The organism is Methanospirillum stamsii (assembly GCF_003173335.1).
In the GTDB taxonomy this organism is placed as follows: domain Archaea; phylum Halobacteriota; class Methanomicrobia; order Methanomicrobiales; family Methanospirillaceae; genus Methanospirillum; species Methanospirillum stamsii.
Genome location: NZ_QGMZ01000018.1, coordinates 115344 through 173014 on the forward strand (window position 1 = coordinate 115344; position 57671 = coordinate 173014).

The following is a 57671-nucleotide window of genomic DNA, read 5'->3' on the forward strand; positions in this document are numbered from 1 at the left end:
AAAATCGGGATTGTTTACGATGATAGCAGCCTCAGCCTGGTCAATGAGAGGACCGAAGAGAGACATTCTTCCCCTGACCCCTGAAGGAACTTCAACGGCTGCCCATTTCAGACCCTTTTTCGCATCATCAGGAGTCATCTGAAGGGGTGGAGAGTCAAGACCTGCAGTCTGAATCCGCTCCCGTATTGAAAGAGCGGTCCCGAGTGGTTTATGACCGAACCTTGCGACAAGGTCTGAAAGGATGAGACTTGTTGCAGGATAAATAAAGACTTTTGCCATTTATGCCTCCTGTTCAATCAATTCCATCAGACGTTTCACCGGCAGTCCCTCCGGTACTTTCTTTCTCTCATCTCCTGCCACTGGTACAGATTCCTCAAGTCGTTCAAGTCCGACTGCAATTCTCCGGATAAAACCCATCTCATACTCATGTCCAAAATATCCCGGTCGTGCTCCACCAAGATTTGCCCTGCATCGGCGGGGATCACCCGGAGGAAAACCCCTATCTTTTACGTATATATGGGCAGGATCAAACTCCCTGATATGGGCAATCACCCGCTCTACCTCTTCTTCCTTCCCGGTTATCTGAAGGCCAAAACAGGTCTCCTTTATCATGACTTCTCCTGACACCTCATATGCCCGGGCAGCAATATCGTCAGGGGTGGCCTTGTAGGATTCAACAAAGACATACTTTGTAATGGTCCCGGCATAGAGTGGAGGTATGACCCAGTTCATTGCCGGACCTCTCTGAAAAATGCCGTTTCTCCTTCTTCAAGCCCTGCAATCTTTTCCATATCAATTACGGTCCCTATCATATTTGTTCCTGAAAATGGTTCTGATGTAGGTCCGAACTCAGACGAATCAACTGACCTTACGCCGACAATGCCAACTCCCTTACAGGAATCATTCGTCATTGCAAGCACTCCGGCATCAACTTTTGATTCGGGTGTGTTTTCAGGGATAACATTCGTGGTTTTGGGGATTTTTGATTTGAATAGTGTCACTTCATCAAAAGAGAAGAGCATGGGAAGTCTTCCGATAACATGATATTTAAGGCCAGTAACTTCCCTGAATATTTTACAGGTGAGTGGAGCTCTCTTATCATCCAGGGTAATGGAAATTACCTGCTTATCAGGGATGGTAATGACTGAAACAGTTCGGTGTGAAAGTACCTCAAGAGTAGTAACCGGATTTTGACAGATAACTATCCGATCATCTCCTTCAGTATCTGCGATAAGGGCAATATGCTGCTCTTCTGCTACTTTCCTCGCCTGGGCCAGGGACATTCCGACCAGGTCAAACATCCCCGGTTCAATTTTTATTTGAAGCCTGTCTCCCTGTTTTGCAATCTTACAGAGTTCTATCCCATGGACCACATTACCAACAACGGTATGTGCAAGACTTCTTGGAAGATCCTGGGTAAAAATATAAATTGAACCCCGCTTTTTTCCTGATGTCCGCATGAGGACTGTTCCTTCCCGTCTACCCGAACATTTTTCACAGGGAACATCGGTCCCGGCAAGGAGGTCACATCTGATATGGTTGCTAAGTTTCCCGTCAACGGTAAAGACTGAGTCCCGCAGTGCAAGAAGCATCCGGTCAACACTCACCGCAGCTCCCGGGTCATACCCAACAGGATTTACCCCTTCAGCCCGGACACTGATATGAGTTATTAACTCCATTCCCTCTTCAACCACAATTGAACCATCGGTTATGGTCCGGGCATCTGATGACTCTGCAAAGGAAATAACCGGCTCGACTGATATGATGGTGTCAGACGGAGAAAGACGGTCCATCACTCCCATGCCGGAAATGACTTTTGCAATGACTCCTTTCTCTGTCGGCCCTCCATGGTCGGCAGCATGGGTCTTTTTACAAAACACCAGAAATGACCGTGCCGGATCATATCCACCACACCCAAGTGCAAGGTCTCCGCGGTCATACCGTGAAGGCTTTCGGGATGGCGTAAAAGAAGATGAAAACGGGCCAAAACTTGCAACCTGGAGGTCCAGCCATCCGGATTTTATCCCGGAAAGATTAGATAATATCTCCCCGGCTCCTGTTTCAGGCATCGTTTCAACCACCATCTCACCTGCGGTTGTTTTTATCAGGAATTCTTTGGTTTCTGACCTGCTGACGGTTATCGGACGGATGATTCCGATGCAAAGGTCCGGGTCGCGACCAGGCAGAACATCATCAACAGTAACACCTTGCTGAACTTCTATTAAATTTCCATCAATATGGATTGTGGGCATTTACACCCCTTATTACTCATTTGCCATTCGTTCCCGTTCCTGCTCGGTAATCTCATCGAGCACCTCGGCAGTGGGGCCGATTTTTACAATCTTTCCAAACCGCATCAGGGCACAACGGTCACAGATGTCCCTGACAAAGTCCATATCATGTGAAACCACGATAAATGTCTCTTCCATCTCCTCACGTGCGTGCATGATGGAATGTTTGACATCAACCTTGGTTATGGGATCCATTGTCCCGGTGGGTTCATCTAACACAACAATATGCGGTTCACGGATAAGAACCTGGGCTAACGCTACCCGGTGACGTTCTCCCTCACTTAAGGTGGATGGCAGCCTTTCAAGAATTTCACGTGCTTTTTCCTCGGTAAATCCGGCCATTCGCAGGGTGATAATGGCCTTTCGCATCGCAAGTTCTTTTGGAAAGTCAAGACCGATTGCATCTGTCAGATTATCAAGGATGGTCCGGTGAGGGAAGAGATCATATTCCTGGTGTAAGAGGCCGATGTATTGTTTGGCCCGGCCCCGAAGGTCAAATCCGGGCTTGGTCATATCAACCCAGTCATCACCGACAAGAACTGCCAGATCGCCGCTGGTGGGTTCAATAATTCCGGCAATCATCTTTGACAGGGTGGTTTTTCCTGCACCGGAAGTGCCGACGATACCAAATATCTCTTTATGGAATACATCAAAAGTGACCAGATCCACCGCCTTGATAAGGCCCCTGTCCACTGATATGTACCGTTTGGCCAGTTCTCGTGCTTTGAGGATATCCTTTCCAAGTTCAATTTCACAGAATTTTTCAAGGTCTGAAAACCCTTCCATGAATACCTGAACAACCTCTTCGGGAGTCCCCATCTTCTTAATCTCACCGTTTTCAAGAAGAATTGCCCTCGTCACCACATCTTCAAGGATCTGGGTAAAGTGAGATGTGACAACCATGGACATCTCTGAATTCTTTGCTGCTTCTTCAAGCATCTTGTGAACCAGATTTGCGGTTTTTGGGTCAAGAGTTCCGGTGGGTTCGTCGGCAAACAGGCAGAAGGGTTCCTTGGCAAGTTGTCGGGCCAGCACAACCCGCTGTTTTTCTCCCCCGGAGAGGTCACGTGCAATATGCATCATTCGGTGTGAAAGATGGACCTGATCAATAAGATCAGCGGCACGCCCGATTGCCTTCTGGGTTGGATAGTTGATGTCGTCAAGTGCGCGGATAACATTATCAATGACCCGGTCATTTCCATACAAGGCAAATGTCCGTTGGAACATGATAGCGTTCCGTTTCATGATCCGTCGTTTCAACTGTTCATTAGCCGGATTCCAGAAGTCAATATCCTGGGAAGTCAGTTTTGACCCGCATATCGGGCATGCTTCCCCTGCATGGCTTTGTACAGTCACGTATTCACAATTATCGCACATTGCCATGTGGTAGATGATTTTTCCGGAGGTAGGAGGTTCATCCACTCCTCGAAGAAGATGCATAAAAACAGTCTTCCCGGCACCGCTCCTGCCGATGATTCCAAGTATTTCTCCTTCCTCGAGAGAAAAGGATATATTCTTTAGGACCTCCTTTCCGTCGAAGGCCATGGTAAGGTTATCAACCGTGATCAGGGGTCTCATCTTGCAAACACCTTTCGTAAGGTATTGTTAGCACTGATGCCTTTTACATCTTTATTTCTTAAAGCGATTTTTCACGATCGGCAATCCATATGCATTTCCTTTTTCCCTGAAGTTACACGAACAATGTCAAGGACTTCCCTGAGGTCCCGTATCCGGTACCTGGCGGTGGTAATGAGTTCTGCGGGTTTATCTGAAGACTGCTGATTGGTCAGGATTGCAATGTCCGCGGCACGCATTGCACGAAGGTCATTTATGGAATCCCCGACCATGAGAACAAGGTCATACTGCTCTTTTAAATCACGAACGATCTGTTCCTTAATGGTAGGGGTAGCAACTCCAAATACCCGGTCCCGTGGGATTCCCAGGTAATCTGCCATCCTTTCAAGCTTTGCCTCCCGGTCTCCGGATGCAATATATGCAAAAACTCCCATCTGGTGCAGGCTGCTAATGGTTTCTTTTGCGCCGGGGAACGGAGTCCCTCCGGCAGTCACGGTATACTCTATCGTCCCAAGGCCGGTATGGACAATAATACCATTATTTAAAGCCACTATCTCCTCAGTTTTAATCTTTGACCAGATGACCCGCATGCATTCCTGAACATCCCCGATTTTCGCGTTCTGATCTTCTGTGAGGATCTTCTGGATGGTTTCCTTTTCAACTACTTTCCGGGTGCATGAGATTCCAAAATCTATCTGCGATGTTTGCAGATATTCGGATAACAGTCTTTCAGGGTCAGCCCTGATAAAGTCCCAGGAGTGGCCATGCAGGACACAAAGAACACGTTCCGGGTCGCCAAATGTCAGCATGGTGGTCTCAACATTTTCGATTAATTCTCCATTCAGAACATTTTTTGCTATCCGGAAGGTGTGAAGCAATGTTCCGGCACTATCAAAAACCACCGCCACAGACATGAAAACTCTACCTGATATTACCTGATAAACCAGATAATACCAATCGAAAGGGATCTTCAGATATAACGATCCAAGAATTATTCCGGGTGGAAAAAAAGAAAATGTGATATGACTGTTGAGGAGACTGCAGAGAAAATCCGGACGATGGAGATACGGGGAGCGGGAAGAATTGCCCGCTATGCTGCGAAGGCATTACTTGACCATTCGCAGACCCTCAGTGGTCGTGATATGGCTTCATACCGAAAAGAGATGCAACAAGCGGCAGACCTTCTTGTCTCAACAAGGCCGACTGCAGTCTCCCTCCCGAATGCGGTAAACCTTGTAATGAAATCCCTCATGGGAGTTTCAGATATCAAAACCGCAAAAACAAATCTTGAGGAACGGGCAGCAGCATTCGTCCGACGATCAGAAGAAGCCGTATCAAAGATAGGAAAAATAGGGGCCAGAAATATCCGGGATGGTGACGTTGTCCTTACCCATTGTAACTCTGAAGCTGCTCTTGCCTGTATATTGGAGGCCCACCAGCAGGGTATGGATATTGAAGTGTATGCTACGGAAGTAAGGCCCCGGAACCAGGGACATATCACCGCTAGAACTCTATCCGATGCCGGAATAAAAACGAATTTTATTGTAGATTCAGCAGCCCGGTTTTTTATGAAAGAGGTAGATCTCTGTATTACCGGCGCTGATGCGATTACCGTGAACGGTTCTGTTATTAATAAGATCGGGACGTCACAGATTGCACTGGCAGCCCATGAGGCACGGGTAAGTTTTCTTGTGGCTGCAGAGACATACAAATTTGCTCCCTGCACAATCGTTGGAGAGAGGATCCTCATTGAAGAGCGGTCACCTGATGAAATCCTGTCTCCTGAAATGAGGAAAGAACTCAGAAATGTAACGGTCAGAAACCCGACATTTGATATAACTCCGGCAGATTATGTAGATCTTATCATCACCGAAGCAGGGGTATTTCCACCGGAAATGGCATATACTGTCATTAGAGAACAACTGCACTGGGATAGTTCTGATTTAAGTTCTGATTACCCGTATTGTGAAGAGGAATAAGAGGAATAACATGACCGAAATTACAGCCACATATTATTTCAGACCAAAAGAAGGGGTTAGCCCGGATTGGGCAGCCAGAGCAATTGCAGAAGAACAAACCACAGGAACCTGGACAGATATTGCTACCAGGCAGGAATATGTTCATTATCTTGACGGAATAATCGGGGATATCAAACCCTCGGGAGCCGGGTATACCTGTACCATCGGATACCCGTCTGATATTTTTGAACCGGGAAATATTCCTCAGTACCTCTCTGTTTTTGCCGGAAATCTCTTCGGCCTTTCGAAGATAGCAGCAGTCAGGCTCCTTGATGTTGAGTTTTCCCGTGAACTTATCCCATTTAATGGACCAAAATTCGGTATCGAAGGAGTCAGAAAACTCGTGGGATCGGAGGGTCGTCCCCATGTCGGGACCATTATCAAACCAAAAGTAGGATTAAACCCGAAAGATACTGCTGAAGTCGCCTATGAAGCAGCAATTGGGGGAGTAGACCTGATAAAAGATGATGAAACACTCACCGACCAGAAATTTTGTCCGCTCAAGGAGCGCCTTCCCTTGGTCATGGAAAAGATGGACCAGGTTAAAAGTGAAACCGGCAGGAACGTCTTATATGCAGTAAACATCTCAACCGCTGGCGATAAGATTGTGGAGCGGGCACGTGAAGCGGTCCGGTCAGGGGCAAATATGCTGATGATTGATGTACTGGTCTGCGGGTTTGATGCGGTTCGGGCGGTTGCAGAACAGCCGGGAATTAACCTTCCGATTCATGTCCACCGGGCGATGCATGCAGCCATGACCAGAAACCCGGAGCATGGTATTGCAATGAGGCCTTTTTGTCGTCTTGTCCGGATGCTTGGGGGGGACCAGCTTCACACCGGAACCGTTTCAGGAAAAATGGAGCACGATGCTTCAGAACTTAAAGGAGATAACCTTACCCTGACCGGGGATTTCTTTGGCCTGAAGACAACCTTCCCGGTCGCAAGCGGAGGACTGCATCCGGGAGGAGTGGATAAAGAGGTCCGGATGCTCGGAAGGGATATTATTCTGCAGGCAGGGGGCGGTATCCATGGTCATCCTGATGGAACCCGGGCAGGGGCTGCGGCTATGCGGCAGGCCGTGGATGCAGCACTTGCAGGTATTGCTCCGGCACAATATGCAAAGGATCACCCGGAGTTAAAGCGGGCACTGGATAAATGGGGAATTGCAAACTGATATACATGGAATTACCATTCGCAAAACTCCACGGAAACGGGAATGATTTTATCCTTATCGATGAGTATTCCGGGGAAAAAATACCAGACGAGATGAAAGCATCATTTGCGGCACTGTATTGTGACCGGAAGTTTGGCATAGGCGCTGACGGAGTTCTTTTTCTCCAAAAAGCTGACGGGGGGATCCTGATGCGTCTTTTCCAGCCGGACGAGAGTGAAGCCGAGATGTGCGGTAACGGAATTCGCTGTCTTGCAAAATATGCCTTTGATGCAGGATATGTAAAAAGCCCCTGTTCTATTGAAACCCTTGCAGGTCCGGTCAGGGTATCAATGGAATATGATGAAGATGGTGATTTTATGGCCGACGTTGAGATGACAGAGCCAATTTTTGATTCACCCGGGATACCTGCAAAAGGATCCGGCGACTTTCATGAAATTATCAATGGCTATGAGGTTTATGCCGCAAATACCGGAGTTCCCCATGCTGTTGTCTTTGTAAAAGATCTGGAAATGGTGGATGTCTTAAAAATGGCCCCGCCAATTCGTTTCAGCCAGCTTTTTCCCTCTGGTGCGAATGTAAATTTTGTACAGGTAAGCAGCAATAGCGCACTAAAAATCAGAACATTTGAACGGGGAGTTGAGAGTGAAACACTCTCCTGTGGTACCGGAGCTACGGCATCTGCGGCAATTGCTCACCGGCTCAAAAAGACCGGGGAAGTCGTGGAAGTCGAGACTCTGGGTGGCCCCCTGACCATTACATTAAAAGATGGAACTTTCATGAAAGGGCCTGCAGAAACGGTCTTTACCGGTATCCTGAAGTTGGATAATTAATTTCTCTCTTTTTCTTCATTCGCCACATTTTTTTTGGTATATATACTGGCGATCTTTCCCGCTGATACTATCAGGAGCAAAAATCCGGCCATGGTGCCAGCCATCAGGATGATCATGACAAGCGGGGAAGTCCCGAATGAATGATCTCCTCCCCTGATGAGAAGCATTACCCCTTCAGGAATTGCCAGAGCAAAACTGCTGTGAATGGTTGCAGGATCATAACGAACCGTTTTACTAATCAGTCCGGCTAGGTGAAGTCCGGTTCCCAGAATCATTCCACCTGTCAGTAAAAGGGCGGAAATGATACTTATCTCATCAAATATTGTCCCTTCTGAAAAAACAAGTTCCCATGAGAGATATGCTGCAAGATGCGTTAAAAACAGCAAAAGAAAAAATTCAGCCGGAAGAAAGAGTGATGATGCACTCGGCCAGAGAGAAACCCAGAATGATTCTGTCGCAATAAGAGCGAAAATACAGGACATAAGAAACCGCCTGCGGTCTCCACGCATAGAGTAAATGCCAGTGATAAACAGCAGGGTGAGGAAAAATACGATGACCATTCGTGATGAAAACCCGGAAGGCAGCACGGGAACAATTATGGCCATGGGCACAAGGGCAAGTAGTAATATTGGAAGGTCATCCCGGATACTTTTTGAACCTGAAGGTATTGCGCTATCCCGAGGATGGATGTTCCGGATGAAATCCATAGATTATTATCTCTTTCCCTTGTGATGAATCACATCGGTTGTTCATGAATATCTTTAATGCATTTTGCGGGTAATCCTGATACACCGGAATATAGATTTTTATGGCCGATAATGTCAGTGACAAGGAAGCAGAGCGCTTGAAAAAGGAGGGGAACCAGTTTTCGGCGAATCAGAAGTTCGAGGATGCAATCCGTTGTTATGAAAAGGCATCTTCATTAAACCCGGTTGATGAAGATATATATTTCCAAAAGGGCCTTGCTTTCATGAACCTCATCAGGTACCAGGAAGCAGTCGAGGCTTTTGAGGAAGCTCTCCGATTAAACGATAAAGATGCCAGGTACTGGCTGTACATGGGCATCAACTACTTTTTCATGGGACGATACAGTAAAGCAATACCCTGCTTTAACATGGTACTCGAGATTGAACCCGGAAATCTGCATGCGTTAAGCAATAAAGGTTCGGCACTTGCTGAAATTAACCGGCATGAAGAATCAATTCATTGTTTTGACCGTATGCTGGAACTTGTGCCCGGAGATGTCAATGCCCTGTTTAACAAGGGTATCAGCCTGCAGAAATTGAAAGATTACAAGTCCGCAGTCGGGTGTTTTAAAGAGATCCTGAAACAGGATTCACAGGATTCAGATGCCTGGTTTGAACTGGGCAACTGTCTGGCCAGGACTGATAACTGTAAAGAAGCGATAAAATGTTACGACCGGGTTATCAGGATTGAACCAAACCATGCAGAAGTATATGATGCAAAGATCGAATGCCTGCGAAGTCTTGGATTCAATGATGAAGCAGAGGAACTGATTGCCAAACGTGAGATGGATGAATGGTGATCACCATCTCCGATCATCTGTAAATCTAAATCTTTATTTCTCCCGCTATCCTATGCCATAGGTTGGATGACTTGTACAATAATCGTAGGTGGTAACTTTGGTGATGAAGGGAAGGGAAAGATTGTTTCCCATGTTGCTCACCAGGACTGCCCCACAATAATAACCCGGGGGGGTGTAGGACCGAATGCCGGTCATACCGTTATGGTCGGTGAGAAAAAGTTCGGCGTTAGGATGTGCCCTTCCGGATTTGTGTATCCTGATGCAAGGCTTATGATTGGGACCGGTGTCCTTGTAGACCCCCGTGTTTTAAAGCAGGAGATTGATGTTCTCGGGGTAAAGGGGAGAATATTTTTAGATAACCGGTGTGCAATCATCGAAGAGTCACACATCCAGGAGGACAAAACAAACACGCACCTTTCCAAGAAGGTAGGTTCAACCGGAACCGGTTGTGGTCCGGCAAACCGGGACCGTGCTATGCGGGTTGCAAAGCTTGCGCGTGACATTCCTGAACTGAATGAATATCTGGTCGATGTACCACGAGAAGTAAACACTGCTCTTGATAAGGGAGAGAATGTTGTTATTGAAGGAACCCAGGGATTTGGGATTTCACTCTATTTTGGTTCGTATCCTTATGTAACCAGCAAGGACACCTGTGCTGCACAGATGGCTGCTGATAACGGAGTCGGGCCGACACGGGTTGATGACGTTATTGTGGTTTTTAAGGCGTTCCCCACAAGGGTGGGTGAAGGTCCGTTCTCAACCGAGATGACCAGTAAGCTGGCACATGAAATCGGGATACAGGAGTTTGGGACCGTTACCGGACGTGAGCGACGTATAGGTAACTGGGATAGCGAAATGGCACGATATGCTGCGATGGTAAACGGTTGTACCCAGGCGGCGATTACCGGAATTGACCATGTGGATCCCACCTGTTTTGGTGCGACTGAATTCTCCCAGCTTTCAAAAACCGCAAAGGATTTCCTCAAACAGGCCGAAGAAGATATCGGGGCACCGATAACACTCATCTCTACCGGGCCCGAACTCTCTCAGATCATTGATATACGGGCTGAATACGAATGAAAAGAGAATTAAATGATATCCTCTGTTGTCCGGTCTGCAAAGGGGATCTGGAACTCGTGGTAACCGAAGAAAATGATGTGGAAATCCTGACCGGAGCCTTAATCTGCCATGCCTGCTCTGTCACCTACCCGATAGATGAAGGCATTCCAAACCTTCTTCCCCAGAATACAACATCCTGATGATACTCCAGATTCCTGTTCTTTTTTTATCTCTTATAGTTGACAGGGTAACTGGTGATCCAAAAACATCTCTGCATCCGGTAGCGCTCATTGGGAGGTGGATCGGTTGGTGGGGGCGGCCCTCACGGTATCCGGTCAGAATCCAGCGGGTCATCGGGATAGTCGGGTGGTTTTTAACTGTAATCCTGTTTTGTGCTCCTTTTTTTGTAATTCAGGTTTATGCTCCCTGGTACCTGTATCTGCTTATTGCTCCGTTTATGCTGAAGATCTGTTTTGCCATTCGGGCATTGGAGGAACATGCACAGGCTGTATCTGATGCTGTCTCCTCTGATGAGCGTGCCAGAAAGGCTTCAATGCTGGTGTCCCGGGATACTACTATCCTTGATGATGAGCATCTTCTCTCCGCAGCTTATGAATCAGTTGCAGAAAACCTCAATGACAGTATCATCGCCCCGTTATTCTGGTTCATATTACTAGGTCTTCCTGGTGCTGCTTTATACCGGGCGGTCAATACCATGGATGCCATGCTGGGATACCGGGATGAACGGAGATATCTTGGATGGTGGGCTGCACGAATGGATGATCTTTTTTCTTTCATTCCGGCCAGAATTTGCGGACTGGTGCTCCTGGTTGTCTATGCATGGAAAAGAAGACTCAAACCTGCTGTCAGAGTATTGAAACATGACCGGAAGAAACGTCCCGGTTTTAATGGGGGGATCCCGATGTCACTCATCGCTGGTGGAGAAGGAATTCAGTTTGAAAAACCCGGCGTATATCTGATAGGAAAGAAGGAAAAGACGTTTCTTGAAGCAGGGCCTTCAATAATCCGGACCGTTCGGGAAACAACCCTTCTTTTTTGTTTTTTTGCTGCTGTCACGCTATTATTATGGGGCGGTGTATCCAATATATACGGAACATGATACTTGAAGACCTCCGGTTCGGCACCGAACTAATTAAACGGGGATTTGCTTCCATGCAGAAGGGAGGCGTAATAATGGACGTTGTTTCAGCCGAACAGGCCGGTATTGCAGAAGACGCAGGAGCTGTTGCAGTTATGGCACTTGAACGTGTTCCTGCTGATATCAGGGCTGCGGGTGGTGTTGCCCGGATGGCCGACCCGAAAAAGATAACTGAGATAATAGATACCGTCTCTATTCCGGTCATGGGAAAGGCACGGATTGGTCATTTTGTTGAGGCACAGGTGCTTGAAGCACTTGGCGTTGATATGATTGACGAGTCAGAAGTGCTGACTCCTGCAGATGAAGAATACCATATCGATAAGACGAAGTTTACCGTCCCCTTTGTCTGTGGTGCAAGAAACCTTGGGGAAGCCCTGCGCAGGATAAATGAGGGAGCTGCCATGATCCGGACGAAGGGAGAGGCCGGTACCGGAAATGTTGTTGAAGCAGTTCGGCACAATCGCACCATCCTGTCAGAGATAAGAAGACTCAAAGGGATGGAGGAGATTGAACTTGTCAAGAGGGCACGTGAACTTGAGGCTCCTGCTGAACTTGTCATTGAGACGGCTAAACGACAGCGGATTCCGGTGGTGAACTTTTCTGCCGGAGGTATTGCAACTCCTGCAGATGCAGCACTGATGATGCAGCTTGGCAGTGACGGAGTCTTTGTCGGTTCCGGTATCTTCAAGTCACAGCAGCCTGAGCTTATGGCAAAGGCAATTGTTGAAGCAGTAAATCACTGGAACGAACCAGCCGTGATTGCGGAGGTTTCAAAGGGTCTCGGAGATGCAATGAGAGGCCTTGATGTTCATGCTCTTCCGCCCGATCAGGTGCTTCAAAACCGTGGCTGGTAATACTGCGATTGGTGTTCTGGCACTCCAGGGCAATGTATCTGAACACATCGGAGCCTTTGAGTCTGCAATTAAAGGTCTGGATCTGGACATTCCGGTAATTCCTATCCGGAAAGCGGATGAGATTCCTTCTCTTTTGGCCCTTGCGATACCTGGTGGTGAATCAACCACCATTATGCGACTTATTGACAAGAACCGGATGCGGGATGTTATCAGGGAATTTCAGGGAGGAATTTTTGCAACCTGTGCCGGGATGGTATGTGCAGCCAGGAACCTCATAGATGAGACACGCTTTTCCCCCCTTGACCTGCTTGACATTACTGTCAGCAGGAACGCATTTGGAAGACAGCGGGAATCTTTTGAAGCAGATCTCAAGATAACCGGGTTTGAGAAACCCTTTCATGCGGTTTTTATCAGGGCCCCAGTTATTACCAGCGCCGGATCTGATGTAACCGTCCTGGCTGAGATACCTCAGGGGATCGTCGCAGCCAGGCAGCAAAAAAAATTAATTTTATCCTTTCACCCGGAGATCAGTCATGACCTCCGGATGCATGAGTACTTCCTGAAAAAAGTGCTCTCTCTTTCCTGATTATTTTGCTTTTCCCTGGTTTTTCACCGCTTCCATGGCGGCTTTTACCTTCTCCTCGTCACCAAGATAATAGTGCTTTATAGGTTTGAGGTTTGCATCAAGTTCGTACACCAGGGGGATTCCGGTTGGAATGTTCAGATCAGGGATATCTGCATCAGAGATCTGGTCAAGATGTTTGACTAAGGCCCGCAGGCTGTTTCCGTGAGCGGTGATGAGAACCTGTTTTCCTGATCTAACTGCCGGAGCAATCTCATCATTCCAGTAGGGGATAAATCGTGCAACGGTGTCTTTCAGGCACTCGGTCATAGGAAGGTCGCTTCTCTGAATCTCCTGGTACCGGCGGTGAAAGGCCGGATTGTCCTGGTCATCCGGGTTGTAGGCAGGTGGCGGGATATCATAACTTCTTCTCCAGATGTGTACCTGCTCCTCTCCGTACTTCTCCACCGTCTCGGTCTTATTAAGGCCAGTAAGAGCACCGTAATGTCGTTCATTAAGCCGCCAGGTCCTGATAACCGGCATCCACATAAGGTCCATCTCTTCCTGAATAAGCCAGAGTGTCCTGATAGCCCGTTTCAGAACTGATGTATATGCCATATCAAAATCAAGACCCTGCTCCCTGAGTGCTTTTCCGGCAGATCGTGCCTCTTCAATGCCCTGGGGAGAGAGATCAACATCACGCCAGCCGGTAAACCGGTTTTCCCGGTTCCAGAGGCTTTCTCCATGACGAATCAGAACCAGCGTATACATGAATAATCACCTGAATGTTGGTACTACAACCGGTTAAAACTCTGTTAAATATTTCATGTCATCTTATTCCCAGGCATGATGATGATGATCCTCCCCGCGTAACCGCTCACGTTGGGTATGGAGCATGTGAGAAATTTTGTGTAGCATGCTCATGAAACAAGTGTTGCAACCGGTTGCAACTGTTTAAAACAATCGGTTATGGGAAATTAGTTATCATTTTATTATTTTTTTGAAAGTCCCCGTCTCATTAATAAACCAGATGCAACCACCGGAAAGTTTCTTGTTTATTCAGGGGAGAAGATTTGAGATTTCTTCACTGAATTAATGAGAAAATTCACTTGAATGGAGTTTCAGACTATTTTCCAGCGGTTTTATCTATATCGCTTATACACTGTTTCAGACAACACTTGTATGTCACAAAGAGACCTGCCTTAAACATCCGGGTAACCGGAAACCCAAGGCAGGATCTCTGTAGGTGAGTAGCGTTCAACATGTCCTCCTACAAATGTTGCATCCATCTCATCTTGTAAAAGAAACATCCCCGGTCAGGAGGGGTGTTTCATGTCCTCCGGATTCTCCTCTCCTGACCAGAACCTAACTTCATCCGGCCGATGATATGGCCGGTTTCCTCCTACTAACAACAAGAACAGTATTTATGGAGATAGATATGCTTCTACAAAGCAAGTTTGACACAACATATAATGAAAGACAGATCTGCCTGATGAATTACCTGAAAAATACTGTAAAACCTGGTGCAAATTTTTTCAAGTCTAAGTATATCGCCAAGGATACCGGCCTCTCTTCAAAAGAAGTTGGTACGAATATGGCATTACTTGCTGAAATGTGTCATGAGTTTAAAATTGAACGGTACAGTTACTCCAATAGTACCACCTGGCTGATAACGGCATCCCAGATATAAATCTATTTTTCCTCCTTCCTTTATTATATAGGTATGGACTTACTCCTCCTCTTACTTTCTTCCGATCTATTCCGGGTCTATTTCCGGAAATAAGTCCCGATTATCCGTTTTTTAAAGAGTCATATCCTCTGATGTTGTAAATAAGTCAAAATGGGCTCTGATTAATTTTATCTCTATTAAAACCGATGCTGTAGATTGACGGTAATGGTCTATTCTCGATAGGTACATGTTCAATGTGGGCGGGGTTGAGATCCTCCCTCTCCGTGCTTCTGTGGATGCATTTTTTAAAGAGATTTTACTGGATATTTCTTTAAGAACTAGATATCCAGGAGTTATCTGGGTATATGCAGACTCCTGTGTGCATTGATTTCAAAAATTTATTCAATCCATGTGAGGGAGTTATTTATCGGGGATTAGGAAAGGGATAATCGGCATTTGAAAAGTTAAATCATATATATCTACTGAGAAAATTGGGATATCCATACCGCTCGGGTTCTCACAATCCCCTCAATACTGGATGTATCTGATAATCATCCTGTCAAATAGGCATTCAGCACAGCTGCCGGAGGATACTGAGAAAAGGCCTGTCGAAGACAGGAAGTGGTCAATGTAAGAAACTGGCCGATTCCTTCTGTATTGATCTTCCCATCCATTGTAAGAATAATATCTATGTGTAATAATTCTAACCGCCTGCCATACGGGAGTTCTACGTAAAAGGGGTGGCCGTATTCATCCCACTGGAAGTTATAAAACGATTTATTCTGAGCCAGAGTTCCCATTTCATCAATAGATTGACAGGAATCAAGTGCAGTGATGAGTTCATCGATTTTTTCAGCACTATCCCCATAGAGTGTGAGATACGCCCTAATAAAATCAGAAAATCGATCTTCCAACAGGGAAGGGTTCACAAACCAGCAGAAATACTGTTCCTGATGATCCTCGGTAAAGAGTTCGAGTGGGTATAGAAAAGAGATCGCGGATTTGATCTGCGATAATTCAACATCCTTATTGTCTTTTTTGACAAAGAGTGAAACTGTAAGGCCGGTTGCAAGATACTGTCCCATATTTTTAAATATTGAATGCACGTTTTATTATTTCAATGGGTCAGAAATATACAACGGTTTATTTTTTGTAAATCCAATATGGTACTATGTATACGCTGGATATGGTCCGGTCACGGCGCAATGAAATTCTCAATATTGCAGATAAATACCGGGTGAGTGACATCCGGATTTTTGGTTCAGTTGCACGTGGGTGTCAGGATGAGGCCTCTGATATTGATCTCCTTGTTCATCCAGGGCCAGGATTCTCTCTATTTCTCCATTCTGATCTCATGCATGAGCTTCAGGATCTTCTTGGTGTCCAGGTTCATGTTGTGAGTGATCGAGGACTCAGGCCTCGGGTATTTGATCAGGTGATGCGTGAGGCAGTTCCTTTATGAGGGATGATCTTACTCGGATCGCTGATATTTTAGAGGCTATTCATCATATTGAAAGATATCAACCTGCTGATTTTGATGAGTTTCTTGAGAATGAACTGATTCAGGTATGTTCTTCACTATATTCAAGAGATTGGAGAGGCATCAGCAGGTATCTCATCGGAATTTCGGAAGCAAAACCGTTCGATTCCCTGGAGGCAGATAGTGGATATGCGAAATCTGCTTGTTCATCAGTACTTTGGTGTTGATTTGAATGAGGTATGGAATGCTGTGATATCTGATATTCCCTTCCTTAAGAAAGAGATTGAAGTTATACTGAGTGATAAACAATAATCCTAAATCACAATCCAATTTGATTCTTTTTTATGTTAGCCTGCTCTATGAGTGGTATTCGAATCCATTCACATGGTCGTGCTAACTCCTCCTCTTGGATCTTCAGGGACAAAATATGAGATCCAGCAGTCCTGAATAATGGAAAACTGATCGTGCTTATTGAACAGGACATTGATACACCAATAGTAAAGGTTAAGGGTGCACTTGAGAACGGGGAGTTCGAAAGGAGTTAGAACAGGTATCCCTTCCACTCATGAAGAGCAGGCCCACCACAACTGAACTGTTCAAAAAGATGATTGAACCTGAAAAACAATTACCTGATGAAAGACACTGAAACAAGGTTCGCGAATTTACCCTGTTATTATCAAACTAAATTGTCGATAAAGAAATACTGAATGAACTTTTAGAGGAGTTACGAATGTTGAAAGTGATTAAGGACGCTGAGGACAGAGGGAGAATAGAAGGAAGAGGAGATAATTATAACATCTGAAGACAAACCCGCAATTCAAAAAGCACATCATTCTCAACAGGTTATGAGTCTTGATGAAGAAAACCGGCGACTCTATGAAGCTAGAGAGATGTTTCTTCATGATCAGGTACAAGAATGTATGAAGCGAAAGAGGAGGGACTGCAAGAAGGGATGAAGAAGGGAATGGAGAAAGCAAAAGAAACCGTTGCAAAAAACCTCCTTTCCAAAGGTATGAATGATGAGTTTGTAATAGAAACAACCGGTCTTGATCAAACAATCATCGATAAACTCAAAAAATCACTTCCCCTTCCCTCACAATAATCCCTTAATTTACTCTCTTACTATCCCTGACCCCGGATCCCCAATATAAATCTCGTTTATTTTCCGGATTTAAGGCTAATTCTCCCGTTTTCCAATCCAACACTCAAACCCGGTTATAATTTCCTCAAATTGCCCCTGGTTTCCCCATCCGGATGATGAAACCGACACTCTGGATTGACGGTACCGGACCTGGTATCCGGGGGTATATATACTATGGGTGAGGAGGAGATCCTCCCTCTCCGGGCTTCTGTGAGAGTGGCCGGAAAACGGAATATAATGGCGATTTTTGGCTTTTAATGGCAAATTCTCTTTTTGAATGAAGATTCCGGAATTCCGGCCGTTTTTTTCCGGTATGTCCTGGGTTATAAAAAAGAATGTATTTGCAGTATTTTGTTTTGTTTCCAGTGCTTCATCGGTTTTTACTCTGGTCCCGGTCCGAAAATCCGGGTATGTTGCCGGGTTTCGGGATTGGTATCCCAGAGTTTCAATTCCGGGTGGGTTCATCGAATGATATGTATATTAAGTGCCCGGTAGATAACTCCTCCAGTATTAATGTCTGGCAGGGTTAGTGATGACGCTCTCTCCGAGGTTATCGGGTTTATCTTAATTATCGCGATATTAGTCGTCATTGCATCGTTATATGTTACATATGTTGTTCCGGCACAGGGGAGGGAAGCGGAAATTGAGCATATGACCTACATCAAGGACAAATTTGTAGATTTCAAGATCGCTTTGGATTCCTTATGGATTAACCAGGAAACAAATGTAAGTGTAAGCCAGAATATTGAGATGGGAACGTTGGGCCAGAAAACACAGGGGCAATTTGTCTTTTTACCATTGGCTAATCCAGTTGGTTCAGCTGGTCAAATGAAGATTGATAATTCAGATGATACAGGTACTATAAATATTACAATCAATGGTCTTTTCAAGGAAATTTCTGAAGATGATCGTGAGGCAATGGATTTATATGGATCCTCACAAATTATCGTAAACCCGGATATCTACCGTCAAATTCAGTATTATCAGGCATTGTATCCTGCTCATACAAAAAATATGATATTAATACCAATTTCTGATGAAACAGATCCAACAGCTCCAGATTACATCCCAAGTGATCCTAATGATTTTACTGACATAGTAGAGCTTGAGTTTCCCTTGGTAGATATTTATCCGAATACATCAGATACCATTAGGAACTGGACCGCATCATTTGAATTAGTGCGAGTACCTTCTTTTTATATCCCAAATAGTGGCAATAATGCCACATTTTTTGAAACAGATAAATGGGCTGGTTATATGGAGGCTGATTACCGGTATGATCTTATGATGAATCTGGAAAAAAGGAATATGTCTACAGGATCAAATTTCCCAGTTTTTCAAAGTTTTACTGTTGGGTCATATTCCATTAAACCCAGTTCTGATGTTTGGATAAATCTGCAGGATCCAGCATATGGGCTTGATGCATCCGGGCCATTGGAAGTAAAAGATGATGATGGAAATGTTTACGTTGGAACATTGAATAACACCCAGAATTTTGATGTTAACATGAGTTCCGCCATTAATTTTGATATCTCTTCATTTAATGAGGCCATAAAGTCAACGTATGATCTTTCTACCCACTCAACTCTTAATCAACCAATGGGAAATTTCTCTTATACAGGCAGGAATTACTATTGGGTCAACCAGGAATACACCTATCAGATGGGAGGTGTTTTCCTCTCACAACAGGATACCGGAGGTAGTGTTGCCAAGGTTCTTCCATTGCTCACATTAGGGACAGAAAATGGCAATCCACTCGTAAAAATAACACGTTTGTTAATCAAAGGAGTAAATGGAAATGTGGCCGGAACGACGCCGGTTCAGGTAGTATCCCAAGTGACTGGTATCAGAAAAAATATTATTCAAAATGACAATTATCTCGCTCCATCACCCAATAATGCCCGTAAGGTGTCGATCACCATTAACTATCCGAAAGATAACCCTGAACAGGTTCAAATGTGGGCAAATGTTTTCAATTCAACGGTTTATGCTGCAAATATGACTTCTGGTTTTAATCCTGCATGGAGAACCATTATAACTCCAACATCAAGAGAAACCGGAATAATTGTTGAAACTCCAGGAACAGATGTCTCTCTTGAATACACTGAAGTAGATGTGGAAATTCTCCTTCAGCCAGTCGGATGGCAGGGATCATGATGTAATATGAAAGAAGAAGGTATTTCTGAAATAGTCGGTGCGTTACTCCTTGTGGTTGTTCTAGGATTATTAGCAGCGATAATTCTCTCAATTCTTGTTTCACAATACCCAGGTGATGTCCTGCCTGACCCCCGTATTGAAATATACAATGATACGTATTCGTATACCGAGGGGATCAATACAATTCATATCAGTTCTCTCGGAGGTGATCCTCTCCCAACAGGAGAATATACAATTAAGGTTCATCGAAAAGACGGAACATATGTTGCAATTCCATCAGGAGAAATTAATATTTCAACCGGTTTTGAAAAAGATATTTCAACCGGGAATGTCCTCTGGTTTTATGATAAGGATCCTGGTAATTTTATCACTACCGTTGATGTGATCTATCAGGATCCTGGGTCTGATTCAGAAACACTGATGTATAGAAAGAATCTTTCTGAATATGCATCAAGACCTGGTCCCGGTCCTGATCCTAGTACTCCATGTACCTCTGTTTCCATCTCCGGCACTATCACAGAGAGTGGAACAGGGAATCCTGCACCTGGTATTGTAGTATATGCTTATTATGAAGGTTCTTTAAAAGAAACAAAAATAAGTGACAGTTATGGAACTTACTCTTTTACCTTTCCAGAACCTGGAAATTTTGACCAATATGAGATTCGTTGCCCAGATACTGGCACATGGATCACAACTGATCCGGTAAGTAAAATTTTTAATGTAATAATAGATTCTTCAACTTGTGATTCTAGGAATAACGATTTTGAAGGAACCTTCACTGGCACTCCGGGGCTTACTGTTACCTCTCCAAATGGCGGTGAAAGATTTGCTGTAGGATCCATACAGACCATATCATGGACTGTAGAACACGCATCTCCTGATCATTTCACAGTAGAGTATTCAATTGACAACGGGAATAATTGGGATAGTATCAGTTCTTCAGTATCAGGAATATTAAGGATCTTTGAATGGACTGTTCCAAACACCCCGACTGATCAAGCTCTGGTTCGTGTTACTGCCAAGGATAGTTCAGGAAACACCTTAGCTGATGATACCAGTGATAGTGTTTTTACAATATTTAATCCGGATTGTTACAGAATATCAGGCCAGGTACTCAATCAGGCAACAGGTAACCCGGTTGGTGGAATTCGGGTGAATGCATACTACCAAGGTGAACACGTAACTATTATTGGCTATGCTGATACCACTGGTGATGGGCGTTACACCATTCTTCTCCCTTCAACAGGAAATATCGAACAGTATGATATTCATTGCCCTGATACCGGAACATGGCAGACAACAAACCCGGCCAGTAAATGGCATTATGGGATAGTAATTGATCCTTCATCCTCCACTCATTGTCATCCTGATGAGGTTGATTTCCAGGGAATGGATATTCTCCTACCAACTTTGAGTGTAATCTCTCCGAATGGAGGAGAAGACTGGGTCGTTGAAACTGAACATCAGATCACCTGGAGTGCAGAGAATGTAGATACTGCATCATACAGGATTGAATACTCAATTGATAGTGGAGTGAACTGGATTCTCATAGATGATGCTGTATCAGGATCTTCTGTGAGCTATTCCTGGACTATTCCGGAAACACCGAGTGAATTAGCACTTATCAGGGTTATTGCTAAAGATAGTTCCGGAACAACGATCATTGAGGACGATAGTGATAATGTGTTTACTATCTCGGCTCCATGCACAAAAACGATAACCGCAACTGCTGGAGATCATGGTTCGATCTCCCCTGAAGGATCGGTAGAAGTTTCCTGTGGTTCTGATCAATCGTTCACCATTACTGCTGATCCCTGCTACAGGATTGAATCAGTAACAATTGAAGGGGTTCCCATTTCAGGACCATTCGATAGTCCTTATCCGTACACTTTTCCATCTGTCCAGTCAGTTCACACGATTCATGCAACTTTCACGCCCATCACGTATACCATTACTGCAACCGCTGGAGATCATGGTTCCATCTCACCGGCTGGATCTATTCCCACCAACTGTGGCACTTCACCATCTTTTACCATAACTCCAAACACCGGGTATAGTATATCAGATGTCATTGTGAAAGGCATTTCGGTGGGTGCAGTATCAGAATATACATTCCCCCCCGTATATGAAGATCAGACAATCCATGCAACATTCAAAGAAGACTGCCCCCAACCAATTGCTTCATTTATTGCAAGTGCGAGTGAACGGAGACGAACTGTTTCATTTACTGATACATCCACAGGTAGTGTCACAAACTGGCTCTGGGACTTTGGTGATGGTTCAACATCTCCTGAGCAAAATCCTGTCTATACTTATGGTAGTTCAGGGACATACCTTGTCACTCTTACCGTTTCAGGCCCATGCGGGTCAGATTCATACTCTCAACGGATCAAGACCGGGTGCTGGTATATATCAGGTATAGTTACCCTGACTTCTGGACCATTATCACCCCAAGATCTAACCATAGTTGCAATTGGTGATAAGGGAAGTCATTATACCATCACACCATTTTCAGATGGAACCTATCTTATTGATATCACTGCTCAGAGAAGTGAAAAATTCACCGTATCTGTATTAAATTGTCCCGGTGCCGGGTGTTTAGAATATTCAATATCTCCAGTAAGTTATTCAGATGTTCAAATAACACCAGGTCTGGGAAAATGTTCATCATCCAACAATAATTTCGATCTTACGTATAATTGTCCTCCGATGGCTGCTTCATTTACTGCCCTACCTTCGAATGGGAATGCTCCATTAACCGTCTGGTTTACCGATACTTCTACAGGGTATTATGAATTGATCGAGTGGGTTTTTGGTGACGGTACTACTGGGGAAGGATCTCCAATTACACATGATTATGAAATCCCTGGAACATATTCCGCAACAATGACAGTTTCTGGTGATTGTGGGAGTGATACTGCATCAGAGTCGATTCAGGTAAACCGGGGCCCCGGTTTTACTGTATACGGGTGGCTTCGGTTTACACAGCCTCCCACCCCTTCGGCACCTGACGAACGATGGGCGACTCTGGTTGTGGATGGAAATAGTGATAATTCAAGGCGATACCATCTACTACATAGCCAGCAAAACACACAGTTTGAAATGTTTTTCAAGACTGTTAACGAGGCAAATGGGTGGCAACATGCCCCTGAATCTTTCGGTCCGGTTCAAGGAGTATCATACCTCCTGGTGGCTGCATATGATCAGACAGATGGAATTGGACGCTTGTATGTAAACGGGGTTGAAGCAGCATCTCGTACTTATGATACAAGTGGCATTGCTCCGTCTCCCAATTTATACCAGGTTGGAGGTCCGAGTGGAATTTATTATAGTGGTACTGCCAATCAAAGACGTCTCCGGGGTGATGTTGGAGGGGTAAATACTATTGAAAATGTTCTCCTCGGCCCGGAAATTCAAACCATGTATGAGGATGGCCCTCCTTGGTAAATCAACAGGGTATTCTTGGTCATGAAATGCTAGGTGAAGCCATAAAATCAGTAGGTAAAAATAATGACAATACATCAAAGCCTGAAGCTAAGGGCCAGTATAAAGAAAGAATCTGCAGTATCTGAAGTCATTGGCGTAATAATCCTTCTTTCTTTAGTAGTTATCGGGCTGGGTATTGTCAGTTCAGTTCTGCTATTCGATGGAACCCCGGGAAAAATTCCAAGAGTTGAGGTTCAGGCATGGAAATCCTCAACCACGCTATTTATTGTCCACCAGGGAGGTGATATCCTCTCTTCTGATACCATCGAGTTCCATGTAAACGGAAATGATGAACCTGCAGAGGTGAAGGATGAGGCAGACCTAGAATGGACAGGTTCATGGAAACTGGGAGAAGTCCTGCATATTGAAGTGACAGATCCCCAGTATGTACAAATCATCTACGTGAAAGGAAGAGGAGAAACATTGCTCAAGAATATCTCTGAAATTTATTGATTTTTTAAAAGGGGTGGTAAAAATGCGCTTATTGAAAATAAAAATTGTGAAACATAATAAAATCATAAATCCTTCGAGAGAATGCGTGAAAGAACCGGGCATTTCAGAAGTAATTGCAGCGATATTACTTATCGGAGTTGTTGTTGGTGCAATGGCAATTGTAGGGGTGATTGTTACACAGAATATTAATCCGACAAAAATTCCGGTAATGGACTTTGAAGCATGCATTAAAGATAATACCACCTTGTATCTCTATCACTTGGGAGGGGATCCATTAAAACCAGGAGAAGAAGGTGCAAATTTTTATGTAAACCTCCTTGATGAAAATAATAATAAAATCAAGTCAATAAATCTGATGCCATGGATCAAGGATTCCTGGTCATCTGGTAATGTTTTACCGATTAATACCGAACTTCATCCAATTAATGATCCGGTTACCAAAAAAGTTCAAATTGTAACTTTTGATGGAACTGGAGAAAACCTCATTGAATGGGCTGAAATTGATAGTTGTTATGGATTAGGAGGTTTCGGCCCAGGTTGTTTAGGGCGGGTCTTTGCTGAATTTGATGCAGATCGCAAAACAGGCCCAAAACCTCTGCCGGTAACATTTACAGATAAATCCTCATATGATGATCCCCACTATCCAATAACATTTCGAGAATGGAATTTTGGTGATGGGACACCTATTTCGAATGAGGTGAATCCATCTCATCCGTTCACAAATGATGGAACATACCTTGTTCGGTTGCGAGTATATAATGAATGTGGAAGTGATGAAGTTGCTCACCCAATAACGGTTGGAGAAGGACTTTGTCCTCCGGTTACTGCTGATTTTGATACAGATCCGGATCCTCCCGTTATTACTGGTCCTGAAGTTTCAGGTCTTGATGTCACATTTACTGATAAATCTGAACCATCTGGGAATATTACCCGCTGGGAATGGGATTTTGGTGATGGAAAAACCTATATCGGACAAAACCCTCCAACTCATCATTATTCAATGGGAATATATTGGGCCAGTTTGACTGTATATAATGGTTGTGGTGAATGGGACACAGATCAGGTTCAGGTATCTGTTACCAGTGAGAGTGATTGTTATGTCACCCCATCATTTTCCGCCGATCCACAATCCGGTTCATCGCCACTGACGGTCACTTTTGAGGATCACTCTTTCACAAGCAGGGGATGGATTGATCGGTGGGACTGGGATTTTGGAAACGGAAACACACATTCTGGTAAGAACCCACCAGATCAGATATATGAATACGAGGGACCGGGTGATAAAACATTCACTGTTACCCTGACAGTTCATAACACCTGTGGTGCAGAAGGAACTACCTCTCAGACAATAACAGTCCACCCCCCCTGTGAACCAGCCTATGCAGACTTTTCCTGGGATATCCCGCTGGATACAGAACCATATATTGTTCAGTTCCATTCGCCGGAACAGAATTGTGGAAGTCTGGATTGTGAATTTGATATTGTAGACTGGGAATGGGACTTTGAAGATGGATTAGGTAATACCTCCGGGGATCGTCAACCCCCTCATACCTTCCCAATCGGGTATGATCCTACAGGCAAGTATGTCACGTTAACCGTCTGGAATAATGATCCCTGTCACAGTAGTGGCTCAATCAGGAAGCAATTGGACTTTGACTGCCCGGTTCTCGAACCTAATTTCACCGCTGAGCCAAATAGCGGACCTCCCGGACTTGAGGTTAACTTTACCGATTACTCCAAAGAACAGGAAGATATCAAAAAATGGCGATGGATTTTCGGAGATACTACCCAACCATACGAGAGCTCTGATCCATCTGATCATACTCCTCCCCCTCATACATACTCAGATACGGTTCCCAGAATTTATACCGTCGTGCTACAACTTCAGAATAGTTGTGGACAAACATTTTCGACTTCAAGGGAAATTTCAGTAACAGGAGAGGCCTCAATATCAGGTCATCTCTGGGATGATCGGAATGATAACGGTAGTGAAGATCCAGGGGAGCTACCATTAGTTGGTTGGACTGTAAATCTTGAAAAGAGACAAGGTAGTAACTGGATATTTCAGGAATCAACTATGACCGATTCATCAGGAAATTACCAGTTTAATCCAGATGTTGCAACAGCAGTTTTTCGAGTAAAAATAGATTATCCATCCGGAGAGCTCTGGAAGACAACATACTCATATCGGTCAGATAGGGATAGAATAAGTGGTTTGCTTTCAATCGGTGCCGATAGAACGTTAACAGGGGTAGACTTTGGAAATGTTATGTGGAAAACATCCTCAATCTGGGTTCCGGCATATTTCAAGTATAATGGCCCTCCTTCATCATGGCAAACATTTTATTATCCGTCAAGTTGGCCATTTGATTATACCACTTCATATGACTCAAATGTAAAGAAACTCTATAAGCGTTCTGGAAGTAATCCTCAACCCTTCACCTCTCCGATTTCCTATAGTGCCTGGGGGAATTCAAGTTTTGTTCTTATTCCTGGTTTCTACAATTTATACTATAAAACGAGTACACAACCCAATACTGGTAGGTATTGGTTGGAGTGGTGGGATTACCGTGGATCACGATCATATGGGTTCAATTATCTAGTTCCAGACAACACCATAATGAATGATTGGACTAATTTAAATTTATACTATCCAACAGATCCATCAAAATTTTTTGAAGTTTTTCTCCCGAGAGAAAACGAAATAATTCCCCTTTCAACGAATTCATACATTGAGGTTCATTACGTAGGCCCATATGAAAAACAAACAAGTGGCAATACAAATTGTAAATTATATCTTCCAGATGGTACGATAATTGGTTTGCCATATGACAGTACTTTAGGATATAACAAAGGTTATTGGGATAATACGAATTGGGAAGGAGAAACAATAACACTTGAAGTAAGGGATTTACTTACATCAAACCCTCCAGCTACAGAATATGCATACAGGAATGTAACAATTGATTGGGAACCACTTACTGTTACAATCGATCCACCAACATCCGAAGCAACTGCTCCCCAGATACAGGGAATCACCACCGTAACCGGAACCGTATCAGGAAAATGGCGTGACAACAACAATGTTTTCCTCATTGTGAATAATAATGAAACCATTCCCATGAACTTTATCTCGGAAACAACCACAACATCTACATTCAGTGCTTCATTCGACGCTGAACCATATGCTGGTTTGACGATTCCATTGATAATCAGGGCGTTTCCTGTAGCCGGTCACGGAGACATGGTTGAGTCAGCAGAATATCTTGCAGATGTCCTTTCTAAACTCCCCCTCGTGGCAGATTTTACTGCTGATCCCTGGACAGGGCCTGTCCCAATCTGGGTTGCGTTTACAGATACTTCAGAAGGAGGAGCTAACTGGTGGCAATGGGATTTCGATGACGGAAACACTTCTTCAGTGCAAAATCCAATAACACATTATTCAGTCCCTGAAAATTATTCAGTCACGCTTGAGGTAAGAAACATTACGGGAGCATCAGACACAATTTCTAAGTGGGTGAACCTTACCGGTTTGTGGCATAAGGTTGAAGTTAACTCAAACCGGTTCAGTTATCTTAAATCAGGTGGGGAAGTTCGTTGGATAGCTACTGTGGATAATTCTCTGATAACGGTGAACAATTCAGTTTATTCAATCATGGCAGATGATACTGTTCGTTTGGTCTTAAATTCAAATCTTCCGAATACTCAGGATAATAGAATTGAACTCGGTGGTGGGATTACTACCTGCAATCTTTCGAATGTATCTCTATCCATCAATGGAATACTGGTGGATAGTGGATCCTGTAAGGATGTTTTCATGCCTGATTATCAAAATTTCCATTCAAACCTTCAATTGGTTGCTGAAAGGAATTCAACGAAATACGCCATGATAAAATGGGATAACGATGAATGGAGGACAATCAGTAAGACAAGAGATCTTAATGTATTAGATCTTATGCCCGACTGGGATAAAACCATGACCCTATATCTTAGTGACGGTTTTACTACTTTTGATGGTTGGGCCTCTGATTATACACCCAAATAATTTTTTGGAGATTTTTGTGCCAAATTCAGTAAAAATGAAAGATGATAAACCAGAAAAATCAAAAATTTTCAATGTTGCTGAACGAACACTTAAAAGAAAATAACTGTATAATTCTGCTTCAATCATTTTTCATCCCCCTTTGTAATAACTAAATAGTCATAGAGAAATCGATATTGATATCCAGATAATCAAATGGTTAATCCCTTGAAAAAGGAAGCTGCTCGAAAGTGGATAAGACAATAAAACTCTCTTCACTCGAAAACATATTTAATATTCTTAAGGATAGGTACCTGGAGTGTATTCAATGAATCCGGATACCTTACTTGAGGAATTTCAAAAAGATCTGGGTTCCACTCCTGAAAAAACGATACAATCCTGAAAAAATCATCTTTTTTGGTTCACAGGCAAAAAAACCTCTCATGAAGGTTCAGATGTGGATGTGATTCTGGTATCAGAGTATTTCTCATCGATTCCGTTTATTTCACGAATGACTGATGTCTTATTGAATGTACCTTTCCGGATTCATGTTGATTATATCTGTTACACTCCGGAAGAATTCAGTCGTCTATCAGAGACCTCGGCCATTGTAAAAGAGGCTTTAGAAGGCCCGGTAATAGCATTGGTGTGAATAATTTCTACCTTCTTTTGGTTACGTACTGTCACTGGAAATATAATAATCTAAAATAGTCACGACTTGGATTATTGACTCGAATAATCACAAAGAACCCTATACAACTGGGCCTTCAGTGGATCTAATTCATTGGAAATTATATCCCAGACTATTACCCAATTGATGGAAAAATAACCGTGGATAATCCTGTCTCGAACCCCCACTATCTCTTTCCATGGAATATCCGGATACTTGTCTTTCGTTTCCTGGGAAATATTTCTGGAAGCTTCTCCTATAATTTATAAGGCTCTGGAAACCATGTGCTGGAGGTCTTCATTTTCATTGAGATCATCCTGTGTTTTTGTATTACATTTTTCTCTGATATACTCTATTTCATGAATAATGTGATCAATGAACACGGTATCTCTTTTCATAACCAGATGACCTCACATTCAATATCCGGCCGGATTCTTTGATCAAGTGAATGTTCGGTAATTAACTCGACTTTTCTCCCAAATATTTCTTCCAGATAAAAAATTCAATGTATAAAGGGCCTGAACCATTCCCTTCCTTCTTCAAATGATACCAATAGATCAATATCACTCGTGGGTCCTGCTTCATCACGTGCAAAGGAGCCAAATAATCCAAGTCTTGATATTCCATATTGTTTTTTGATTTTTGGAGCTTCTTTTCGAAGTTGATCCAATAAATCCGAACGACTCAGGATATTCTCTGATATTTGGACCATAACCATTACTTTGTTTCTTCTATGAAATAATCTATTTTTCTGGATATCTCTTGATTAAAATAACCTTCATGACGCCGTTCACACACTTATACCGGGATTTCACGAATGAATACCATTTCATTCTCATCACGAATAATGAATTCAAAGTGAAAAATAGTTCACAATCAAAACTATAATCTGCTATGGTCCACTATAGTGAGATATGGGTACTACAACAATTCAGGTAGGAACTGAAACCAAAGAGAAATTAAACGGACTGAAAATTCATCCCAGGGAAACATATGACGAATTAATTAATAGATTAGCGGATGCGGCATATGATGACGAATCACTTTCGGTTAAGGAACTAGAAGAAATACGGGCCAGTGAACAGGACATAAAAACCGGAAAGGTACGTGATATGTTTGAGATCATGAAGGATCTTGGAGATGACAAGGAAATCCAATCTTTGGAGAAATGATGGGATATAGGGTTCAATTCACTCACAGGGCTGAAAAAACGTTTGTCACATTACCTCAACATATTCGGATAAGAATTGAAAAAGCTTTGAATAATTTCTCTCAAGTCCCTTTCTATCATCAGGATGTTAAAAAGGTCCGAGGTTGTCCTCCGGATAAACCAAGATATAGGATGAGGATTGGCGAATACAGGGTTACATTTCGAATTATTCAGAATCGGTTAATCATTTGTGTAGTTGCTCTCGGAAAAAAGGAGAATTTTGAGTATTGAATGAGGTCAGGACCCAGAGATTTGGTATTAATATCTGGATATTTTCAGTTATTTTCAGAATATGGCTGGTCCGGTAAGACGAGGGCATGGAATTTTGGATACTTATTATTCTCCAAATATGGCATTTTTTACCAATATTTTTCAGTTTTTATCGCAAACTTAGTGCTTACCATTAGATTACATGCCATATTTCTCCTCATCATCTGAAAAACCATTTACTGCTCCACAAAATTCCCTGCCTAAACCTGATGTGATATTTCCTATGGTTTATATTATCTCATGTGCAAATACTATCTTTAATATATCTGCAAACTCCCCTCTTATCCTAATTATCCTGTCATTATCGCAATAAATATCACACTCCCTGAGGTGAAAATCATAACAGATCTGTACGATGCCGGAATCAATCTTTATAAAGAAGGTGAGTATGAAAAAGCGGCTGAAAAATTTGTTAAATTATTAGACTTTGACAAAACAAATCCAAAAGCCTGGAATGCTCTCGGTATTTGTCTTTCAAAGATGGAGGACTACCAAAAAGCACGGACCTGTTTTATCAATGCAATGAAATTTGACCCGGACAATCCGGTCTACTTAAAAAATCTTAAAAAAACAACTGAAAAAATCCGACCAACAAAGCCTGAAGAACCAAAAACCTCTATTTTAAAACAAATCCGCAGGACATTATCTGAATTTAATATTGGAACAACTGAATACACCTGCCTGCTCATTGGATTTATCCTGCTTGGGATATATTTCCTCACTCCTTTAGCCGGTATTATCGTCCCCTCTCCAACTCATGAGATAATTGGAATCTGTGGAATCATATTCATCTTCTTCTTTCTAATCACCGCTCTCATGAAATACCTCCAGTTCCTTGGAGTGAAACGAATTCACTTCATAATTACCCTTATCGCAATACTCATCGTCGCTTTTCCCATCTTTCACCTCTTAAATTTATCCGGATCAAAAGAATTAATTCCGGCAAATCTGTCTGAATTTCATGAAAGGACTTATGAACCTTTGATTACACCCGATGAACCCTCAAATATTGATCCCTATGCTATCATGGCATCAGCAGATACCGGCAAAAATGAGACGCTCGCACCGGAACCAGTCCTGAATAAACACTGCACAAAACCAACACCTCTCTTCGAGTACCAGATCGTGAGCATTGACCCGTACATGGTACAGTTCATCGATAAAACAGACACATTACTCTCCCCTTCCTCAGTCAACTGGGATTTTGGTGATAATACCATTTCAGCAGAAAAAACTCCTGTCCATGAATACCCCAGACTTGGATCGTATGCCGTAAACCTCACCGTCCGGAATGACTGCGGAGATACTGACTCACTGGTCCGGACCATTCATCCGGTCTATGCAAACCTCACTCCAAACATTCTCATCAATCCGGTTCAGGGCAATGTTCCGCTGACTATATCCTGCACAGACCTTTCATCCCCCTTTTCTGAAATATCCTCATGGAGGTGGACATTTGGTGACGGGGCGGTCTATGAAACAGGCAGCCCGGAAAACCGCAACAGTACCCATACCTATCAAAAAAGCGGAACATATTATGTAACCCTCACGGTCGAAAACCGGTATCATCAGCAATTCATCACCACCGGACAGGTAACAGCGAAAAGCTATGGGATTATATCCGGATATCTCTGGAGTGATGACAACAGGAATGGTATCCGGGAAGATACAGAACAGAACCTGACCGGATGGCATGTAATTCTTGAGAAAAAGCAGGACAACGGGTGGGTCCCGGTAGAAACCAGGTCAACTGATACCCTTGGGACCTACCACTTTACCATTACAGATACCGGTGGAACATACCGGGTCAGGGTTTTCTACCCTCCCTCAAAAATTTTTGAGATAACAAATCCGGATAACACCATACTCCCCAATGTATCAGGATCACTCCGGCTATATAATCCAGAAGATATGCACCAACAAAACTTCGGGATTCTTGAGACCTACCCGGACCAGTATCATGAAGTATCACTCATTACATCCCGGACAGGGCACATCAATGCAGGAGGGAAGATACGGTGGCAACAGGATGGGGATGATGGGTCTATCATCGTGAACGGCACTACGTATTCAATGAAAGATGGCAGTATCGATGAAATTTCGTATTTCGCCCCGTCGAACTCATCACATATCTCAATCGCCGGAGACCTCCATGCACAAAATCTCTCGAATGTCTCCTTCATGATGGATAAAACACTTATTGATTCAGGTGAGTGCAGTTATCTGGAATCATCATCCGAATCCGGGTATCATACCACACTAACGCTTACCCTGAACCCTGAACGGGAATCAGACGTTTCCCTCATTTGGGACGGAAAGGAAATCCCCGTCAGCTGGCGTGAAAAAATAACAATAATCGGCCTCACTCCTATGGAAAACCAGAAGATGGAACTTGAATTGCGTCCGGATCAGGTGTTTTTTATTGGCCGAGCAGAGTCATATGAGATAACCTGATTTCACCTATTTTTTAATTCTTATTCGTTTTATCAATACGGAAAAGAAAAGACAAATAATTATTCATGTATCTGTCATTAAGTACAATCATGAGGTTTTTCAATACTGCCGGTCCGGTCAATCCAACAGATCATTACTATCTGGATCCTCTCTCCCGGTTTGATCTTGAAGAAATTCTGAACCTGATACAACAGAAAAAATATTTTGTCCTCCACGCTCCCCGGCAGACCGGTAAAACCTCATCATTACTTGCCTTACAGGAGTATCTGAATGCCGGATCGGAATTTAAGGCACTATATATGAATGTAGAGCGTGCACAACCTGCACGTGAAAATATTGCACAGGGAATCCATGCTATCATTGATGAAATATTTGATAGGTGTGCCAGCAACCACATTATTCCTGACCCCCGAGTTCTAATTGATGGATTATGGGATCAATATAATGAACTGAGCGTTTTAAGTACTGTTTTTAGTCGTTTAAGCATTGCATCAACCCTGCCTGTGGTAATCCTTCTGGATGAGATCGATTCTCTGGTAGGTGACACTCTGATTTCTGTTCTTCGGCAGATAAGGGGTTCTTACGATCGAAGACCAGATCGGTTTCCCCAGTCAATTATTCTCTGTGGAGTTCGGGACGTTCGTGACTACCGGATTTATTCTGACCAGGAAAAATCCATCATCACTGGTGGCAGTGCGTTCAATATCAAAGCAGAATCGCTCCGTCTGGGTAATTTTTCCAAAGGAGAGGCCAAAAGCCTTTGTCTGCAACATACTGAAGAGACCGGCCAGCAATTTGAACTGGAAGCACTTGAAAAAATCTGGGAAAATTCACAGGGTCAACCCTGGCTAGTCAACGCCCTTGGATACGAGGTCTGTTTTAAAATGGATGCCGGGAAGAATCGTTCTGTTCCAATATCTCCCGGAATGATAGAAGAAGCAAAATCCCGGCTGATTCTTCGTCATGAAACTCACCTTGACCAGCTTGCTGACAAACTCCGGGAAGAACGGGTACGTCGGATTGTGGAACCAATGATTGAAGGCACATCGGTTGACTCCACCATTAACGATGATGATCTCTCATATGTCATGGATCTTGGCCTTGTAACCCGTGGACCGGACGGTCTGCAGATTGCAAACCCTATCTACCGTGAGGTCATTCCCCGTCAGTTGACGACAATTACAAGTTATAATCTTGAAGCAACCATTCCTCGTGCACCTTTTATCCGGCCTGACGGCAGACTTGACACCCGGTATCTGTTTACCGAGTTCCAGCAGTTTTACCGCGAAAATTCCGGAAGCTGGCTTGAGATTGCCCAGTATCGTGAGGCCGGCCCCCAACTCCTGCTTATGGCTTTCCTGCAGCGGGTAGTCAATGGAGGTGGAAGAATTGAGCGTGAATATGGTCTTGGTCGGGGTAGACTTGACCTTCTTATTATCTGGCCGGTACAGTCTGGTGAAACCCAGCGGATCGTTATTGAATGCAAAGTCCTTCATCATTCACTTGAAAAAACCATTCGAGATGGTCTTTCCCAGACGTACCGGTATGCAGACACGTGCAGTGCAACTGAATCCCACCTGGTCATCTTTGACCGGACTCCGGGAAAATCCTGGGATGAGAAGATATTCAGCCGGGAGGAGGTATATTCCGGAACAGAGGATCATCCGGTGACTTTCCCTGTTACAGTCTGGGGTATGTGAAAATCCCTTTTTGAAAAACATTATTCCGGTATCTGTCGTTAAGTACAATCATGAGGTTTTTCAATACTGCCGGTCCGGTCAATCCAGCAGATCATTACTGTCTTGATCCCCTATCCCGGTTTGATCTTGAGGAAATCTTCTCCCTTATCAGACAGAAAAAATATTTTGTTCTTCATGCTCCCCGGCAGACCGGAAAGACCTCATGTATGCTTGCCCTGATGCAGTATCTGAATGATACCGGGGAATACCTGTCATTATACACAAATATTGAAAGTGCCCAGGCTGCACGTGAAGATGTAACTGGTGGAATACGTTCAGTTATGAGTTCAATTGGAATATATGCCCGTGACTTTTTAGGTAATCAGTTCGTCCTTGATCATGATAATGAAATACTGCAGGAAAGAGGGGCCTATAATGCACTTGAGGAAGTCCTAAGTCGATGGTCCAGCCATGAACAATTACCAATCGTGCTCATCATTGATGAGGTAGATGCACTGATTGGAGATACTCTCATCTCTCTTCTCCGCCAGCTTCGTTCAGGATATTCTCGCAGACCGGCAAACTTTCCTTCATCTATAATCCTTTGTGGAGTCCGGGACGTTCGTGACTATCGGATTTATTCAGACCAGGAAAAATCCATCATCACCGGAGGCAGTGCGTTCAATATCAAAGCAGAATCGCTTCGCCTGGGCAATTTTTCCAAAATAGAAGTCAAATCCCTTTGTCTGCAACATACTGAAGAGACCGGACAGAAATTTGAACCGGAAGCACTTGAAAAAATCTGGGAAAATTCACAGGGTCAACCCTGGCTAGTCAACGCCCTTGGATACGAGGTCTGTTTTAAAATGGAAACCGGGAAGAACCGTTCTGTTTCAATATCTCCCGGAATGATAGAAGAAGCAAAAACCCGGCTGATTCTTCGTCACGAAACTCACCTTGATCAGCTTGCTGACAAACTCCGGGAAGAGCGTGTAAGGCGGATCGTAGAGCCAATGATTGAAGGAACATCGGTTGACTCCACCATCAACGATGATGATCTCTCATATGTGATGGACTTAGGTCTTGTAACCCGTGGACCGGATGGTCTTCAGATTGCAAATTCAATCTATCGTGAGGTCATCCCTCGTCAGTTAACGACAATTACAAGTTATAATCTTGAAGCAACTATTCCTCGTGCACCTTTTATCCGGCCTGACGGCAGACTTGACACCCGGTACCTGTTTACAGAGTTCCAGCAGTTTTACCGCGAAAATTCCGGAAGCTGGCTTGAGATTGCCCAGTATCGTGAGGCCGGCCCCCAGCTCCTGCTCATGGCTTTTTTGCAGCGGGTAGTTAATGGAGGTGGAAGAATTGAGCGTGAATATGGTCTTGGGCGGGGCAGACTTGACCTTCTTATTATCTGGTCGGTTCAGTCTGGTGAAACCCAGCGGATCGTTATTGAATGCAAAGTCCTTCATCATTCATATGAAAAAACCATTCGAGATGGTCTTTCCCAGACGTACCGGTATGCAGACACGTGCAGCGCAACTGAATCCCACCTGGTCATCTTTGACCGGACCCCGGAAAAACCCTGGGATGAGAAGATATTCAATACGGAGGAAGTATATTCCGGAACAGAAGATCATCCGGTTATGTTCCTGGTCACCGTCTGGGGCATGTGAAATATCCGGATTTTCAGATCCGGTCGGATAAAATACCCTGGGTTTTTGATATCACAGGTATACCATTTAACGAAATATTGTCCATGTGGTCGCAATGAAATATCTTCACGCAGTGTATGATCCAATAGTCCCGGAAAACCTCCTTTTCTTTGGAGAAGATTATTCCCGGACAACTCCTAAAAAACGAGGAAGAAAACCCAAAACCAGTCCGGAACCCACTCATCCGAATGGCATCACCGTTGATGAACTACATAATTTCGTCTATGGTTCTGATAAACCCGCAACTCCTCAAGTCTCCGTGATTTCACTATCTCTTCCCGTTTCAGGTAATAATCCCCTTTCACCGGACGATCCGCTTCTCGAAGGGGATATCACCTATGCTCCATTCCAGTATCCGGCACTGGTCGTTCCGATAGATCTCCTCTCTTCGATTCTCGATAATTCTGAACGTTTTGACCATAATGGCATCATATTATCTGACAGTATCCGTTTTTACCAGACTTTGTATTCATTAGCCCTTGAATTTGTCTCTCGTGAACTCTTCCTTCCGGAAATTGATGATTCCGGTCCTACCGGAAGATGGTGCGGGTTTTTTGGGCCGGATGAAAGAGAACGACTTTCCTCTCTTGTTGAAGCGATGCCCGGAATCTGTTTTGCATTCGCTAAAAAGACCATAAACCCGGATACGATACTCATATCTTTTATCAATGACAGTATCAATGGAATCGTAAAGAAAGCCCTGAGTAATAGTCCTTCTCCTGTCCGTGGACGCGCAAAACCGGGCAAAAATTATCTGGCCAACTGGGTTCTTTCGCTCTGGCAACAGGAATTACCTGCTGATCCTCTCATCCCTGACCCAAAAAATGCAAAGGAAATCACAACCTGGATATCACAGCCCCTGAAAAGTTCAGGATCCCGGAAATTTTACACCTGTCTGCGACTACTTGAACCCTCAGAAGGAACCTCTGATTTTCAGGTTCAGTTTTTAATCCGGGATGGTGAGGATCCGTCTCTTCTCATTCCCGCAGAGGAGATCTGGAAGAAAAAAACTGCCAGTTTTACCTATCTGAATCGTCGGTTTGACCGGCCGTCAGAACAGATGCTGTCAGATCTCTTTTGTGCAGGAAATATATTTGAACCCATCAAAAACGCCCTCCGGAAAAAAGCACCTTCAGGCATGGTTCTTGCAGGTGATCTGGTCTTTCCGTTTTTGCACGAGGCAGTCCCGCTATTACGGCAACAAAATATCCCTGTTCTTCTCCCTTCCTGGTGGAAAGATACCTCAAAACGACCTGTATTGAAGGTACTGGTAAAACCGAAAGAGAAAAAGAAATGGAAAAAGGGGATGGGATTTTTCACTCCCGATGCTCTGCTCTCCTATTCATGGGAGATATCAGTCGGTGACGTCATAATAAGCAGCGAGGAATTTTATAAACTCGTTGATCTGAAGATGCCGCTGGTCCGGATAGGGGGAAAGTGGGTTTCATTTAGTCCTGATGAAATTAAAAAGGCCATCAGCACTTTTGAACGGACATATCCGGATGGAGAAATGAACGGAATGGAGGCACTCCGGCTTGGTCTTTCTGGTCAGGATGAGCAGGGTTTACCTGTTGAAGTCACCGGAACTGACCGGGAGACAAAAAAACTCTTTTCACAGTTCCTTGGCGATGAAAAGCGTACTCTAACGTCCATCACCGTTCCAAAAACCTTTACCGGGGTACTTCGTCCATACCAGCAGAAAGGGCTCTCCTGGCTCTCCTTTGTTACCGGATATGGGCTTGGAGCATGTCTTGCTGATGATATGGGTCTTGGAAAAACAGTCCAGTACATTGCATATCTTCTTGCATGTAAAAAAGAAGGAATGACCGGAACCAGCCTGCTTATCTGCCCAATGTCACTGATTGGAAACTGGCAGCGGGAGATCAGCCGGTTTGCTCCCTCTCTTTTGATTCATGTTCATCATGGTCCGGGAAGAAAAACCGGTGATGACTTCATCAGTGCTGCAAAAGCCAGTGATATTGTGCTCTCAACGTACCAGATGGCGTACCGGGACCAGGCCCTTTTTGAGTCATGTACCTGGAACATGATTGTTCTGGATGAAGCACAGAACATAAAAAATTCCGAAACAAGGCAGACAAAAGCTATTCGTTCACTTCGGGGAGACCGCAGAATTGCTCTTACCGGAACACCGGTTGAAAACCGCCTGACCGAACTCTGGTCTATCATGGAATTTTTAAATCCAGGGTACCTGGGAACTGAAAAAATCTTTGAACGGACCTATAGTTCTCTTATTGAAAAATACCATGACAAGGAGGCTGCAGAGCGTCTGTCACGTCTTGTTCAGCCATTTATTCTCCGGCGTGTAAAGACAGATAAGTCAATCATCGCAGACCTTCCGGAAAAGAATATCATGCGGAGATACTGCACGCTCACCACCGAGCAGGCAACCCTGTACCAGGCAATGGTGGAAAGTCTCCTCAAAGAAGTGGACGAAGCAGAAGGAATTACACGAAGGGCGAAGATTCTGACTGCACTCCTCAGGCTGAAACAGATCTGCAATCATCCGGATGCATTTCTCGACGACGGAAAGATGGTTCCGGAGAGATCAGGAAAGATAAGTCTCCTCTTTTCCCTGCTTGAAGAGGTTCTCATTGCCGGCGATGCAGCGGTTCTATTCACCCAGTTCTCATCATTCGGGGAAAAATTAGTCTCCCTTATTCAGAAAACATTCCATGATGAGGTTCTGTTTCTCCACGGCAAAACTCCCCGGAAGACACGGGATGAGATGGTGCAGCAGTTTGCCCATCCGCATGGTCCGAAACTTTTTGTCCTCTCACTAAAAGCGGGTGGGGTTGGCCTGAATCTGACCCGTGCAAATCATGTGTTTCATGTTGACCGGTGGTGGAATCCGGCGGTGGAAGACCAGGCTACAGACCGGGCATATCGTATCGGTCAGAAGAAAAATGTATCAGTTCACCTGCTCATCAGTGCCGGTACCATCGAAGAGCGTATTGACCTGCTGATTAATGAGAAAAGAAAACTCGCCGGAAGTATCATCGGTACCGGAGAAGACTGGATTACCTCGCTTTCAACCGATGAACTCCGGGATCTCATGAGTTTAAGGGGAGAACTAATCGGGGGTGAATCATGAGTTATTGGTATTTTCCAAAGAGCAGTCCACGTCCGGTAAAAGATGGAATTAAGACTGCAAGCAAAAGGGGGGCTATCGGAGAACAGTGGTGGTCAAAACGGTTTATTGATGCTCTTCATCAGATGGGGATGGACAACCGCCTGGCACGTGGAAGGACATATGCCAGAAAAGGGCAGGTAATGAGGCTTGATATATCCGGTGGAGTTGTAACCGCAGCAGTCCAGGGATCAGCCTCAAAACCATACCAGATATCAATCAGCATCAGCCACTGGAATGAGAAGGAATGGAAGAATGTTCTATCTGCTATTAGTGAACAGGCACTTTATTCTGCCCAGATGCTTGCCGGAGAAATGCCTCATGAAATCGAGGGGATAGTAGAAAAGGCAGGGGCAATCCTCTTTCCACGTGATGGTCGTGACCTGAAAACAAGTTGTTCGTGTCCGGATTATGCAAACCCCTGTAAACACATCGCAGCGGTGCATTACATTCTGGCTGAACAGTTTGACAAGGATCCTTTCTTGATCTTTGCAATGAGGGGGATGGGAAAAGATAACCTTCTGGATGCCCTGAGGCAGGAAAGGGGGATGGCAGAACCTGAAATGCCTGATGAAACACCACTCATACCGGAAGTTACCCGTCCGGTCGTTTCAGGAGCCGGGTTTTTTTCCATGAGAAAACCCCTTGATTGCATCGAAATTCATCTGACCAGGCAGGCAGAGGTAAAAGGAGGACTTATCCGGTCACTTGGACCTTCTCCGGGTAAGATCGGAAAGAATGACGTTGCAGATCTGATTGCGAAAGCCTACGTGATTGCTCCTGAATATGTCTCACGGCTTGTACATGGGAACCTGGAGAAAGATGGCAGGGATAAGAAGGATTAATTCAAAAATCACAGTTTTACCCGATCCTACCTGAAGGTTGGAAAAAGATTTTACCTCATACTGGTAATACTCGGCATGGTGTAAACCAGGAGGCAATTATGAACACCCGAATGTGCATATCCCTTACCTTTGTAGTTCTCCTCGTAGTAATTCCGGTTTTAGGAGAGGAACTGACAAAAATTTACGGGAGTGTTCCAAAGAATGGAGTTAACAAGGTTACTCTTGACAACTCCCACAATGAAAAAGAAGCGGTTGTTGTTTTTAAAGAATTAAACTGGCCTATCCCGTTTGCTGTATATGTTTCACCAAAAGAGACCGGCGTTTTATCACTCCCATCAAAATCATACCAGGTCTATTATACTCTCGGGTTTGGATGGAATGATGCGGAAAAGAGGTTTATTAGTCAGCCAGAATATTTTATGCTCGGTAATGTTCTGAATGCAGGAGGAGATGGAACGGTTCATGAAGAAAAAGGTGATACGTACACGTACGTTGTGGGAACATATGTTGACCCTGTGGATAACCTTACCAAGTATGTGACAGATGAAACTGGCCAACCTGAATGGACATGGGCGGAGAATACCATTATGTTATCCGCAGATTCTCCTGATCCGGTAGTTCCGATTGATGCATTAGATTTCCCGCTTACGTAATGAATTACATAAATCTTTTTTTAAATAAGGCCTGCCATTAGAACTTGGATATTCATCAATGAAAATTTGAAGCAAATCAGTGTTGTTCGAATTAATCCATATAAAAAAAAGGATCACAAATTTGATTATGGACTCGTTCTTTTATTTTAATACACGAAATAGCCGGAAAAACCCATGGATCTGATAACACCTCATTTCCTCCATCAGGAAGAAAAAGATACATTATTGCATGAAATTATCGATGATCTAAAAACTTGACCTGAAATTATTGCTGCACTCTTATTTGGTTTATTTACCGAAGGTCGGTTTCGGGATATTGATATCGTGAGGAGATAAGTATAGAGTATACCTATTATTGATTACTATAATATAAGGAGGAAGGATAATGGAAAATGGTCCGTTTGAAAATGAAACAGTAAACACCTATACAGCTGTTATTATCAAAGAAGAAGAGTGGTGGATTGGATGGATTGAAGAAATTCCTGGTGTAAATTGCCAGGAAGAAACCTATGAAAAACTCATAGAGAGTCTGAAAATTACCATTCGCGAGGCTCTGGAATTTAATAAAAACGAAGCTTTGGAGATAGCAGGGTCTGGTTATCGGGAAGAGAAAATCAGGATAACTGCATGAAAAGGCGTCTTTTCATTAAACATCTTCAGGATCACGGGTGCTATCTTTTACGGGAAGGTGCATGTCACTCATGGTTTATCAACCCGACGGAAAATAGAAGATCAACAGTGCCACGCCATTATGAAATAAGTAATGTACTCATCATCAAGATTTGCAGGGATCTTAATATTAAACCTCCAAAATGATCCTTTTTCCAAAGGATGAAACAATATAAAATTTGATGTATAACCTTTCCGATATCCATTTTTTACAGGGTGTGGAGATCAACAGTACAGTGGTCTTCCACAATCTGCTTTATACCCAGATATGGGAAGTTTTCCATACAGAAAATACTAATTAGCGAGGGAAATCTTATTTGTAACATACAGGAAACCCCCCGGATACAGCTGAGTTTTTCTGGGTCTGCATCAGGCAGGTGGTATCTATTACCAGTTTTGTCAAGATCCTGACTTTCGTACTTCGTCTTTGATTACTGCCATGTTGGGGCAAATAATCCATTTTGTCCCATATGCTAAGAGGGTTTTTTCTTCCAGATTGGTAGCAATAATGACTCTGATTTCCACTGCTCTTTTTTAGATCCTTCGACGATTGCTCCAGCGATGATACCTCCGAGAGGGGTATAGAAAAACATCGAGGTTACAATGCCATCACACAGTGAATTGCGAATCGAAACTCGATGAAAACACATCGAGTTTTCATATCCGGTCAAATATACAGACAGTAAAAAAAATTAGATATAGGGGTTCCGGAGACCCTTTCCAACACCGAAGGTTGCACGGTGTTCGAGCTCCTTCTGGTTCTTGGTGATCTTTTCGGTTGCAAGCTTGGTGACGAGTTCAAGACCTGGCTTGACACTCTCAATCGGCTTGGTCTCAAAGATACCGGCAGCGACTGCCTTGTTCCAGATATTTTCTCCATTGTTGTTCCGGATAAACACAGTAGACCATCCGTCCGGAGATCCGACTGAACCGGTGGAGATATCAGCAAGGTTTGCCACGTAGTCAAGACAGACATGGCAGCCTGGCTGTTCGTACTTGTGGGTGAGTTTGAGCGGAATCTGGGAGACTGCACCACGGTTGGTGTATGCCCAGTACTTTCCTTTTCCGATATCGGTCTTCTTGAGTGAGTGCAGATCGACATTGCAGTGGTCCTGCACAATCTGGGTCATGCTCTGGTATGAGAAGTTCTCCATACAGAAGATACCCATTGCAAGAGCAATCTTATCACAAACGTCACGAAGTCCGACCGGGTAGAGTTGTGCTTTTCTGAGTGCCTGGATCTGACAGGGAGTTCCAACAATACCGACCTTGTCAAGACCGTACTTGCGTACAGACTCTTTCAGGACAGACATGTTTGGACAGACATTGTATCTGGTTCCCCGTGAAGACAGAAGCTCTTCAACACTGGTTGCCACAATCGGCTTTGGCTGCCATGGTTTTTCTCCCTGGCCTGCGACGATTGCACCATCAATGATACCCTCTTCAAGGGCATAGATGAACATTGAGGTGACAATCCCGCCATCCTGGGAACCTGCCAGAACTTCTGAACAGGTGCTGCGGGCAGCGACTGCGGATTTATATTTGCCAAGATAATCCATGATTAGTTCCCTCCCGGGTTCATGGCACCATCTATAATACCAAGAATGTTTTCGTACTGGTTCACAACATCAAAGCTGAAGAATGCACGTGGACATGCTGCATAGCAGGCACCACACTTGATACACATATCACGGTTGATGTTCGGTTTTCCTTCTTCCATGGTTATGGCAAAGACCGGACAGGATGCGGCACAGGTACCGCAGCCCATACAAAGACCCTGGTTGATAACCTTGGTCATGATGTCACAGCCACAGGCCTCGCTGCTGGTTGCCTTGCTTCCTTCGCTGGCGAGTGCCATTAATGGTGCAAGGTATGCTTTTGCAAGTGCCTGCTGCTCCGGAGTTCCTTTCAGGAGCAGGTATGCCATGACACAGACATTTCTGATCTGTTGCGGGCATGGTGCACAGCCGGGGATATAGACATCCACATCGATGACGTCACCGATTGGAACAAATCCCTCATGCTGTGGCTGGTTCCACTGACCACCACGGCAGAACCGGGTGATGTTTCCATATGCAGCACATCCACCAAGAGCGACAACAACTGCTGCCCTCTCTCTGGTTTCCTTAATCTCTTCTACAGAACATTCATCCTGAAGACAGACTGACCCCTCGACCAGTGCAACATCCATTTTTGGAATATGACGTGCATCGGCAAGAGTTAAACAATATACGAGGTCAGCGTAATTGTCAAGGATGGTGAATAACCCCTCGTAGTTGTCGGCGAGGGAGACAAGACATCCTGTACACCCACTCATGTGTACATGTCCGACTGTTATTTTGTTAGCCACAGGCCTTTCCTCCTTCTTTGGTTCTTCTTTTGCAATCGGTTCAGATACTGGAGCTTTAGGCACCTGCGATTTTGGAGCAGGTTCCTTCTTCTCCTTCTTCCCGAAGATCAATGATAGTAGTCCCATGATTTACCCCAATCATTTTCAGCACGAGCTGTACTGTCCTTGGGATCGCTTCTGTTACCTCTTCGGAGAGCCCTATCTCATATTCAGGTTCAGAAACCCGTTTTGGCTGACACCCGATGATATCAATCTTCACCCGGTTTTTCAGCTGATGAATGGGTTCAACTAAATCCCAGGAATGAGCATCCCGGTATTTACCCGGTGGCAGGTCATCAGGACTGATGATTGCGATGTCTCCTGGTTTTCCTCCGAAATCAGCAATATCTATGATGAAGAGGTGTTTTACCGGTTCATCCGATTGCGCAAGAAGGGTAAAGAGGAAATGCGGACCACCTAGGCCGGCATCTATTACCTTTACATTCTCGGGCAGGTCGAGTTTTTGGAGTTCCTCGACCACGGCCGGTCCAAACCCATCATCCGCAAAGAGCGGGTTTCCGCACCCGCAGATTACGATCTCCTGGAACAGCATGCGCAGGGCACTCTCACTGGACGAGCTTCTGGGTGACAATCTTCTTGCTCTCGTCAACTACCAGCATATGGGTAGCGCAGGACACACAGGGGTCATATGCACGCATGATGACCTCGGCAAGCTGCCATGGTGCTCCTTCGAGAGCCCGACTGCAGGTTGGGAAGTTCCATGTGGTCGGAACAAGAAGGGTGTACTCCTGAACTTTTCCTTCCTTGACACGGGCAAGATGAACGTCACAACCACGTGGTGCTTCGTTTGCATTCCATCCAAGGCTACCGTCACCCTGTGGTATCTCGTCTGCAAGCACTGAACCATTACAGTCAAGTGCATCACAGGCTTCGATCATGGTGTAGAGACAGTCCGGATACTCCATCTGCCTTGCAATCTGGAGACCCATTGCACCCTTGCGGTCATAGTTCTTGAACTGGACCAGACGGGCACGTGGACCTACTTCAACCGGGCATCCATCATAGAGCGGAACTGAAGTACAGGCCTGCATCTGTGGCCAGGTCTTGGTTCCTGCCTTGGTGGTTCCACCGACCGGATAGTCTGCATCTTCAAGGCTGACTTCCATTTCTCCCTGGTACCAGTTGTACGGTGAGACATCAGTCCACCGGTCTGGATCCCAGCGTGGTTCAAAGTCAAGGCTTGAACTGTCAAATACCGGGTCAACTGCCATGTATCCCTGGTCGTGCCATCCGAACTTCTCCGGAATCTCGACTTCGGTCTTTCCGACAGTAACGGTGCCACGGTTCTCCCAGTTCTTCAGGACCGAAATCATGAAATCCATCTGAGCGATGGAAAGGGAAACACCTTCTTTGGCAAGGTCGAAAATTTTCTGTTTTGCCTGTGGGGAGATGTTGTAATACATACCACCGACCCGGGGGTTTCCTGGGTGAATGGCTTCTCCACCGACAATCTCACCGACGGTCTGCCCGATCTCACGGAGACGCTGGATCCGCTTTGCAACGGTTCTGACTGGTTCTTCCGGAGTAAATGGGTTGATCTTAGTGTCTGTACCTGGAATGTACATATCTGGCAGAGTCAGAATATTGTGGAGTGCGTGGCTGTGCAGCCTGTTTGCGCACTGAAGGATTGTTCTGAGCAGATATGCATCCTGTGGGATTTCACAGCCTATCGATGCCTCCATGGCACCGACACCTGCGAGGGTGTGGGCGATTGGACAGATACCACAAACACGGGATGAGATCTTGGGTGCCTGGTGCATGGACTTGCCAACACACAGTTTCTCAATACCTCTTACCGGAGTGATACTCAGCCAATCTCCACGCTCAATTATTCCCGCATCGTTGACTTTAAGGACAAGCTTGGAGTGTCCTTCATGTCGTGTGGTTGGGGAAACTTCTACTACTTTGGACAAGAGAATCGCCTTTGATATTTGTTTGTTCGCAATGCTGTACAACTCATATCAAGAGCCCTCAGGAGATCTGAGGGTATGACCGTACCATTGTACGACAAATGGCATTTGGCTATAAGATATATTTAATTTGCCATTTGAACGTAAATCAAGTCAGAATTTTCGGTATCTAAAAGCAGAATAATAATACGGTTTGAGAATTCTTCATAATCAGTAGTACGAAAAAACTGATAGACTCAGTATTTGCAGGTTGAGGTTTTCTCCCTCTTTTATGAAATTAATTAAATCAAATCTATATATCCTAACAATTTTTCGGTTTTTTTTCAAGAATGAAAATTCAGAAAAATCTTTGATTGTGTTACTGGTGCAATCGGCCGATTTTCCTGTTAGCGTTTCTTTCATCGAATGATTTTTCAAAATATCTGTGAATCTGTCGTTTTATTATCAAAAGACATGAGCATCCTCCTTCGCGCTCAAGACTGTTTCAGGCAAACGGATGACAGATTGAAATTTTTGAAAAGCAGAATAATAGAAAGGCGGGTTACTGTGAATGGATGACGCACCATATGATCCATCCGGCTTTGATGATATTATCCGGGATATCAGGCGCTACCTGGATGATGCAGATAGTATCTTCCGAAGAAAAGAACGACTTGACAAAGACCAACGGGATTATTATGCCCGAACCATGGTACTTTTTGCTCTTAGTAACCGGATCATGGACCTTGCCCGTCTGGTGTGTCTTGAGCGGAGGTACGTATCCGGAGATGAACCGGTGAAGAACAAGGTGTTATTCAAGCGGTTACATGACCATTCGGTATTATCCTGGGATCTCAGGCAGGAGATGATCGCTCTGGTAAACTTTCGTAACAAGGTTTCTCATCACTTCTCAGAATTATCCCGTGATGACCTAGAAATGATGTATGCACTCATCCCGGTGTACAATGAATTTATCTCTCTGATGGAACTGGAACATTCCCGTGCCAGGTTTCAGACGAAAAGAAATATGATTATCGGGGCTGTCCTGGTGGCAGTTGTCCTGATTCTGCTCTGGTATTTTAGTTAAATTTATATATATTCTGTGGTGATATTTTCACCATTTATCTCGTCTGCAAGTTCAGCAATGGTTGCCTGCCGTTCTGCAAACGCATCATGCTGGTGAATGCTCTCTTCATTATCCTGTGCAATTGTCACCACTGAATCTCCGGGAAGATCACCAAACTCCGTATGGACCCTTCGTGCCATCTCCCTGACACAATCCTCAACAAACCTGGGATTTTTATGAGCTGATAGGACAACATGACCTTCATCACCTCGTTTGAGGAGTTCGAAGATGGGGGTACTCATGGAATTTTTGAGGATCATGATGATCTTCTCAAGTTTTACATGGCTCTCGTCATCGGTTTCGATAGAGAGAAAACCCCTCCCCCGCTGATTATGGGTTGCCATGGGAACTTCAGCGAAGAACTGCTCGATCTTGTTTTTCTCAATCCCAAGTTGTTCCATGACTTCGCGTGCCCGCTCCTGCATAATGTTCTGGGCACAGGGACAGGCGGTCATACCGGTAACTTCAGCACCGATACTCTTTCTTACAATAGGTTCCTTGAAGGTCCGCTGGGCAATAGCACTCGCAAAGACCTTCACAACCTCCTGGCAGGCAGTTCCGGTCACCGGGGTCTCTCCAGATACCATAAATTCGGATCGCATCTGGACCTCTGTTCGGTCTGCATACTCGTGCTTATCAAGAAGTCTTCTTGCAACCCTGCTGCAGAGCTGCTCTATCTCTTTTACCTCTCCTTCAATGGCAGACTGCAAAACTTCGTCTATAACCTCAAAGTTCCTGGAAAGATTAGCCCCTTTCAGGCTACCCGGAAGGTCAACAAAGATGTCAAAGTTGGAAATAAATATGACCGGACGTTTTCCTACCCTTGTGACTTCAACCAGTTTTTTTACATTCTTTACGCCGACCCTAGTCAGGTTGATCCTGACATCAGGAAGAGTGGACTGCACATCAGGCAGTTCGCGGGAAAAAACCCTTTCAGATGTTTTTAACGGAGACATTGAGCCCTCGGGGAAAAATATTGAATGGTTCCCATAACTGGGATCCCGGAATACTAAAACTTTTCAGTATGAGTTATTACCAACTGGTTAAAAAACAGGGGACATTTAATTGCCGTTCAGAAAGAAATTATAAAGGCATGGTCGAATCATACGAGGCCCTTCTGAATAAGGCATATGAGGAGGTGACAGAACCGTCAGAGGATGGAGAACGCTGGTCATATCCTGAACCAAGATCAATAATCGAGGGAAAGACCACCATCCTTGAGAATTTCTCTGAAATTGTAAGTGCTCTCAGGCGTGATGCTGATCACCTGATGAAGTTCCTACTTGGAGAATTGGGAACTGCAGGAAAGATCGACGGGTCACGTGCAATCTTCAATGGAAAATTCGAAGACTCGCTCTTCTCCCCGATGATCCGTAGTTATGTGGATGACTATGTTATCTGTTCCGAGTGTGGAAAACCTGATACCCGCCTCTTTAAGGATGATCGGGTGCTCATGCTCAAATGTGAAGCCTGCGGGAGCCATCGTCCGGTCAGGAAACGTAAGTCAAAAGTCGAAACCGGCGCATCCGGACTTGAGGCAGGAAATGTAATTGAAGTCTCAATCGAGTCTACGTCGCGGCGTGGAGACGGAGTTGCAAAAGTCGGGAAATATATTGTATACGTTGCCGGCGGAAGGCCTGGTCAGAAGGTAAAAGTGAGAATAGCAAAGATTTCCGGGTCAATTATCTTTACAGAAAAACCCTGAATCTATTTTTTTGCTGATTGTTCAAGAGAGGATAAAAGATCCTCGCACTGGCCTGAAAGGCGTTTACATGCGTCCAAAATTGGTTTTACCGGATCTGCCTTATTATGGGTAGTTACCGTCAGTACCGGGTCTGAAAACTGGAATTCAATGACATAATTCGCAACATCAACCGTTGAATCAGTAAGAATCTCGGTTTTAAGTGCATTCATGAACGTATGTCCCTGGCCGGCAAGTGAAATCCTGACCATATCCTCACCGAGTTCGAGAACCGTAATATTCATTTGTACTCTGTTGGAGTTTAGATCAGATAAAGGTACAGCGCATTAGCCATGCTTATGGTTTACAACCTGAATTTTTCCCCATCATGGCCCTGCTCAGGAGTCAGGAACGGTATGATATGACTCATGTGAACAACTCTGAAATCTTTTGCCCGAAGTTCCCGGGCCATGTCAATTGCTTCTTCGTAATTGAGATGTTTCTCCACTTTTCTAAATGAATCCGGAAACAGACCGTCAATAAAGAGCAGATCCGCATCTTTCATGATTTCTTTTGATTCCTGCGGGATATATTCATTGGTATCAGAGGTGTAAGCGATTTTTGAAATTCCGTCTGAAATGACAACCCCGGTCGTATATATGTCCGGATGCACCACTCTGACAAGAATGACCTCAAGACCGCACACCGTAAAAGGAGTATAGGCAGGAACCGGGATTTCCTGTTTTAGCAGGAACTTAAAGGCAGGTCTGCATGATGCCAGGACTTCCGGAGCACCGTATACCGGGGGGATCCTCTGAACCCGGTAAAAATCACCAAATCCCATGAAATGGTCATAATGCCCATGTGTCCAGATAACCGCATCAATCTTTGGTGACCCGGCATTCAGGAGCTGTCTTCGCATATCCGGTGTGGTATCAATAAGCAGGTGACAGTCCTCGTTTTTAATGAGTACAGAAGTCCGGAGCCGTTCTATTCCATGTTCCTTTGCATAGGTACAGTTTGGACACGAGCACCCGACATGAGGTGTTCCTACAGCATCCCCTGTCCCAAGGAGTGTTACCTCCATCAGATCCAGTTCCTTGCCCTGTGTTCGTCTCTGGTTTTGATGAGTGATTCACCCTTTTTGACGTCCTCGGTTGAGATTTCAGATCTGCCGTCGGTTAGCGCAGAAAGAATTGCTTCCCTGACCAGCATCTTCAGATCTGCTCCGGAGAAACCGTCGGTATTTTTGGCAATATTGGGAATATCCACTTCAGTATTTGATTCTATTAACAACCGGCGAAGGATGAGTTCACGGGTTTGAATATCCGGCAGGTCAAAAGGAATGACCTCATCAAATCGTCTCCATGCTGCTTCGTCCAACAGCTGTGGATGGTTAGTTGCCCCGATGAGAAGTACCTTATTCCTGATAAGGCTAATCCGGTCAATATTTTTCAAAAGAGCATTAACCGCACGTTTCATGGCTCCATGGTCATCACCGACACGGCTCTTTGCCAGAAAATCAAACTCGTCGATGAAAAGAATACAGGGAGAGAGCAGCCGTGCCACATCAAAAATCCGGTCAATGTTCTTTGATGTCTCACCAAGGTACTGGGATGTGACCATCGAAAGCCTGACTTCAAGGATGGGCATATGGAGGACCCGGGCCAGGGCAAATGCAAGTGATGTTTTTCCTGTTCCAGGAGGTCCGATAAAGAGCAGTTTTCCAATATCGTAGACTCTTCTGCTCTTCAGGAATTCAAGATGCTCAAGGGCGACTTTAAGTTTGACGATCCGGCTGAGCTGGTCTGGCGAACAGATGATATCATCAATCGTCTGTTCTACCTCTTCGGGAGCACTGATGATGATGAGGTCAAGACCTGACCTGAGTTTGTCATCCTCTGCAAGCATCCGTGAGATACGACGGTCAAGGTAAACCCTGCTATCCTCGAACCGTGGATTCATTTCCCTGACTTTTTCGTATGAAATTCCAATGGAGGGATCCTGTTCATGGGCATACCAGGCAAGGGCCGGGTTTTTCTCAATCAGTGGCTTTCCTCCGTTCTTTAAAAACCAGGTCAATCCGGCTGGAAGAGAAGTAATCCGCAGCCGATGTCCGAATTCTTCGTACAGGGTGAGGGGATGTTTATCCAGTCTGAGATGTGCATCCGGAATGCCGAGCACCCTTTGCAGAGCACTTTCGGCGACCACAATCGGAGCACGTTCCCCATCCATTGAATGTATACCATACACTTCACGGGCAACCGGCGTTAGGTCGTTGACATTCAGATTAGTATTCTGATTATAGATCTCAGCGGTCAGAAGCAGTTCAATCAGGTTCAGGATCTCCTCATCACGGGTCATTTCGATAATCCTTATAATACGTTTTCATCACAGAAGAATCGCTATCATGCAGTGGTTATGATACATCCGTCATCGGTCACGATCATCGTGTGTTCCGCCTGCGAAACATAAGAGCCTGAAACATCACAAAGGACCGGGTATGACCGTAAAATTCCATCGTGAACAAGGCGTGCAAGACCCAGATCTACCGACTTCACATGAAGGTGTCTGCGGGCAAAGGGGAGGCCGTTTCTCTCTTCAATCTCTTTTAGGATCTTACGTGCCGCAGGAAGCCTGACCGGGCGGTTCACCACCTGTCCGAATATCTCTTCCCGCTTGCCATCATGGACAAATCCTGTGCCGGTTGTAGCAAAAGGCTCTATTGCAACGACCATGTCCTCTTCAAGGATTGCTCCCCCGGTTCCGGGAATATTTGGTACATTCGGGCCTTTATGGAGGCAGTAGTGGTCAAGCCCGTGCCCGGTCAGGTTAGCAACCGGCAAAAATCCCCTGCTTTTGATCTCCTGTGCTACGATGGTTCCAAGTGAACCGATTGCAACACCTGGTTTTACTGCAGAAATTGCTGCATCACGCGCAACAATAGAGGCTTCACGGAGTAATGGCTGGTCACCGAGGTCTACCGTGCAGGCTGTGTCGGCTATATACCCGTCAAGATGGACTCCGATGTCAAGTTTTACCATATCCCCCTGTGTAAATGTCCGGGTATCGTCAGGACGGGGGGTGTCATGGGCTGCTGCTTCGTTCAGTGAGATGTTTGCCGGAAAAGCAATCTGAAATCCCTGTTCAATGATCATGTCTTCAACAAATGTGCCTACTTCAAGAAGCGGGACATCAGGTTTTATCCGGTCAGCTCCTGCGGTCAGGATCTTTTTTGCTGCTGCTCCTGCCTGTATGTACCGGTCAAATATCTCTTCTTTCATACTATCATGTCCATGGAATAATCGGTTATCCTTGAAAAACCTGATTTTTCCACGATTCCAAGGTTTTCTATTCTGACTCCCCCGATCCCCCGGTAGTAAAGGCCGGGTTCAAGGGTGATAACATTGCCACTGGAGAGTTCTCCTCCGATTCCGGAAAGAGAGGGTGCTTCATGGATTTCAAGCCCAACTCCATGACCCAGACTATGGATGAATCCTTCGGTATCTGATCTGAATCCGAGTTCGGCAAAATAGTCCCTGACCGCCTGGTAGCACTCAGCTCCGGTCTTCCCTGCACAGACCATCCTCTCCGATAACAGCAGGGCATCTTTCACTGCTTCATAGAGTTCAGTAACTCTTCCTGAAGGCATCCCCCTGCTGACTGTCCTGGTCATATCAGCATAGTATCCTGTTTTATTATCGCGGGGAAAGACATCGATGACAATGGGTTCGTGGGTCAGCAGTGTTCCTGCCCCGATGCAATGGGGCATTGCTGTTTCCGGTCCACAGGAAACGATGGTGTCATCAGCTGTACAGTCATACCGGAGCATCGTCTTATTCATCTCATACCTGACCATGTCTGAAGTAAGGGGTGCATCATCGTGATAGAGCGCCCCGGATCGTATCTCCGCATGCCGGATCAGGCTTATTGCAGTCTCCATTGCGGCTTCTGCAGCTCGTTGTGCCCGTGTTATCCAGGAAATTTCATCAGGTGTTTTTATGGCACGGGGGGCAGAAAGCCGATCCGTGGAATCAATGATCACCGCGTCATGGGATTCAAGCGCACGCGCAAGTGCAACCGGGTAGTCCGGGGGAAGCAGGTACGGACCTTTTGAGAGCCGGGATATCATCTCCGCCTGAATCTTCCAGGGGTCTTTTTCATGCTCAAAGATCTCAAGGTATCCGGCCTGTTGACGGGTAATAACCTGTGCAGGGGATTCGCGGGCCGCCCGTTCCGCTTCCATCTGGGGGACGATCATCAGGGGCGGCTCGTTAATTTTTTTAATAATTGTAACCGGATCATGGGTTACGAACCGGCTCATGTGCCGCATCGCTGCGTTCTCCGATGAAGCGTGCAGGCAATATGCTGTTGCGCCGGAACTAGTGATCAGGTCATCCAGGCTGGCCATCTTATACAGGTTTTAAGTGAAACCACAAGTACTTTTACGCAAAACGAGATGTATGAATAATGAATGATGCTTCTAAAGAGCAGTTCAAATGGAGATTCTGGCACCTCACGGTGATTCTGAACGGTGTAATTCTCTTTTACGCACTCGCAGTTCTTGCTTTATTCCTGTTTCCTGAATCTTTCAGGTTGCCGGGGGCAGTAATCAGTCTTATTCTGGCAGTTATCCTGACGGTGATCTTCAGAAAGAACTATTATAAAACGAAATCCTGGCTGAATGACCATGCATGAAGAAGAAACGGAGAGTATGATGCTGGAAAAAATCCAGGAAGACATCAGTCTCGCGTCACGGCATATTGAAGTACTTCGTGCTGTGGCCAGTCACCAGCCGATTGGAATAATTAAACTATCAGAGCTCCTCACCGTCCCCCAACATCGGGTCAGGTATTCTCTCAGGGTGCTTGAGAGCAGCGGGTACATTCGCGCTTCAAGTGCCGGAGCCATGGTGACTCCCAAGGCAGAAGCGATGTTTCTTCACCTGAATGAAGATATTGAGGAGATTATACAGATTTTAAATCGAATGAAACGACCCTGATGACCAGTCCTCATGTAATCATTAAATTTATTAAGAATAATGTCGCACGTATTAGAGCACATCTGTGCCGCCATAACTCAGTTGGTAGAGTGACTGGCTGTTAACCAGTTTGTCACAGGTTCGAGTCCTGTTGGCGGCGTCCCTTTTTTGGGCCTGTAGCTTAGCGGTGAGAGCGCCCGGCTCATAACCGGGCGGTCATGCGTTCGAATCGCATCAGGCCCATGACCTTAATTTTTATTGTACGGGCTATTATGTTACTTCAATGAAATGTTCCTGTTGTGGTGAGGATCATATCATCTGCCCTGGAGATCTTGGTCGGCCTTCAGCTCTTTTTGCTCCCTGTCCTCACTGTAATCCTCATATAAGGGTGAAAGAAAGTCCCGTTTCTCCTGATGAAATAGTGAATGGTCCCTGCCAGTGTAACAGGAGATTTATCGATGACGTTATGGCTTCTCTGTATCAGGTATTACAAACTGAAGGGGTCATCAAAGGGACTGAACCTCTATCCGCCCTCGGAACTCCTCTCATCTGTCCGGGTCTTTTTCTTCGTCGCCCCCCGGTACTTCCCTCCCGATCTCTCATCCTGATATCAGATCTGATTTCTGAAAGTGCAGCAGAGATTGCATACCGTAAAGTCCCTGAACTTCTTGGAGTTGTGTATCATTCACATGAATTCCCCGGTCCGGGTGATGTAAGATGCGGGTGTGAACCCTCCATTCATGAAGGCAGACTGCTTTTTGGCTGTGACGTCAGGGCGGATATTTTTCTGTGTGGGAAAGGGCCGGTTATTATCATCAAGAAACAGGCTGATCTGCATATTGAATTTCCAAAAGGCATTGATCCAAAGGTTATGGGTGTAGAAGAACAGGTACGAAGGTTCCACCCCGATGTGTTTATCGATGCCTGTGCAGGGCCTGGAACACTAGGTATTACTGCCGCTCTTTTTGGTGTTCCAGAGATAATCATGTGCGATGTATGGCATGCATCTGTCTGGAGCGCAATACAGAGCATCCGGGTAAATAAGATTAAACTTGGAATCTCTCAAATCAGTATATTCAAGGATATTTCAAAATGTCCCCCGGTATGGGGTGGAAAACCTGTCCTCATCTGCGAGGCAACCGGCGAAAAGATTCATATCCGACTTTATAATGGATCATATGAATTTCTTGGCTCTGATCTTCCTTCCGGAAAAAGACTGACGGTTTTTGATCCGTTTGATAAAGATACATTTCGTAAAAACGATCAATTTCTTTCTTATTGGAATGAAACGATTGGAGGGGAAGTTTTTATTCCGTAGCTGCAGCATAATTATGGGGACTAGCCCGGGTGGATCGGCGTCACTTGTGACCTGAAATCGTCGGTATGCAGGGGGCGAAGTTTGAGGAAGGTTGGTACATACGGCCCGTATCTGTCGTGTTTCTGACGTAGAAACCCTGTCCTGTGAGGTCGATGGCCAGGTATCATACCTTCGGAGGAAGGAACGACCTGTTGTCGCGGGGACCGGTTCAGGCCCGGAAGGGAGCAGACTTACCGTGAACATTCGGCGCCCATAGGGTTGCGGGGTGGAGAAGGGAACCCTTGGAAAAGGCTGAAATGGCCGATCGACTGATAACATGTCCCTAATATTCTGATTTTTATGGCAAAAGTTGCGATTGTTGGTGCAACCGGAAAGGTAGGCCAGTATGCAGCACTCTCAATCTCACGTATCCCGTATGTGAATGAGGTTCAACTCTATGGCAGACCGGGTTCTGAAGGGATTCTTGAGGGTATCGCTCGCGATCTCATCGATTCATTTGCTGCGACCGGGACAGACAGCAGCGTTAGCTGGAGCTGCTCGATTGAGGATCTGAAAGGATCGGATGTAATCATCTTTACTGCAGGTGTCCCCCGCAAAGCTCATCAGACGCGAAATGATCTTGCGCTCGAAAATGCACGAATTGTGAAAGATTTCGCTGAAAAAATCGCCACCATCGCACCGGATTCATTGTTGCTCATGATCACAAATCCGGTTGACATCATGACTCATGTGGCCCTAAAATATTCAGGAAAAAAGTCAAATGAAGTCTTTGGAATCGGGACACACCTGGATTCAATGCGACTCAAATCTGCAATAGCCTCGTTCTTTAAAGTCCATGTCAGTGAAGTTCACACCCGTATCATCGGAGAGCATGGTGAAAGCATGGTACCACTCTGGTCTGCAACGACCATTGGAGGTATACAGATATCAAACCTGCCCAGTTTCGCCCGTGTACCGATTGATGAGATCATGACCCAGGTGAAGTGCTCAGGTCAGCGCATCATCGCTTCAAAAGGTGCAACGGTATGGGGGCCAGGTGAAGCAATCGGTACTCTTATCCGGACAATACTTGGAAATGAGGATCGAATCCTGACTGTTTCAGCATATATCAAAGCGGAAGTTCATAACATCGGTGATGTGTGTATCGGTGTGCCGGTACGGATTAACCGGAGTGGAGTATATCCTGTTCCAATACGAATTGAACCGCTTGAAGTGAGAAATTTCCAGATGTCTGTCGAAAAGATCCGGAGAATTACAAAAGAAGTCTTTAATGCTCTTGAGAACGGGGAAGAATAGAAAGATCCCCTGAACGTTTTACAAAAAATTCTTGTAATTACACAAGAGTTGATTCAACGATTTCTGCACGTTCAACACCCTCAATGGAGTTGAGCGTCTCTTCTATGACTTCAGTTTGTCCTTCTGCATCAGGAACGACCAGCGCGACCTTTAATGCAACAAGTCCAAAGCCGATGGGCTCTTCCCTGATATCCTGAACACGGGGGAATTTTTCTTTGATGGAGGCAATTATTCCTTCCCTGTTGATCTCAGGAGATTCCGGCATCACTTTTATAATAAGCGCTACGTCTCCCATCGTCTCAGGGTCCCCGGAGGCCACAGGTGGGGCATACATATTCAACGCTCTGTTCTCTGCACCGGTAGCACCGGCGGATTCTGGCCCCGCATGCCGGGCAGCCGAACTCTACTGAGCCCTCTTCTGCCATTGGGCCATTACATGATGTGCAGGTTGTTCCACTCATATTCAGACTTCCAAAAAGCTGCTTATCTGGTTTGTTCATCATCACCTTAAATGGTACTGCCAAAGCTGGTCCCTGGTACCTTATCACCATCCAGAAGACGGGCCAGTCTCATGATGTCAGATCCCCGTATAATCTGCCCGGATATTCCATAAGAAAAGATATAGGGGATAAATGCGGGATCAAGGTCGCAGGTCACCATCCCTTCTGTGAGTCTGCTGACCGGATTGTCTCCTGTCCTGATGTAATCGATTGATTTCAGGATGATAAGGGGAGAAGAGAGAAGATTTGCATAGTATGCACTGATGGTATCTGAAGTAATGTCCCACGAATGAGGGAGCGGATCAGTTTTCATAAGGTGTATATAGGGAAGAAGAATTTGAGTCCTGTTTATACTGGGTTTTGTGGTTACTGGAATTCCTGAGGTCGAAAGTAACCATCCGTACTGGTCCATGGCTGCAATTGACATGAAATGCGCTGCAGTATCTGAAACATTCGTCTGCCTTACTGTGTCTGCAAAAATCCCGCCCCCGGGAATGATAAGGACTTTCCTGTCAGAATCACGTATCGTCCTGATGATTTCCGGCCCATGTTCAATCAGGCTTCCCCCTATCTTGATTACCACAGCCTGGCCCTTACGCATCAATTCAGTACTTTCATGTATCCATGACCGATAAACCCTGTTCCCCATGCGGCTCTCCCTGATGTTCCTCATACTGTTTGTTTTTTTCATCTCTCCCTGTTCTTCTGTTCCCTATTTCCTGGAAGTGTATCCGGATACCTGGGTAGACGGGGATGAAGACGAGTATGTCACTATCGGGTGGGAAGAGGAGCCAGGACAGGTTACCATATCCGATGGTGAAGGAACTATCATCCTAACTCCTCTGCCTGGTTCCCGGACCTGTACCATAGCGCGAAATGCAGAGGCTTATGAAAAGGTCTGGGGACAGTACCCGGATTTTGAGATCCTTGATGGGACACCTTTAGTCCCACAGGCAGCCCTCTCTGGAAAATTCCAGTTGTCCAATAAAAAAGATGAACTGACTCTCACGAAGAATGGGGTGGTGCATGATTCAGTCTCCTGGCCCGGAACCTTTCCCTCAAGGAAAGGACAGATTCATTTCAAATCCTGTAAAGGATTGTGGGATGAACGCATCCTGATGGCCGGGGGGAGTCGGCTTGAACCAGAAACCTTTCTGGATGTATCAGGTATTTCGTTTGTCTCACCTGACTGTTCAAGAGCAGTTCTGGAAGATGTCATCAGGCAGGCGAATACATCAGTTCTTCTGAATGTCTATGAATTCACTGACCCGGGATTTGCAGGACTCTTATGTGATGCGCAAAAAAGGGGTGTATCAGTCATTGTTCTCCTTGAGGGTGGTCCGGTTGGAGGTATCCCTGCCGAGGAATTTCCTGTTATATACGATCTCATCCGGGCAGGTGCACAGGTTCTCGTTATGGAAGGAGACAGAGAGGATCATGCACCGTATCGGTATAATCATGCAAAGTACCTGGTTGCTGATGACCTGAGAGTGTTTCTGACAACTGAAAATTTTAAGGAACACTCTTTCCCAAAAGCAGGTTATACCGGAAACCGGGGGTGGGGTGTGCTCCTTGAATCTCCTGACCTTGCTGCCTCCTTTACGCGGGTTTTCAAGGATGACAGTGACGGCCCTGGAGTAGTTCCAGCCAGTGGCCGGCCTGGGGCCTTTGAAGAG

The 57671-nt window shown here is 45.0% G+C and carries 60 protein-coding genes, 2 tRNA genes and 1 other RNA gene (2 of these 63 cut by a window edge); 38 read left to right on the forward strand and 25 right to left on the reverse strand.

Going from position 1 to position 57671, the window contains the following annotated elements; genetic code table 11:
• The 5 genes from DLD82_RS09545 to DLD82_RS09565 all read right to left on the reverse strand — a co-directional run.
• Positions 1-279: the 5' portion of a methanogenesis marker 5 protein gene (locus DLD82_RS09545; RefSeq protein ID WP_109940893.1), read on the reverse strand. It extends 168 nt beyond the left edge of the window; only the first 279 of its 447 coding nucleotides appear in the window; the start codon lies at positions 277-279; the stop codon falls past the left edge of the window.
• A complete protein-coding gene (locus DLD82_RS09550) occupies positions 280-732 on the reverse strand; it encodes a methanogenesis marker 6 protein (RefSeq protein WP_109940894.1) in 453 nt (150 codons plus the stop codon).
• The gene (mmp3, locus tag DLD82_RS09555; RefSeq protein WP_109940895.1) at positions 729-2252 is read right to left on the reverse strand and encodes a methyl-coenzyme M reductase-associated protein Mmp3; all 1524 of its coding nucleotides are present in this window, start codon (positions 2250-2252) and stop codon (positions 729-731) included. The genes DLD82_RS09550 and mmp3 overlap by 4 nt, the downstream gene beginning before the upstream one ends.
• Positions 2253-2264: 12 nt before the next feature.
• Positions 2265-3869, reverse strand: a complete 1605-nt coding sequence (gene atwA, locus DLD82_RS09560; protein ID WP_109940896.1) for a methyl coenzyme M reductase system, component A2 — start codon at positions 3867-3869, stop codon at positions 2265-2267.
• Positions 3870-3940: 71 nt separating this feature from the next.
• A complete protein-coding gene (locus DLD82_RS09565) occupies positions 3941-4780 on the reverse strand; it encodes an HAD family hydrolase (RefSeq protein WP_109940897.1) in 840 nt (279 codons plus the stop codon).
• A gap of 108 nt (positions 4781-4888) precedes the next feature.
• Here DLD82_RS09565 and DLD82_RS09570 point away from each other — a divergent pair, with 108 nt between their 5' ends.
• Genes DLD82_RS09570 through dapF form a run of 3 tightly spaced genes read left to right on the forward strand, consistent with a single transcriptional unit; the run spans position 4889 to position 7888 of the window.
• On the forward strand, positions 4889-5845 hold the full coding sequence (locus DLD82_RS09570) for a ribose 1,5-bisphosphate isomerase (protein WP_109940898.1): 957 nt from the start codon (positions 4889-4891) through the stop codon (positions 5843-5845).
• A 10-nt stretch (positions 5846-5855) separates the two neighbouring features.
• Entirely contained in the window at positions 5856-7058 is a 1203-nt protein-coding gene (locus DLD82_RS09575; RefSeq protein ID WP_109940899.1) for a RuBisCO large subunit C-terminal-like domain-containing protein, read from the forward strand.
• 5 nt (positions 7059-7063) lie between these two features.
• Complete coding sequence (gene dapF / locus DLD82_RS09580) at positions 7064-7888, forward strand: diaminopimelate epimerase (RefSeq protein ID WP_109941066.1); 825 nt, start codon at positions 7064-7066, stop codon at positions 7886-7888.
• Here the strand turns inward: dapF and DLD82_RS09585 are convergent.
• Positions 7885-8595: a hypothetical protein gene (locus DLD82_RS09585; protein ID WP_109940900.1), complete on the reverse strand. Its 711-nt coding sequence runs from the start codon at positions 8593-8595 to the stop codon at positions 7885-7887. The genes dapF and DLD82_RS09585 overlap by 4 nt on opposite strands.
• A 101-nt stretch (positions 8596-8696) precedes the next feature.
• On the opposite strand from DLD82_RS09585, the gene DLD82_RS09590 reads away from it, so the two are divergent.
• The 6 genes from DLD82_RS09590 to pdxT all read left to right on the forward strand — a co-directional run bounded on the left by DLD82_RS09590 (position 8697) and on the right by pdxT (position 13092).
• The gene (locus tag DLD82_RS09590) at positions 8697-9434 is read left to right on the forward strand and encodes a tetratricopeptide repeat protein (RefSeq protein WP_109940901.1); all 738 of its coding nucleotides are present in this window, start codon (positions 8697-8699) and stop codon (positions 9432-9434) included.
• Positions 9435-9500: 66 nt separating this feature from the next.
• Complete coding sequence (locus DLD82_RS09595) at positions 9501-10514, forward strand: adenylosuccinate synthetase (protein ID WP_109940902.1); 1014 nt, start codon at positions 9501-9503, stop codon at positions 10512-10514.
• Positions 10511-10693: a methytransferase partner Trm112 gene (locus tag DLD82_RS09600; protein WP_109940903.1), complete on the forward strand. Its 183-nt coding sequence runs from the start codon at positions 10511-10513 to the stop codon at positions 10691-10693. Before DLD82_RS09595 ends, DLD82_RS09600 begins: the two co-directional genes overlap by 4 nt.
• Entirely contained in the window at positions 10693-11613 is a 921-nt protein-coding gene (gene cbiB / locus DLD82_RS09605; protein ID WP_109940904.1) for an adenosylcobinamide-phosphate synthase CbiB, read from the forward strand. The genes DLD82_RS09600 and cbiB overlap by 1 nt, the downstream gene beginning before the upstream one ends.
• On the forward strand, positions 11610-12506 hold the full coding sequence (pdxS, locus tag DLD82_RS09610) for a pyridoxal 5'-phosphate synthase lyase subunit PdxS (RefSeq protein WP_109940905.1): 897 nt from the start codon (positions 11610-11612) through the stop codon (positions 12504-12506). The genes cbiB and pdxS overlap by 4 nt, the downstream gene beginning before the upstream one ends.
• On the forward strand, positions 12496-13092 hold the full coding sequence (gene pdxT, locus DLD82_RS09615; protein WP_109940906.1) for a pyridoxal 5'-phosphate synthase glutaminase subunit PdxT: 597 nt from the start codon (positions 12496-12498) through the stop codon (positions 13090-13092). Before pdxS ends, pdxT begins: the two co-directional genes overlap by 11 nt.
• On the opposite strand, the gene gpmA is transcribed toward pdxT, so the two are convergent.
• The gene (gene gpmA, locus DLD82_RS09620; protein WP_109940907.1) at positions 13093-13839 is read right to left on the reverse strand and encodes a 2,3-diphosphoglycerate-dependent phosphoglycerate mutase; all 747 of its coding nucleotides are present in this window, start codon (positions 13837-13839) and stop codon (positions 13093-13095) included.
• 667 nt (positions 13840-14506) lie between these two features.
• Here gpmA and DLD82_RS09625 point away from each other — a divergent pair.
• Complete coding sequence (locus DLD82_RS09625; RefSeq protein WP_109941067.1) at positions 14507-14758, forward strand: DUF7123 family protein; 252 nt, start codon at positions 14507-14509, stop codon at positions 14756-14758.
• Positions 14759-15288: 530 nt separating this feature from the next.
• Here the strand turns inward: DLD82_RS09625 and DLD82_RS09630 are convergent.
• The gene (locus tag DLD82_RS09630) at positions 15289-15822 is read right to left on the reverse strand and encodes a hypothetical protein (protein ID WP_146199750.1); all 534 of its coding nucleotides are present in this window, start codon (positions 15820-15822) and stop codon (positions 15289-15291) included.
• Positions 15823-15908: 86 nt separating this feature from the next.
• On the opposite strand from DLD82_RS09630, the gene DLD82_RS09635 reads away from it, so the two are divergent.
• The 3 genes from DLD82_RS09635 to DLD82_RS19200 all read left to right on the forward strand — a co-directional run bounded on the left by DLD82_RS09635 (position 15909) and on the right by DLD82_RS19200 (position 17319).
• On the forward strand, positions 15909-16199 hold the full coding sequence (locus DLD82_RS09635) for a nucleotidyltransferase family protein (protein WP_109940909.1): 291 nt from the start codon (positions 15909-15911) through the stop codon (positions 16197-16199).
• Between the two features lie 150 nt (positions 16200-16349).
• Positions 16350-16529, forward strand: a complete 180-nt coding sequence (locus tag DLD82_RS19565) for a HepT-like ribonuclease domain-containing protein (protein WP_369333092.1) — start codon at positions 16350-16352, stop codon at positions 16527-16529.
• 604 nt (positions 16530-17133) lie between these two features.
• Positions 17134-17319, forward strand: a complete 186-nt coding sequence (locus DLD82_RS19200) for a hypothetical protein (RefSeq protein ID WP_109940910.1) — start codon at positions 17134-17136, stop codon at positions 17317-17319.
• A gap of 75 nt (positions 17320-17394) precedes the next feature.
• Here DLD82_RS19200 and DLD82_RS09650 read toward each other — a convergent pair whose 3' ends face one another.
• Positions 17395-17823 carry a hypothetical protein gene (locus DLD82_RS09650; protein WP_109940911.1) on the reverse strand — a complete coding sequence of 143 codons (429 nt, stop codon included), beginning with the start codon at positions 17821-17823 and terminating at the stop codon, positions 17395-17397.
• 48 nt (positions 17824-17871) lie between these two features.
• Between DLD82_RS09650 and DLD82_RS09655 the strand changes: the two genes are divergently transcribed.
• The 5 genes from DLD82_RS09655 to DLD82_RS09675 all read left to right on the forward strand — a co-directional run bounded on the left by DLD82_RS09655 (position 17872) and on the right by DLD82_RS09675 (position 28127).
• Positions 17872-19515: a hypothetical protein gene (locus tag DLD82_RS09655; protein WP_109940912.1), complete on the forward strand. Its 1644-nt coding sequence runs from the start codon at positions 17872-17874 to the stop codon at positions 19513-19515.
• Between the two features lie 6 nt (positions 19516-19521).
• Positions 19522-22962, forward strand: coding sequence for a PKD domain-containing protein (locus DLD82_RS09660; protein ID WP_109940913.1), 3441 nt, complete (start codon positions 19522-19524; stop codon positions 22960-22962).
• Positions 22963-23025: 63 nt separating this feature from the next.
• Positions 23026-23454: a type IV pilin N-terminal domain-containing protein gene (locus DLD82_RS09665; protein ID WP_109940914.1), complete on the forward strand. Its 429-nt coding sequence runs from the start codon at positions 23026-23028 to the stop codon at positions 23452-23454.
• Positions 23455-23539: 85 nt separating this feature from the next.
• Positions 23540-27499 (forward strand): PKD domain-containing protein, encoded by a 3960-nt coding sequence (locus tag DLD82_RS09670; RefSeq protein WP_181391360.1) that lies wholly within the window; start codon positions 23540-23542, stop codon positions 27497-27499.
• 439 nt (positions 27500-27938) lie between these two features.
• Entirely contained in the window at positions 27939-28127 is a 189-nt protein-coding gene (locus DLD82_RS09675) for a hypothetical protein (protein ID WP_146199751.1), read from the forward strand.
• Between the two features lie 71 nt (positions 28128-28198).
• Here DLD82_RS09675 and DLD82_RS19570 read toward each other — a convergent pair whose 3' ends face one another.
• Positions 28199-28408, reverse strand: a complete 210-nt coding sequence (locus tag DLD82_RS19570) for a HepT-like ribonuclease domain-containing protein (protein ID WP_219968340.1) — start codon at positions 28406-28408, stop codon at positions 28199-28201.
• A gap of 239 nt (positions 28409-28647) precedes the next feature.
• Positions 28648-28863, reverse strand: coding sequence for a nucleotidyltransferase family protein (locus DLD82_RS09685; protein WP_219968326.1), 216 nt, complete (start codon positions 28861-28863; stop codon positions 28648-28650).
• A 196-nt stretch (positions 28864-29059) separates the two neighbouring features.
• Between DLD82_RS09685 and DLD82_RS09690 the strand changes: the two genes are divergently transcribed.
• From DLD82_RS09690 to DLD82_RS19580, 10 genes are all read left to right on the forward strand, one after another.
• Positions 29060-29317 (forward strand): DUF7557 family protein, encoded by a 258-nt coding sequence (locus DLD82_RS09690; protein WP_109940917.1) that lies wholly within the window; start codon positions 29060-29062, stop codon positions 29315-29317.
• Positions 29317-29586 (forward strand): type II toxin-antitoxin system RelE family toxin, encoded by a 270-nt coding sequence (locus tag DLD82_RS19575; RefSeq protein ID WP_109941068.1) that lies wholly within the window; start codon positions 29317-29319, stop codon positions 29584-29586. The genes DLD82_RS09690 and DLD82_RS19575 overlap by 1 nt, the downstream gene beginning before the upstream one ends.
• A gap of 369 nt (positions 29587-29955) precedes the next feature.
• On the forward strand, positions 29956-32079 hold the full coding sequence (locus DLD82_RS09705; RefSeq protein WP_109940919.1) for a PKD domain-containing protein: 2124 nt from the start codon (positions 29956-29958) through the stop codon (positions 32077-32079).
• 89 nt (positions 32080-32168) lie between these two features.
• Positions 32169-33779, forward strand: coding sequence for an ATP-binding protein (locus tag DLD82_RS09710; protein ID WP_109940920.1), 1611 nt, complete (start codon positions 32169-32171; stop codon positions 33777-33779).
• 50 nt (positions 33780-33829) lie between these two features.
• Entirely contained in the window at positions 33830-35440 is a 1611-nt protein-coding gene (locus tag DLD82_RS09715; RefSeq protein WP_109940921.1) for a P-loop NTPase family protein, read from the forward strand.
• Between the two features lie 94 nt (positions 35441-35534).
• Positions 35535-38591: a DEAD/DEAH box helicase gene (locus tag DLD82_RS09720; protein WP_109940922.1), complete on the forward strand. Its 3057-nt coding sequence runs from the start codon at positions 35535-35537 to the stop codon at positions 38589-38591.
• Positions 38588-39472, forward strand: a complete 885-nt coding sequence (locus DLD82_RS09725) for an SWIM zinc finger family protein (protein ID WP_109940923.1) — start codon at positions 38588-38590, stop codon at positions 39470-39472. Before DLD82_RS09720 ends, DLD82_RS09725 begins: the two co-directional genes overlap by 4 nt.
• Before the next feature lie 98 nt (positions 39473-39570).
• The gene (locus DLD82_RS09730) at positions 39571-40125 is read left to right on the forward strand and encodes a hypothetical protein (protein ID WP_109940924.1); all 555 of its coding nucleotides are present in this window, start codon (positions 39571-39573) and stop codon (positions 40123-40125) included.
• A gap of 385 nt (positions 40126-40510) precedes the next feature.
• Positions 40511-40756 carry a type II toxin-antitoxin system HicB family antitoxin gene (locus DLD82_RS09735; protein ID WP_109940925.1) on the forward strand — a complete coding sequence of 82 codons (246 nt, stop codon included), beginning with the start codon at positions 40511-40513 and terminating at the stop codon, positions 40754-40756.
• Positions 40753-40941: a type II toxin-antitoxin system HicA family toxin gene (locus tag DLD82_RS19580; RefSeq protein ID WP_109940926.1), complete on the forward strand. Its 189-nt coding sequence runs from the start codon at positions 40753-40755 to the stop codon at positions 40939-40941. Before DLD82_RS09735 ends, DLD82_RS19580 begins: the two co-directional genes overlap by 4 nt.
• Positions 40942-41267: 326 nt before the next feature.
• Here the strand turns inward: DLD82_RS19580 and DLD82_RS18575 are convergent, their stop codons facing one another.
• From DLD82_RS18575 to frhA, 5 genes are read right to left on the reverse strand one after another with little or no spacing between them, the layout of a single operon-like run.
• Complete coding sequence (locus DLD82_RS18575; protein WP_181391361.1) at positions 41268-41444, reverse strand: hypothetical protein; 177 nt, start codon at positions 41442-41444, stop codon at positions 41268-41270.
• Between the two features lie 42 nt (positions 41445-41486).
• Entirely contained in the window at positions 41487-42353 is an 867-nt protein-coding gene (gene frhB, locus DLD82_RS09745) for a coenzyme F420 hydrogenase subunit beta (RefSeq protein WP_109940927.1), read from the reverse strand.
• 2 nt (positions 42354-42355) lie between these two features.
• On the reverse strand, positions 42356-43144 hold the full coding sequence (gene frhG / locus DLD82_RS09750) for a coenzyme F420 hydrogenase subunit gamma (protein WP_109941069.1): 789 nt from the start codon (positions 43142-43144) through the stop codon (positions 42356-42358).
• A gap of 55 nt (positions 43145-43199) precedes the next feature.
• The gene (frhD, locus tag DLD82_RS09755; RefSeq protein WP_109940928.1) at positions 43200-43736 is read right to left on the reverse strand and encodes a coenzyme F420-reducing hydrogenase, FrhD protein; all 537 of its coding nucleotides are present in this window, start codon (positions 43734-43736) and stop codon (positions 43200-43202) included.
• Between the two features lie 13 nt (positions 43737-43749).
• On the reverse strand, positions 43750-45117 hold the full coding sequence (gene frhA / locus DLD82_RS09760) for a coenzyme F420 hydrogenase subunit alpha (protein WP_109941070.1): 1368 nt from the start codon (positions 45115-45117) through the stop codon (positions 43750-43752).
• Positions 45118-45664: 547 nt separating this feature from the next.
• Here frhA and DLD82_RS09765 point away from each other — a divergent pair.
• Entirely contained in the window at positions 45665-46180 is a 516-nt protein-coding gene (locus DLD82_RS09765) for a HepT-like ribonuclease domain-containing protein (protein WP_109940929.1), read from the forward strand.
• Positions 46181-46182: 2 nt separating this feature from the next.
• On the opposite strand, the gene mptA is transcribed toward DLD82_RS09765, so the two are convergent.
• A complete protein-coding gene (mptA, locus tag DLD82_RS09770) occupies positions 46183-47175 on the reverse strand; it encodes a GTP cyclohydrolase MptA (protein ID WP_109940930.1) in 993 nt (330 codons plus the stop codon).
• 137 nt (positions 47176-47312) lie between these two features.
• Here mptA and DLD82_RS09775 point away from each other — a divergent pair, with 137 nt between their 5' ends.
• Positions 47313-47924 (forward strand): translation initiation factor IF-2 subunit beta, encoded by a 612-nt coding sequence (locus tag DLD82_RS09775; RefSeq protein WP_109941071.1) that lies wholly within the window; start codon positions 47313-47315, stop codon positions 47922-47924.
• A 2-nt stretch (positions 47925-47926) separates the two neighbouring features.
• Here DLD82_RS09775 and DLD82_RS09780 read toward each other — a convergent pair whose 3' ends face one another.
• From DLD82_RS09780 to DLD82_RS09800, 5 genes are read right to left on the reverse strand one after another with little or no spacing between them, the layout of a single operon-like run.
• Positions 47927-48205, reverse strand: coding sequence for a DNA-directed RNA polymerase subunit L (locus DLD82_RS09780; RefSeq protein ID WP_109940931.1), 279 nt, complete (start codon positions 48203-48205; stop codon positions 47927-47929).
• A 59-nt stretch (positions 48206-48264) separates the two neighbouring features.
• On the reverse strand, positions 48265-48987 hold the full coding sequence (locus DLD82_RS09785) for an MBL fold metallo-hydrolase (RefSeq protein WP_109940932.1): 723 nt from the start codon (positions 48985-48987) through the stop codon (positions 48265-48267).
• A complete protein-coding gene (locus DLD82_RS09790; RefSeq protein ID WP_109940933.1) occupies positions 48987-50264 on the reverse strand; it encodes an ATP-binding protein in 1278 nt (425 codons plus the stop codon). Before DLD82_RS09790 ends, DLD82_RS09785 begins: the two co-directional genes overlap by 1 nt.
• Positions 50265-50308: 44 nt before the next feature.
• The gene (gene map / locus DLD82_RS09795; protein WP_109940934.1) at positions 50309-51184 is read right to left on the reverse strand and encodes a type II methionyl aminopeptidase; all 876 of its coding nucleotides are present in this window, start codon (positions 51182-51184) and stop codon (positions 50309-50311) included.
• Entirely contained in the window at positions 51181-52311 is a 1131-nt protein-coding gene (locus DLD82_RS09800; protein ID WP_109940935.1) for a M24 family metallopeptidase, read from the reverse strand. The genes map and DLD82_RS09800 overlap by 4 nt, the downstream gene beginning before the upstream one ends.
• A 59-nt stretch (positions 52312-52370) precedes the next feature.
• On the opposite strand from DLD82_RS09800, the gene DLD82_RS09805 reads away from it, so the two are divergent.
• The 7 genes from DLD82_RS09805 (at position 52371) to DLD82_RS09835 (ending at position 55495) form a co-directional block, all read left to right on the forward strand.
• Positions 52371-52598: a hypothetical protein gene (locus DLD82_RS09805; protein ID WP_109940936.1), complete on the forward strand. Its 228-nt coding sequence runs from the start codon at positions 52371-52373 to the stop codon at positions 52596-52598.
• Positions 52591-52902 carry a hypothetical protein gene (locus DLD82_RS09810; protein ID WP_342764569.1) on the forward strand — a complete coding sequence of 104 codons (312 nt, stop codon included), beginning with the start codon at positions 52591-52593 and terminating at the stop codon, positions 52900-52902. Before DLD82_RS09805 ends, DLD82_RS09810 begins: the two co-directional genes overlap by 8 nt.
• Positions 52903-52968: 66 nt before the next feature.
• Positions 52969-53041: transfer RNA gene (locus tag DLD82_RS09815), tRNA-Asn, on the forward strand.
• A 10-nt stretch (positions 53042-53051) separates the two neighbouring features.
• A tRNA-Ile gene (locus DLD82_RS09820) sits at positions 53052-53124 on the forward strand.
• Between the two features lie 40 nt (positions 53125-53164).
• Positions 53165-54199: a hypothetical protein gene (locus DLD82_RS09825; protein WP_109940937.1), complete on the forward strand. Its 1035-nt coding sequence runs from the start codon at positions 53165-53167 to the stop codon at positions 54197-54199.
• Between the two features lie 13 nt (positions 54200-54212).
• Positions 54213-54525: signal recognition particle sRNA (ffs, locus tag DLD82_RS09830), an RNA gene on the forward strand.
• A gap of 13 nt (positions 54526-54538) precedes the next feature.
• Positions 54539-55495 carry a malate dehydrogenase gene (locus tag DLD82_RS09835; protein WP_109940938.1) on the forward strand — a complete coding sequence of 319 codons (957 nt, stop codon included), beginning with the start codon at positions 54539-54541 and terminating at the stop codon, positions 55493-55495.
• A gap of 37 nt (positions 55496-55532) precedes the next feature.
• On the opposite strand, the gene DLD82_RS09840 is transcribed toward DLD82_RS09835, so the two are convergent.
• From DLD82_RS09840 to DLD82_RS09850, 3 genes are read right to left on the reverse strand one after another with little or no spacing between them, the layout of a single operon-like run.
• Positions 55533-55790 (reverse strand): elongation factor 1-beta, encoded by a 258-nt coding sequence (locus DLD82_RS09840; RefSeq protein ID WP_109940939.1) that lies wholly within the window; start codon positions 55788-55790, stop codon positions 55533-55535.
• Between the two features lie 4 nt (positions 55791-55794).
• Entirely contained in the window at positions 55795-56019 is a 225-nt protein-coding gene (locus DLD82_RS09845; protein WP_394339583.1) for a zinc finger domain-containing protein, read from the reverse strand.
• Entirely contained in the window at positions 56003-56644 is a 642-nt protein-coding gene (locus tag DLD82_RS09850; RefSeq protein ID WP_109940940.1) for an amino acid kinase family protein, read from the reverse strand. Before DLD82_RS09850 ends, DLD82_RS09845 begins: the two co-directional genes overlap by 17 nt.
• A gap of 13 nt (positions 56645-56657) precedes the next feature.
• Here DLD82_RS09850 and DLD82_RS09855 point away from each other — a divergent pair, with 13 nt between their 5' ends.
• Positions 56658-57671: the 5' portion of a phospholipase D-like domain-containing protein gene (locus tag DLD82_RS09855; RefSeq protein WP_181391362.1), read on the forward strand. Its footprint extends 654 nt past the window's final position; 1014 of the gene's 1668 nt are visible here — the first part of the coding sequence; the start codon lies at positions 56658-56660; the stop codon falls past the right edge of the window.

Bases quoted from the DNA above. Each gene is read 5' to 3' on its own strand.
- DLD82_RS09550 (WP_109940894.1), bottom strand. From the start codon at position 732: ATGAACTGGGTCATACCTCCACTCTATGCCGGGACCATTACAAAGTAT.
- mmp3 (WP_109940895.1), bottom strand. From the start codon at position 2,252: ATGCCCACAATCCATATTGATGGAAATTTAATAGAAGTTCAGCAAGGT.
- atwA (WP_109940896.1), bottom strand. From the start codon at position 3,869: ATGAGACCCCTGATCACGGTTGATAACCTTACCATGGCCTTCGACGGA.
- DLD82_RS09565 (WP_109940897.1), bottom strand. From the start codon at position 4,780: ATGTCTGTGGCGGTGGTTTTTGATAGTGCCGGAACATTGCTTCACACC.
- DLD82_RS09570 (WP_109940898.1), top strand. From the start codon at position 4,889: ATGACTGTTGAGGAGACTGCAGAGAAAATCCGGACGATGGAGATACGG.
- DLD82_RS09575 (WP_109940899.1), top strand. From the start codon at position 5,856: ATGACCGAAATTACAGCCACATATTATTTCAGACCAAAAGAAGGGGTT.
- dapF (WP_109941066.1), top strand. From the start codon at position 7,064: ATGGAATTACCATTCGCAAAACTCCACGGAAACGGGAATGATTTTATC.
- DLD82_RS09585 (WP_109940900.1), bottom strand. From the start codon at position 8,595: ATGGATTTCATCCGGAACATCCATCCTCGGGATAGCGCAATACCTTCA.
- DLD82_RS09590 (WP_109940901.1), top strand. From the start codon at position 8,697: ATGGCCGATAATGTCAGTGACAAGGAAGCAGAGCGCTTGAAAAAGGAG.
- DLD82_RS09595 (WP_109940902.1), top strand. From the start codon at position 9,501: ATGACTTGTACAATAATCGTAGGTGGTAACTTTGGTGATGAAGGGAAG.
- DLD82_RS09600 (WP_109940903.1), top strand. From the start codon at position 10,511: ATGAAAAGAGAATTAAATGATATCCTCTGTTGTCCGGTCTGCAAAGGG.
- cbiB (WP_109940904.1), top strand. From the start codon at position 10,693: ATGATACTCCAGATTCCTGTTCTTTTTTTATCTCTTATAGTTGACAGG.
- pdxS (WP_109940905.1), top strand. From the start codon at position 11,610: ATGATACTTGAAGACCTCCGGTTCGGCACCGAACTAATTAAACGGGGA.
- gpmA (WP_109940907.1), bottom strand. From the start codon at position 13,839: ATGTATACGCTGGTTCTGATTCGTCATGGAGAAAGCCTCTGGAACCGG.
- DLD82_RS09625 (WP_109941067.1), top strand. From the start codon at position 14,507: ATGCTTCTACAAAGCAAGTTTGACACAACATATAATGAAAGACAGATC.
- DLD82_RS09630 (WP_146199750.1), bottom strand. From the start codon at position 15,822: ATGGGACAGTATCTTGCAACCGGCCTTACAGTTTCACTCTTTGTCAAA.
- DLD82_RS09635 (WP_109940909.1), top strand. From the start codon at position 15,909: ATGTATACGCTGGATATGGTCCGGTCACGGCGCAATGAAATTCTCAAT.
- DLD82_RS19200 (WP_109940910.1), top strand. From the start codon at position 17,134: ATGTATGAAGCGAAAGAGGAGGGACTGCAAGAAGGGATGAAGAAGGGA.
- DLD82_RS09650 (WP_109940911.1), bottom strand. From the start codon at position 17,823: ATGAACCCACCCGGAATTGAAACTCTGGGATACCAATCCCGAAACCCG.
- DLD82_RS09655 (WP_109940912.1), top strand. From the start codon at position 17,872: ATGTCTGGCAGGGTTAGTGATGACGCTCTCTCCGAGGTTATCGGGTTT.
- DLD82_RS09660 (WP_109940913.1), top strand. From the start codon at position 19,522: ATGAAAGAAGAAGGTATTTCTGAAATAGTCGGTGCGTTACTCCTTGTG.
- DLD82_RS09665 (WP_109940914.1), top strand. From the start codon at position 23,026: ATGACAATACATCAAAGCCTGAAGCTAAGGGCCAGTATAAAGAAAGAA.
- DLD82_RS09685 (WP_219968326.1), bottom strand. From the start codon at position 28,863: ATGGTTATGGTCCAAATATCAGAGAATATCCTGAGTCGTTCGGATTTA.
- DLD82_RS09690 (WP_109940917.1), top strand. From the start codon at position 29,060: ATGGGTACTACAACAATTCAGGTAGGAACTGAAACCAAAGAGAAATTA.
- DLD82_RS19575 (WP_109941068.1), top strand. From the start codon at position 29,317: ATGGGATATAGGGTTCAATTCACTCACAGGGCTGAAAAAACGTTTGTC.
- DLD82_RS09710 (WP_109940920.1), top strand. From the start codon at position 32,169: ATGAGGTTTTTCAATACTGCCGGTCCGGTCAATCCAACAGATCATTAC.
- DLD82_RS09715 (WP_109940921.1), top strand. From the start codon at position 33,830: ATGAGGTTTTTCAATACTGCCGGTCCGGTCAATCCAGCAGATCATTAC.
- DLD82_RS09720 (WP_109940922.1), top strand. From the start codon at position 35,535: ATGAAATATCTTCACGCAGTGTATGATCCAATAGTCCCGGAAAACCTC.
- DLD82_RS09725 (WP_109940923.1), top strand. From the start codon at position 38,588: ATGAGTTATTGGTATTTTCCAAAGAGCAGTCCACGTCCGGTAAAAGAT.
- DLD82_RS09730 (WP_109940924.1), top strand. From the start codon at position 39,571: ATGAACACCCGAATGTGCATATCCCTTACCTTTGTAGTTCTCCTCGTA.
- DLD82_RS09735 (WP_109940925.1), top strand. From the start codon at position 40,511: ATGGAAAATGGTCCGTTTGAAAATGAAACAGTAAACACCTATACAGCT.
- DLD82_RS19580 (WP_109940926.1), top strand. From the start codon at position 40,753: ATGAAAAGGCGTCTTTTCATTAAACATCTTCAGGATCACGGGTGCTAT.
- DLD82_RS18575 (WP_181391361.1), bottom strand. From the start codon at position 41,444: ATGTGTTTTCATCGAGTTTCGATTCGCAATTCACTGTGTGATGGCATT.
- frhB (WP_109940927.1), bottom strand. From the start codon at position 42,353: ATGGATTATCTTGGCAAATATAAATCCGCAGTCGCTGCCCGCAGCACC.
- frhD (WP_109940928.1), bottom strand. From the start codon at position 43,736: ATGCTGTTCCAGGAGATCGTAATCTGCGGGTGCGGAAACCCGCTCTTT.
- DLD82_RS09765 (WP_109940929.1), top strand. From the start codon at position 45,665: ATGGATGACGCACCATATGATCCATCCGGCTTTGATGATATTATCCGG.
- mptA (WP_109940930.1), bottom strand. From the start codon at position 47,175: ATGTCTCCGTTAAAAACATCTGAAAGGGTTTTTTCCCGCGAACTGCCT.
- DLD82_RS09775 (WP_109941071.1), top strand. From the start codon at position 47,313: ATGGTCGAATCATACGAGGCCCTTCTGAATAAGGCATATGAGGAGGTG.
- DLD82_RS09780 (WP_109940931.1), bottom strand. From the start codon at position 48,205: ATGAATATTACGGTTCTCGAACTCGGTGAGGATATGGTCAGGATTTCA.
- DLD82_RS09785 (WP_109940932.1), bottom strand. From the start codon at position 48,987: ATGGAGGTAACACTCCTTGGGACAGGGGATGCTGTAGGAACACCTCAT.
- DLD82_RS09790 (WP_109940933.1), bottom strand. From the start codon at position 50,264: ATGACCCGTGATGAGGAGATCCTGAACCTGATTGAACTGCTTCTGACC.
- map (WP_109940934.1), bottom strand. From the start codon at position 51,184: ATGAAAGAAGAGATATTTGACCGGTACATACAGGCAGGAGCAGCAGCA.
- DLD82_RS09800 (WP_109940935.1), bottom strand. From the start codon at position 52,311: ATGGCCAGCCTGGATGACCTGATCACTAGTTCCGGCGCAACAGCATAT.
- DLD82_RS09805 (WP_109940936.1), top strand. From the start codon at position 52,371: ATGAATGATGCTTCTAAAGAGCAGTTCAAATGGAGATTCTGGCACCTC.
- DLD82_RS09810 (WP_342764569.1), top strand. From the start codon at position 52,591: ATGCATGAAGAAGAAACGGAGAGTATGATGCTGGAAAAAATCCAGGAA.
- DLD82_RS09825 (WP_109940937.1), top strand. From the start codon at position 53,165: ATGAAATGTTCCTGTTGTGGTGAGGATCATATCATCTGCCCTGGAGAT.
- DLD82_RS09835 (WP_109940938.1), top strand. From the start codon at position 54,539: ATGGCAAAAGTTGCGATTGTTGGTGCAACCGGAAAGGTAGGCCAGTAT.
- DLD82_RS09840 (WP_109940939.1), bottom strand. From the start codon at position 55,790: ATGGGAGACGTAGCGCTTATTATAAAAGTGATGCCGGAATCTCCTGAG.
- DLD82_RS09850 (WP_109940940.1), bottom strand. From the start codon at position 56,644: ATGGGGAACAGGGTTTATCGGTCATGGATACATGAAAGTACTGAATTG.